Annotated in this window: 52 protein-coding genes and 10 pseudogenes (2 of these 62 cut by a window edge); 39 read left to right on the forward strand and 23 right to left on the reverse strand. The window is 60.4% G+C overall.

Annotated elements, in window-relative coordinates:
* On the forward strand, positions 1-325 hold the 3' portion of the coding sequence (locus tag NKI99_RS21990; protein ID WP_352611928.1) for a helix-turn-helix domain-containing protein. The gene continues 29 nt to the left of window position 1, outside the view; only the last 325 of its 354 coding nucleotides appear in the window; its start codon lies beyond the left edge, outside the window; the stop codon is at positions 323-325.
* Between the two features lie 23 nt (positions 326-348).
* Here NKI99_RS21990 and NKI99_RS21995 read toward each other — a convergent pair whose 3' ends face one another.
* The gene (locus NKI99_RS21995) at positions 349-1533 is read right to left on the reverse strand and encodes a site-specific integrase (protein WP_352611929.1); all 1185 of its coding nucleotides are present in this window, start codon (positions 1531-1533) and stop codon (positions 349-351) included.
* Positions 1534-1731: 198 nt separating this feature from the next.
* On the opposite strand from NKI99_RS21995, the gene NKI99_RS22000 reads away from it, so the two are divergent.
* The 13 genes and pseudogenes from NKI99_RS22000 to NKI99_RS22060 all read left to right on the forward strand — a co-directional run.
* Positions 1732-2850: an RHE_PE00001 family protein gene (locus NKI99_RS22000; RefSeq protein ID WP_352611930.1), complete on the forward strand. Its 1119-nt coding sequence runs from the start codon at positions 1732-1734 to the stop codon at positions 2848-2850.
* Between the two features lie 93 nt (positions 2851-2943).
* Complete coding sequence (locus NKI99_RS22005) at positions 2944-3627, forward strand: XRE family transcriptional regulator (protein WP_352611931.1); 684 nt, start codon at positions 2944-2946, stop codon at positions 3625-3627.
* Positions 3628-4236, forward strand: a complete 609-nt coding sequence (locus NKI99_RS22010; protein WP_352611932.1) for an RES family NAD+ phosphorylase — start codon at positions 3628-3630, stop codon at positions 4234-4236. It abuts the gene before it with no gap.
* 153 nt (positions 4237-4389) lie between these two features.
* Entirely contained in the window at positions 4390-4668 is a 279-nt protein-coding gene (locus tag NKI99_RS22015; protein WP_352611979.1) for an SPW repeat protein, read from the forward strand.
* Positions 4669-4929: 261 nt separating this feature from the next.
* A complete protein-coding gene (locus tag NKI99_RS22020) occupies positions 4930-5067 on the forward strand; it encodes a LuxR C-terminal-related transcriptional regulator (protein ID WP_352611980.1) in 138 nt (45 codons plus the stop codon).
* 345 nt (positions 5068-5412) lie between these two features.
* Positions 5413-5730, forward strand: a complete 318-nt coding sequence (locus NKI99_RS22025) for a hypothetical protein (protein WP_352611933.1) — start codon at positions 5413-5415, stop codon at positions 5728-5730.
* Positions 5731-5757: 27 nt separating this feature from the next.
* Entirely contained in the window at positions 5758-6318 is a 561-nt protein-coding gene (locus NKI99_RS22030) for a PAS domain-containing protein (protein ID WP_352611934.1), read from the forward strand.
* Positions 6319-6411: 93 nt separating this feature from the next.
* On the forward strand, positions 6412-7152 hold the full coding sequence (locus NKI99_RS22035; RefSeq protein WP_352611935.1) for a Crp/Fnr family transcriptional regulator: 741 nt from the start codon (positions 6412-6414) through the stop codon (positions 7150-7152).
* Between the two features lie 373 nt (positions 7153-7525).
* Positions 7526-7774 carry a helix-turn-helix domain-containing protein gene (locus tag NKI99_RS22040; RefSeq protein WP_352611936.1) on the forward strand — a complete coding sequence of 83 codons (249 nt, stop codon included), beginning with the start codon at positions 7526-7528 and terminating at the stop codon, positions 7772-7774.
* A 28-nt stretch (positions 7775-7802) separates the two neighbouring features.
* Complete coding sequence (locus NKI99_RS22045) at positions 7803-8021, forward strand: hypothetical protein (protein ID WP_352611937.1); 219 nt, start codon at positions 7803-7805, stop codon at positions 8019-8021.
* Between the two features lie 60 nt (positions 8022-8081).
* Positions 8082-8300: pseudogene (locus NKI99_RS22050) on the forward strand (transposase); the annotation flags it as partial.
* Complete coding sequence (locus tag NKI99_RS22055) at positions 8290-8808, forward strand: RES family NAD+ phosphorylase (protein WP_352611938.1); 519 nt, start codon at positions 8290-8292, stop codon at positions 8806-8808. The pseudogene NKI99_RS22050 and the gene NKI99_RS22055, both read left to right, overlap by 11 nt.
* 555 nt (positions 8809-9363) lie before the next feature.
* Positions 9364-9714, forward strand: a pseudogene (locus tag NKI99_RS22060) (transposase); the annotation flags it as partial.
* A gap of 18 nt (positions 9715-9732) precedes the next feature.
* Here NKI99_RS22060 and NKI99_RS22065 read toward each other — a convergent pair.
* On the reverse strand, positions 9733-10044 hold the full coding sequence (locus NKI99_RS22065) for a cupin domain-containing protein (protein WP_352611939.1): 312 nt from the start codon (positions 10042-10044) through the stop codon (positions 9733-9735).
* Between the two features lie 45 nt (positions 10045-10089).
* Here NKI99_RS22065 and NKI99_RS22070 point away from each other — a divergent pair, with 45 nt between their 5' ends.
* The 4 genes and pseudogenes from NKI99_RS22070 (at position 10090) to NKI99_RS22085 (ending at position 15138) form a co-directional block, all read left to right on the forward strand.
* A complete protein-coding gene (locus NKI99_RS22070) occupies positions 10090-10431 on the forward strand; it encodes an Lrp/AsnC family transcriptional regulator (RefSeq protein ID WP_352611940.1) in 342 nt (113 codons plus the stop codon).
* A gap of 244 nt (positions 10432-10675) precedes the next feature.
* Positions 10676-10870, forward strand: a pseudogene (locus tag NKI99_RS22075) (IS21 family transposase); the annotation flags it as partial.
* 142 nt (positions 10871-11012) lie between these two features.
* Positions 11013-14366, forward strand: coding sequence for a cadherin-like domain-containing protein (locus NKI99_RS22080; RefSeq protein ID WP_352611941.1), 3354 nt, complete (start codon positions 11013-11015; stop codon positions 14364-14366).
* Positions 14317-15138 carry a hypothetical protein gene (locus NKI99_RS22085; protein ID WP_352611942.1) on the forward strand — a complete coding sequence of 274 codons (822 nt, stop codon included), beginning with the start codon at positions 14317-14319 and terminating at the stop codon, positions 15136-15138. The genes NKI99_RS22080 and NKI99_RS22085 overlap by 50 nt, the downstream gene beginning before the upstream one ends.
* A gap of 6 nt (positions 15139-15144) precedes the next feature.
* Here NKI99_RS22085 and NKI99_RS33860 read toward each other — a convergent pair whose 3' ends face one another.
* Positions 15145-15327 (reverse strand): hypothetical protein, encoded by a 183-nt coding sequence (locus tag NKI99_RS33860; protein ID WP_502905552.1) that lies wholly within the window; start codon positions 15325-15327, stop codon positions 15145-15147.
* A 296-nt stretch (positions 15328-15623) separates the two neighbouring features.
* Positions 15624-15738, reverse strand: a pseudogene (locus NKI99_RS33865) (integrase core domain-containing protein); the annotation flags it as partial.
* 693 nt (positions 15739-16431) lie between these two features.
* Between NKI99_RS33865 and NKI99_RS22090 the strand changes: the two are divergent.
* The 3 genes from NKI99_RS22090 to NKI99_RS22100 all read left to right on the forward strand — a co-directional run bounded on the left by NKI99_RS22090 (position 16432) and on the right by NKI99_RS22100 (position 19339).
* A complete protein-coding gene (locus tag NKI99_RS22090) occupies positions 16432-17586 on the forward strand; it encodes an aldolase (protein ID WP_352611943.1) in 1155 nt (384 codons plus the stop codon).
* Positions 17577-18578, forward strand: coding sequence for a nucleotidyltransferase family protein (locus NKI99_RS22095; protein WP_352611944.1), 1002 nt, complete (start codon positions 17577-17579; stop codon positions 18576-18578). The genes NKI99_RS22090 and NKI99_RS22095 overlap by 10 nt, the downstream gene beginning before the upstream one ends.
* A gap of 110 nt (positions 18579-18688) precedes the next feature.
* A complete protein-coding gene (locus NKI99_RS22100; RefSeq protein WP_352611945.1) occupies positions 18689-19339 on the forward strand; it encodes a sugar transferase in 651 nt (216 codons plus the stop codon).
* 613 nt (positions 19340-19952) lie between these two features.
* Here the strand turns inward: NKI99_RS22100 and NKI99_RS22105 are convergent.
* Genes NKI99_RS22105 through NKI99_RS22130 form a run of 6 tightly spaced genes read right to left on the reverse strand, consistent with a single transcriptional unit; the run spans position 19953 to position 29244 of the window.
* The gene (locus NKI99_RS22105; protein ID WP_352611946.1) at positions 19953-21242 is read right to left on the reverse strand and encodes a lipopolysaccharide biosynthesis protein; all 1290 of its coding nucleotides are present in this window, start codon (positions 21240-21242) and stop codon (positions 19953-19955) included.
* Entirely contained in the window at positions 21239-22624 is a 1386-nt protein-coding gene (locus NKI99_RS22110) for an O-antigen ligase family protein (RefSeq protein WP_352611947.1), read from the reverse strand. Before NKI99_RS22110 ends, NKI99_RS22105 begins: the two co-directional genes overlap by 4 nt.
* Positions 22625-22626: 2 nt before the next feature.
* Positions 22627-24231, reverse strand: a complete 1605-nt coding sequence (locus tag NKI99_RS22115) for a right-handed parallel beta-helix repeat-containing protein (RefSeq protein ID WP_352611948.1) — start codon at positions 24229-24231, stop codon at positions 22627-22629.
* Positions 24221-26374, reverse strand: a complete 2154-nt coding sequence (locus NKI99_RS22120) for a GumC family protein (protein WP_352611949.1) — start codon at positions 26372-26374, stop codon at positions 24221-24223. The genes NKI99_RS22115 and NKI99_RS22120 overlap by 11 nt, the downstream gene beginning before the upstream one ends.
* Before the next feature lie 20 nt (positions 26375-26394).
* The gene (locus NKI99_RS22125; protein WP_352611950.1) at positions 26395-27705 is read right to left on the reverse strand and encodes a hypothetical protein; all 1311 of its coding nucleotides are present in this window, start codon (positions 27703-27705) and stop codon (positions 26395-26397) included.
* Positions 27706-27723: 18 nt separating this feature from the next.
* Entirely contained in the window at positions 27724-29244 is a 1521-nt protein-coding gene (locus NKI99_RS22130; protein WP_352611951.1) for a nucleoside/nucleotide kinase family protein, read from the reverse strand.
* Positions 29245-29485: 241 nt separating this feature from the next.
* On the opposite strand from NKI99_RS22130, the gene NKI99_RS22135 reads away from it, so the two are divergent.
* Entirely contained in the window at positions 29486-30325 is an 840-nt protein-coding gene (locus NKI99_RS22135; protein WP_502905553.1) for a WecB/TagA/CpsF family glycosyltransferase, read from the forward strand.
* A 144-nt stretch (positions 30326-30469) separates the two neighbouring features.
* On the forward strand, positions 30470-31024 hold the full coding sequence (locus NKI99_RS22140; protein WP_352611981.1) for a DUF5372 family protein: 555 nt from the start codon (positions 30470-30472) through the stop codon (positions 31022-31024).
* Positions 31025-31035: 11 nt separating this feature from the next.
* Here the strand turns inward: NKI99_RS22140 and NKI99_RS22145 are convergent.
* A pseudogene (locus NKI99_RS22145) lies at positions 31036-31289 on the reverse strand (IS66 family transposase); the annotation flags it as partial.
* A gap of 479 nt (positions 31290-31768) precedes the next feature.
* Here NKI99_RS22145 and NKI99_RS22150 point away from each other — a divergent pair.
* The 6 genes and pseudogenes from NKI99_RS22150 to NKI99_RS22175 form a co-directional block, all read left to right on the forward strand.
* Positions 31769-31888, forward strand: a pseudogene (locus NKI99_RS22150) (IS66 family transposase); the annotation flags it as partial.
* A 217-nt stretch (positions 31889-32105) separates the two neighbouring features.
* The gene (locus NKI99_RS22155; RefSeq protein WP_352611953.1) at positions 32106-32309 is read left to right on the forward strand and encodes an IS1096 element passenger TnpR family protein; all 204 of its coding nucleotides are present in this window, start codon (positions 32106-32108) and stop codon (positions 32307-32309) included.
* Positions 32310-32339: 30 nt separating this feature from the next.
* Entirely contained in the window at positions 32340-32597 is a 258-nt protein-coding gene (locus tag NKI99_RS22160; protein ID WP_352611954.1) for a hypothetical protein, read from the forward strand.
* A gap of 723 nt (positions 32598-33320) precedes the next feature.
* The gene (locus tag NKI99_RS22165) at positions 33321-34628 is read left to right on the forward strand and encodes a polysaccharide biosynthesis/export family protein (RefSeq protein WP_352611955.1); all 1308 of its coding nucleotides are present in this window, start codon (positions 33321-33323) and stop codon (positions 34626-34628) included.
* 159 nt (positions 34629-34787) lie between these two features.
* Positions 34788-35231 (forward strand): hypothetical protein, encoded by a 444-nt coding sequence (locus NKI99_RS22170; protein WP_352611983.1) that lies wholly within the window; start codon positions 34788-34790, stop codon positions 35229-35231.
* Positions 35232-35653: 422 nt separating this feature from the next.
* A complete protein-coding gene (locus NKI99_RS22175) occupies positions 35654-36184 on the forward strand; it encodes a hypothetical protein (RefSeq protein WP_352611956.1) in 531 nt (176 codons plus the stop codon).
* On the opposite strand, the gene NKI99_RS22180 is transcribed toward NKI99_RS22175, so the two are convergent.
* Positions 36141-36761: a transposase gene (locus NKI99_RS22180; RefSeq protein WP_352611957.1), complete on the reverse strand. Its 621-nt coding sequence runs from the start codon at positions 36759-36761 to the stop codon at positions 36141-36143. The genes NKI99_RS22175 and NKI99_RS22180 overlap by 44 nt on opposite strands.
* Here NKI99_RS22180 and NKI99_RS22185 point away from each other — a divergent pair.
* Complete coding sequence (locus NKI99_RS22185; RefSeq protein ID WP_352611984.1) at positions 36729-36860, forward strand: hypothetical protein; 132 nt, start codon at positions 36729-36731, stop codon at positions 36858-36860. The genes NKI99_RS22180 and NKI99_RS22185 overlap by 33 nt on opposite strands.
* Positions 36861-36908: 48 nt before the next feature.
* Here NKI99_RS22185 and NKI99_RS22190 read toward each other — a convergent pair whose 3' ends face one another.
* Positions 36909-37073 carry a hypothetical protein gene (locus tag NKI99_RS22190; RefSeq protein WP_352611958.1) on the reverse strand — a complete coding sequence of 55 codons (165 nt, stop codon included), beginning with the start codon at positions 37071-37073 and terminating at the stop codon, positions 36909-36911.
* A 205-nt stretch (positions 37074-37278) separates the two neighbouring features.
* On the opposite strand from NKI99_RS22190, the gene NKI99_RS22195 reads away from it, so the two are divergent.
* The 6 genes and pseudogenes from NKI99_RS22195 (at position 37279) to NKI99_RS22225 (ending at position 44373) form a co-directional block, all read left to right on the forward strand.
* The gene (locus NKI99_RS22195; RefSeq protein WP_352611959.1) at positions 37279-39105 is read left to right on the forward strand and encodes a type I secretion system permease/ATPase; all 1827 of its coding nucleotides are present in this window, start codon (positions 37279-37281) and stop codon (positions 39103-39105) included.
* Positions 39092-40438 (forward strand): HlyD family type I secretion periplasmic adaptor subunit, encoded by a 1347-nt coding sequence (locus NKI99_RS22200; protein ID WP_352611960.1) that lies wholly within the window; start codon positions 39092-39094, stop codon positions 40436-40438. Before NKI99_RS22195 ends, NKI99_RS22200 begins: the two co-directional genes overlap by 14 nt.
* A 659-nt stretch (positions 40439-41097) precedes the next feature.
* Positions 41098-41283: pseudogene (locus NKI99_RS22205) on the forward strand (transposase); the annotation flags it as partial.
* A gap of 463 nt (positions 41284-41746) precedes the next feature.
* Positions 41747-42046: a hypothetical protein gene (locus NKI99_RS22215; protein WP_352611961.1), complete on the forward strand. Its 300-nt coding sequence runs from the start codon at positions 41747-41749 to the stop codon at positions 42044-42046.
* Positions 42030-42581 (forward strand): beta-barrel domain-containing protein, encoded by a 552-nt coding sequence (locus NKI99_RS22220; RefSeq protein ID WP_352611962.1) that lies wholly within the window; start codon positions 42030-42032, stop codon positions 42579-42581. The genes NKI99_RS22215 and NKI99_RS22220 overlap by 17 nt, the downstream gene beginning before the upstream one ends.
* Positions 42582-42627: 46 nt before the next feature.
* Positions 42628-44373 carry an SEL1-like repeat protein gene (locus tag NKI99_RS22225; RefSeq protein ID WP_352611963.1) on the forward strand — a complete coding sequence of 582 codons (1746 nt, stop codon included), beginning with the start codon at positions 42628-42630 and terminating at the stop codon, positions 44371-44373.
* A 243-nt stretch (positions 44374-44616) separates the two neighbouring features.
* Here the strand turns inward: NKI99_RS22225 and NKI99_RS22230 are convergent, their stop codons facing one another.
* Positions 44617-45336, reverse strand: a complete 720-nt coding sequence (locus NKI99_RS22230; protein WP_352611964.1) for a Crp/Fnr family transcriptional regulator — start codon at positions 45334-45336, stop codon at positions 44617-44619.
* Between the two features lie 719 nt (positions 45337-46055).
* Positions 46056-46223 (reverse strand): hypothetical protein, encoded by a 168-nt coding sequence (locus NKI99_RS22235; RefSeq protein WP_352611985.1) that lies wholly within the window; start codon positions 46221-46223, stop codon positions 46056-46058.
* Positions 46224-46288: 65 nt separating this feature from the next.
* Here NKI99_RS22235 and istA point away from each other — a divergent pair.
* Positions 46289-47854 (forward strand): annotated as a pseudogene (gene istA, locus NKI99_RS22240) (IS21 family transposase).
* Positions 47838-48515 carry an IS21-like element helper ATPase IstB gene (gene istB / locus NKI99_RS22245; protein WP_352611965.1) on the forward strand — a complete coding sequence of 226 codons (678 nt, stop codon included), beginning with the start codon at positions 47838-47840 and terminating at the stop codon, positions 48513-48515. The pseudogene istA and the gene istB overlap by 17 nt, the downstream one beginning before the upstream one ends.
* A gap of 267 nt (positions 48516-48782) precedes the next feature.
* Here the strand turns inward: istB and NKI99_RS33870 are convergent.
* The 3 genes and pseudogenes from NKI99_RS33870 to NKI99_RS22255 form a co-directional block, all read right to left on the reverse strand.
* Positions 48783-48936 (reverse strand): annotated as a pseudogene (locus NKI99_RS33870) (IS256 family transposase); the annotation flags it as partial.
* 377 nt (positions 48937-49313) lie between these two features.
* Positions 49314-49679 (reverse strand): transposase, encoded by a 366-nt coding sequence (locus NKI99_RS22250; RefSeq protein ID WP_502905554.1) that lies wholly within the window; start codon positions 49677-49679, stop codon positions 49314-49316.
* Positions 49680-49858: 179 nt separating this feature from the next.
* The gene (locus tag NKI99_RS22255; RefSeq protein ID WP_502905555.1) at positions 49859-50620 is read right to left on the reverse strand and encodes a LuxR C-terminal-related transcriptional regulator; all 762 of its coding nucleotides are present in this window, start codon (positions 50618-50620) and stop codon (positions 49859-49861) included.
* An 824-nt stretch (positions 50621-51444) separates the two neighbouring features.
* Here NKI99_RS22255 and NKI99_RS22260 point away from each other — a divergent pair.
* A pseudogene (locus tag NKI99_RS22260) lies at positions 51445-52371 on the forward strand (IS5 family transposase); the annotation flags it as partial.
* A 100-nt stretch (positions 52372-52471) separates the two neighbouring features.
* Here NKI99_RS22260 and NKI99_RS22265 read toward each other — a convergent pair.
* From NKI99_RS22265 to NKI99_RS22285, 5 genes are all read right to left on the reverse strand, one after another.
* On the reverse strand, positions 52472-53470 hold the full coding sequence (locus tag NKI99_RS22265) for a sugar-binding transcriptional regulator (protein WP_352611966.1): 999 nt from the start codon (positions 53468-53470) through the stop codon (positions 52472-52474).
* Between the two features lie 92 nt (positions 53471-53562).
* Entirely contained in the window at positions 53563-54618 is a 1056-nt protein-coding gene (locus NKI99_RS22270) for a hypothetical protein (protein ID WP_352611967.1), read from the reverse strand.
* Positions 54619-55701 (reverse strand): ABC transporter ATP-binding protein, encoded by a 1083-nt coding sequence (locus tag NKI99_RS22275; RefSeq protein WP_352611968.1) that lies wholly within the window; start codon positions 55699-55701, stop codon positions 54619-54621.
* 76 nt (positions 55702-55777) lie between these two features.
* A complete protein-coding gene (locus tag NKI99_RS22280) occupies positions 55778-57103 on the reverse strand; it encodes an iron-containing alcohol dehydrogenase (protein WP_352611969.1) in 1326 nt (441 codons plus the stop codon).
* Positions 57096-57257 carry the 3' portion of a xylulokinase gene (locus tag NKI99_RS22285; protein ID WP_127297119.1) on the reverse strand. It continues 1365 nt past the right edge of the window, so the window shows 162 of its 1527 coding nt (coding positions 1366-1527); its start codon lies beyond the right edge, outside the window; the stop codon is at positions 57096-57098. The genes NKI99_RS22280 and NKI99_RS22285 overlap by 8 nt, the downstream gene beginning before the upstream one ends.

The raw sequence follows: 57257 nt of genomic DNA on the forward strand, positions 1-57257 counted from the left end.
CCTGATCCAGGCGATGTCCGAGGCGCTGGCTCACGCTCAGGGCAAGGACGTTCCGGGAATGCAGGCCCATGCGGTTGATGTCGGCACAGTTGATGCGAAGGCGATCCGCAAGAGGCTGGACCTTACACAGGACCAGATGGCGACCGTCCTCGGGACCAGTCCGTCGGGCTACAGGAAATGGGAGCAGGGGAAGAGGCAGCCCAGTGGCGCTGCGCGCACGCTGCTTCGGATCATGGAGCGGGAGCCGGAAGCTGTTCTGCGAGCCCTGACTGGGGAAAGTGGTGAGATCGACCAAACGCGCGGTTCACCTGCGGCGTCTCACTGACAAGCAACTTCAATCAGCTACGACTATGTGATCACCCGCGCCGCCTGCCCGAGCGTGCGTTCGGCGTCATTGTAGTAGTTCGACGCCTGCTGGACGGAGCGGTGTTGCGACTGCTGCATGGCTTCGGGCAGCGGAATGCCGCGACGCGCGGTTTCGGTGAGATAGCCGGAGCGCAGCCCGTGGGCTGAGAAGGCCTGCGGGTCGAGCCCGGCCTCGGCGACGCGGCGTTTGAGGATCAGGTTGACGGCCTGCGGTGTCAAAGCGCGTTTTTCGAGATTGCCCCAGCGGTCGATGCCGCGAAACACGGCGCCCTCCGTAATAGCGGCCCGCTCAAGCCAGTCTTTCAAGGCCAGCACCGGCCGGCCGACCAGCAGCACGAAGGCGTCGCTGTCGGCCTGCGTCGTCTTGGTTCGGCCGAGCCGGATCCTAAGGCACGGCAGTGTGTCGCCGCCAGAAGCCTTCGGATCGGCCGGCACGGGGTCTTCCTCGACCAGCTGTTCTACCCGCAGAGCAGAAATTTCGCTGCGGCGGCGGCCGCCGGAGGCGAACGCGGTGATGAGAAGGGCGCGGTCGCGCAGATCGACGAGTTTTTCCCCGGCGCAGGCCTTCAGCAGGGCGGCGAGAATATCGGCGGTCACCGCCTTTTTGCTTTTGCGGCCGCGCGGACGGGCGCTGGCGCGCACCGCCAGCTTGATCGCGCTTTGCAACCCCGGCGCGTTGAATTTTCCCCTAAGACCGCGCCATTTGGTCAGGGTCGACCAGCTCGACAGCCGCCGGCGCACCGTGGAGGGCGCATGCGGGCCATCAACCCGCAACAAACCCTCCTCCTTCAGCGCCGCAGTCACGTCCTCCGGCATGCCGTGCGTGGACAGGAGATCGCGCCGAGAAGGATCCCAGAGGTGGTGGGCGACGAATTTGATCAGCAGCGCCTCCGGCGCCGGCCACGGCAGCGGCTGTCCTGTCGCGGCAAGCGACCAGGCTTCGAGATAGCCGAGGTCGGAGGCCAGCGCCCGCAGGGAATTGTCGCCGATGCCTTCTTTTGCCAGATGGCGCAGCGTCTCGACGTCGTCGTCGGTCAACAGCCCGGCGAGAAAATCGCGACGGTCGAAGGGCAGCACGGAATCGAGCGGGTCGAGGGCTTCGGCGCGCCGCGCCACCAGTTCTGTGTTCTTTTGCCGAACGCCGGCGCGGGGGGAGGTTTTTGGCATCAATGGGGGCCCTCCAGGCGGATTCCACGGCCTTCGTGGCCGTGCTTTGCGCCGAATCTAGCGCCTTTTGGCTGCCAAAGCCATCACTATCGATAAGAGGTGATTATCGATAGTGTTATTTCTCTCTGAAGAAATACGACGTAAGTCCAGGTAGACGCCCACTAGCTTGACCAACGCGAATCAGCCATCATGAAAACAATGGCTTACACGCTCGACAAACTGCCCCTGGAAACCCTGATCGGGCCGGTTGCCCGCGCGACCGCGGTTTTGGTCCGCCTCGACGAGCGGGTCGCCCGTTCGCCGGTCCGCGACGGCTTTGTCGAGCGCCAGCATTTTGCCGACGCGGCTTCCGCGCTCTGGCTCGAGGGCGAACTCGTCCACATCGACGACCTCGTGCTGCACGATGCCCACATGGACATCCGCACCCCGACCCACGAACTCACCCGGGCGCACGCGGTGCTGCGAACCCGCCGGCGGATTTTTGCGCAAAAGCCGGACTGGGCGCTCAGCCGCGACGGTTTTTTGGCGCTGACCGGTCGCGGCGGCGCCATGCCGGCGGCGAGCCAAAAAAGCCGGGACGGGGAGGGGGCTGGAACTGCCTCTGTGGAAGCCGACGATCGCGATGACGCTGAGGCCGATCTGCTGGCCGAAGAATTTGCCGAGATCGATGCCGTCCTGGCGCGCTCGTCGAAGATTCTCAGCGGCGCCGACGTGCCGGCGAAAGCGGCGCGCCCCGACGACCGGCCGGACCTGATTTACGATCTCGACTGGAATGAAGAAGAGCGGCTGGCTGAATGGCAGGCTGTGATCGCCAGGACGCGCGATCTGCCAGTCGTCCTACAAGCGGCGATCCTGCTCGAAGCCTGGTCGGACATCGAGGTGCTGCAGCATGCCACGTGGCTCGGGCCACTGCTGGTTGCCGCGCTGCTGCGCCAGGAAGGGCTCGCCGCCCACCATCTCGCCAGCCTGCATCTCGGGGCGAAAAACATTCCGCGCGAGCGGCGGCGGGCGCGCAATCGCGGCGATCGGCTGCTCGCCTTGCTCGATGCCATTCACGACGCAGCAGTGGCTGGCCTGAAGGAACACGATCGGCTGGTGCTGGCCAAAAGCCAGATGGAACGGCGGCTCAAACAACGACGCGCCAGCTCGAAACTGCCCGGCCTGGTCGAGCTCGTCATATCGCGGCCGCTCGTCTCGACGGGCATGATCCAGGAGCGGCTAAAGGTGACAAAGCAGGGGGCGCTCAACCTGATCGGCGAGCTTGGCCTGCGCGAGATGACGGGCAGGGGAAGGTTTCGGGCATGGGGAATTGTTTAGTCCGCAGCCATTTGCTACCAACTTTACGAAATTATCGAACTTAACGAACTTGCGATCTGCAACCATATTGGGTGATAGCAGGAGGTTCTCATCATGGCCGCTCCAAAACGCAGCAATCATAACGGGACCGCATCGCATGCGGCAGTCGCCGCCCTGAGTTTCACCACGAAGCTGCCGGCACAGGCAGTCTTCAAGAAGGTAGTGCTCGAACGCTATCAGGAAGCGATCGCTCGCAGCCGCAAGATCGGCCATCGCGTATCGTTTCGGGTAGAGGTCGATGCGGCGGCTGATGCGCAGACGATCACGCCGGTCGAAGAGCAACCGATCGCCTCAGACGACATCTTTCCCGTCGAGGACACGGGCATGGATGCCGATCTCGAGGCGGCTCTTGCCGGAGCGCGCGCGCGTGGCCGCAAGCGTGTCGCCGAAATTGTCGCCGGCGAGGACATGCTGAGCGCGGATGCCTTTGCCAAGCTGCTCGGCACGTCGCGGGTGACGGTCAACGCCAGGCGGCAAAGCGGACAGGTGCTCGGGATCGATGGCGCCAAGCGCGGTTTCCGCTTTCCTGTCTGGCAACTCGACAAGGACGGTCGTCCCTTCGGCGCATTGCCGGCGCTGCATGCCATGTTGGGCAATAGTGCCTGGGCCGTCTATCGGTTTCTGGTGTCGCGCCATGGCGCCCTCGATGGCCGGACCGGCCTTCGAGCCCTTCAACAAGGCGATGACGCCTCGGTTTTGGCCGCGGCGGAAGGCATGGCCAGGGGCGATTTCTACTGAATGCCGGGCGTTCCACCTCCACCCGATTTCGGGCGTGCAAAGCTCGAAATCGAGACCATACCGCAGGGTCGGACATTCGGTCGAATCTACTGGAGCACCTATCCCGATCCGTTGGGATACGGGAAGTCGCCGAGCCGATTCAGCGATCCTCGACGCCGCGTTGACGCTAACCGGTTTGGCGTTCTTTACCTCGGTGACTCCCTGAAGGTGTGCTTCCTCGAGACCGTGCTCCGCGATCGCCGCGAAGGAATCCTTGACGATCTTCCAATAGAGGAGGTGGAACTGACCCAGCGGCGCTATGCGGAGATCGCGACCACGACAGACCTACGCCTGGTCGATCTCAGAGGCGACAATGCCGTTCGGATGGGTGTGCCAACCGATGTCGTTCGGGCACAGCGCCAGAACCTGGCACGCCGGTGGTCACTGGCGTTTCACGAACACCCATCTGAGCCCGACGGGATCATTTATCCCTCGCGCCTCAACGAGGCGACCAATCTTGCCATTTACGATCGCGCGGTACCGAAGCTGCAGGCGAAGCATGTTGTGAGCCTTCTCGGCGCGCGCCTGGAGGCCCTAGACTTTAGCATCGACGAACAGGTGCCTGCGTAGAATTGGCGGGTACCTGGGACTGCCCCATTCTCCGCGTACCGGCCACCTCCGTGGCACGGCTGAAGAAGGAGATGAAAATGAGAAATGATGCACCAAACAAGGGTTGGAATGGACCAACCTATTCTCGGCGCAGGCTTGGCCTTCGCCGCGATCATGTTCGTGGGGCTACCTGCTGCGGCTTGGGACGCTGGGGTCGTGGGCGCGCTGATTGTGTGCAGCTCTGCCGTGGCCCTCTACCGCTACGGCGACTGGACGGAATGGTCCAACCTCACCTTGGGGTGCTGGGCGGTGGTCGCTCCATTTCTGCTCGGCTTCGGATCGGCGCAGGGGCCGATGTGGACGCATGTCCTGGTCGGGGGTTGCGTAGCGACAATAGCTGCGGCGCAACTCGTGGCGAGTCGCAGGGCGCAAGCTCATTCGAGTTCCAACTAACTCTGTTGCCCGGAGGGCGCCGCGGCGCGGCAATGGGAGTTTCGGCTTGCCTCCTACGCCTCGGCGCCTCCAACGCTGCTGCACGGCTGCAGCGCTCAAACCAGATGGAGCCCTATACTCAGGCTAAGTCTGTCAAAAAAACCTCCATGCCTAATTATCCTTTGTCGTGTTGCATGGCCTCAATGCTTCCGTCACGTCAGATAGGAGAAGTTGTCGTTTTCCTCAGCCCTGGATTCGTGGTCTCCGGCGCGATAAAAGGAGATTGCGGTCGATCTTGGTTTTAGCGAAGTGACTGTGAACGTCCATCGGACCAATATGATGAAGAAGAAAAAGGCGCGGTCCGTCTCACATCCATTCAACGATTGTCAGCCGCTTCCAACCTATTTCAGTGCCAGTTGAAGATGGCTTCGGCTGCCGGGAAAGCAGTCGCAGAATCGGTAAAAAACGGGGCGCTTTGCGAACTGAGTAGACGCGGCCACGATGACAGGTCGGCCGGGGAAGCGGATCCAGAAGGCATCAGATGGAACTAACTTCATCGCGGCAGCGCCGCGCCATGGCTGCCGCGATTAGCGTTGGATGCGTTTTTGTTACGCTTTTAACCCATGAGCCATCCGACCTGTTGGTCGTGGTCGCAATTGCCTGCGTCCGCATGGGCTGGAAAGGCGGGATTGGGTGCCGTAGTAGCCGCCAGCTTGGTGTCAGCGGCTATCCTGCTGTCGCCGGAATACGTCACAGAGAACGGTCTTGCTCGGTTCGCGGCGTTTGTTTCGGGCGTTTGCACTTTGGCTGGTGGTAAGAATCCTCGGGACCATCAGCTTCTATGACCCGCTTTACCAGGGCGCCGGGTCGGGCATTGCCGATATTCCGGGCATCGCCTGGTCCGCCTGTCCGGACGGACGCCTTCGGTTTCTCACTCCCGCAGCCCTTGGGTACATTGGCGTCACGGTTGAGGAAATGCGCGCGATCATGGATGCCGACGACTTTTCTTGGTGGCGGAGATTTGTCCATCCCGACGATGTCGAGGCGAGCATGGCGCAATGGCGCCACAGCCTAGACCTATGATCGAAGAAAGGCATTTGCGCCGGCTCGATGGGCACCTATCAGCGGTTTCGCGATACCGGTGTTGCCTCGCCCAATGACCAGGGGCGAATCGTCGGCTGGCATGGCCATACGGAGAACATAGACGACTGGCGCAAAGCGGAGACCGCTACGCAGGAGCGAGAGGGAGCTCAGGCTGCTGATCCGCGAGGCACGCGGCAGTTCGCCTCGCATGTTGAGTTGTTCCATCCGGATGACCAGGCGGGCGTCAAGGCCGTGCTTCAGAAGTCATTTGCCTGGGGAGAGCCACTCCAGCACAGAGGTCGGCTGTGCCGGAAGGATTGCGAATATCGCTGGATCGATTCGCGCTTCGAACCGTTGCGCGACGAAGACGCAACAATCCTTCGCTGGTACGGCGTTAACTTCGACATCGACGACGAGGTCCGCGCGCAGAATCACTGCGTCTGGGGACGAGCGGCTCGCGGCGCCCTGCGCGCCGCCAGCGAAGATCATCTCCCGAGCCTCTCTAGAAATTTCAAAATCCTGGCGTCGGCAAGCCGGCTGAACCTGTGCGTTTCCAGCGAGAAATCTAATCGTCACATCTTCCAATAGTGGGGTCCTTGGAACAGATACTCATCCCATAAAATTTGATGTACAGTCCTTTGGGGAAGTAGATGGGAGGTAGCTCTTGGGCGGGGGTAGTACATGGCATCACTCCACAGCCGTCGTTGCACGGAATCGAAAATATTCCGTCGCACGTCGGATTTAAAGACGCCGACAGCGCTAATCAAGGCACTTGGGTTCACGCCGAAGCGCTATCCAGCGGAGACGGTCATCGTCAATCAGGGCGAGGCCTGCGATCGCATGTTCATTGTCGAGTCGGGCTGGGGGTGCATTTCTCATGAGCTCGCGGGCGGGCAGCGACAGATCCTGGATTTTGCGCTGACAGGCGACATCGTCCTACCTCAGTTCTATACGGGCAGGGCTCTTGAAACGTTTGTGGCTCAAGCCGAACTTTCGGTTCTGGTGGCTTCGACCAAGACATTTACCGTAGCTGCTATGCAGTCGCCCCGTCTGTTCTCCCTTGTTGTCGAAACCCTCGTGCACAATGCAGCGGTCATCGCTCAACATCTCACCAACGTGGGACGGCGCAGCGCCTTGGCGCGGACAGCGCATCTGTTCCTCGAACTGGAGGCGCGTCTGGAAAGAATCGGCTCCGTCACCCGCCACAGTTATGAATGCCCTCTCACCCAGTACGATCTCGCGGACGCCCTCGGCCTCACTCCCATTCATGTCAACCGAATGCTGCGGGAACTGCGCGAGCGCAAGGTTCTCGAATTCCGCAAAAGCCATGTTCGCGTGCTCGATCAGCAGGGCCTGACGAAGCTTGCTGGATTCGAGAGCGATTACGTCGATTGTAGAAGCATGTCGGTTTACGGCGCCTGATGTTTTAGCGATCCGGAAGGCGACCGAAAGGTTACGACATCGACGTCGCTTCCGACCGGGCGCCGAAGCGAGCGCCTCCCGGAAGCGTTCGATCGCGGAAAATACAGTCGGCAGGTATTGCGTCAGCATGCGGTGCTGGATCTCAGTCTTGGCCCTGGCGATCGCTTCATGTGTCTTCGGCCGTTCCTGCACATCGTTGATGCCGGCCCGTGGCGAGTTGCGTCGCCTGGATCCAGCATGTGCAGGATCAGCTGTGTATCCTTTGGATCGTTCAGCTATTGTGCGACGCTTCTCAAGCGTTGTCGCGATTTAAGGGATTCAGGATTCCCCTTGATTTGAGTTCGTGATTCATTGCGGTTGAAAGGAGACCGCGATGGGCAAGCCGCTACCGCTTGAGTTGCGTCGGCGTGTTGTTGCGTATGTTGATGAGGGCCATGGTCACCGCGAGGCTGCGCGCCATTTCCGCGTTTCGCCTCGCTTTGTGAATAATCTGATCAAGCTGCGCAGGCAGACCGGTTCACTTGAAGCGCGCCGGCAGGGCCATGTGGGCGGCGGGAAGCTTGAGCGGCATGCCGAGTTTGTCCGCTTGCGGTTGGCCGAGACCGGCGAATTGACTGGATGAGCTTTGCGTCGAACTGGAGGGGCGCGGTGTGAGCGTGCACCGCTCCAATGTCGGTCGCTTGCTCAATCGCCTTGGGCTCAGTCATAAAAAAACTCTACTGGCCAGCGAGCAGCAGCGGGCCGACGTGCGCCAGGCGCGCGAACTGTGGATCGGGCGGCGAAAGCGCTTCTTCAACAAGGCCTTGGCGCGGCTGATCTTCATCGATGAGACGTCGACCAACACCAAACTGACCAAACGCACCGGCTAGGCGCCGAAGGGCGAGCGCTTCAGGACGCATGCGCCATTCGGCAAATGGCAGACGCAGACCTTCATCGCTGGGCTACGATGCCACGGTCTTGTCGCGCCGTGGATCGTCAACGCGCCGATGAATGGCACCATCTTCGAACACTACGTCGAAACGCAGCTCGCTCCCGAACTGTCGCCCGGCGATGTCGTCATTCTCGACAATGTCGCCTTCCACAAGAACGAGCGCGCCGCCCAACTGGTCCGCCAAAGGGGCGCCTGGCTCCTGTATCGTGAAGCTTGATCCCAAGACAGTCGCGGACCTCGCTCTCGGATTTCAGCCGCGTTCATACCTCCGCGTGATGCGCGCCGCGCATATGGCGACGCCGCTGGTGATGGGTTTTGGACACACACGCTTCTCAAGTCCGGATAGGACGTTTCAACTCGTCTACATCGCCCGCGACCTTGCAACGGCAATTGCCGAGACCATCGTCCGGGATAGGTTCGAGGGCAGGATGAAGCGTGTCCTTGATCAAAGCGAGATCGACGAGTGGGCCGTAGCGGAGATTACGGCGACTTCTCCGCTCACGGTACTCGATCTGCGGACCACGGGCCTCCTCAGGTTGGGAGTCAGCACTGACGCCGCTCGAGCCAAAAAACATTGGCGAGGGCGACAACTCAGCGCGGCGATTCATGGCGCCTTCGCGATTGACGGCCTGCTTTATGCATCCCGTCTCACATCCGCCGATGTGTGGCCGTTTACGATAGAGCCATTGAGGGAAAGCTGGGCGCGTCACCAGCAACAAATCTAGTGCGGCACCCAGACCTGATAGCTGCTCTGCAGTCTATTGGTGTCTCCCTTCGAGGAGCTGCCTGACGATGGCCGGGGACATTACGTCGGTGAATTTCTCGGGACGTTTCAAGAAGCTGAACTCGCACTGACCGCAACGCGCGCGCACATTATCCGGTCACTACTGACCCGTGGGGTATCCGAGCCGAAGGGCGGCCGTGCGCGTCGTGGGTAGGTGAGGGAACGAATGCTGGTCGCCTGGCGACTGGCTATCTCGACAATACGCTAAACACGACGCTTTACTTCCGCAATCTCGAGCAGTCGGAGAAGGTCGGTGTTTCGTTCCTGCTCGGCGAGGCATTCACCCATTGGTACGCGCAAGACAGGATGAAGATTGAATATCTCGTCCATGTGGGTGGGCTATCGAGTTGCACATGGACTTCACCGACTACTCCGCTTACGAAGACGGGCGCGTCCCTGCCAGCCGCAAAGAGCCGTCCCGATTTCATCGGCATACGCCGCACGGAGAGTCATGTCTTCGAAAGCAAGGGCCGGATTCGGCGGCCGGCGGCAAGTGCTGTTGTTCAAGGCGGCATCGGAGACGATGCTGACAATTGCGGCCGATCCGAAACATCTCGGCGCGCGCATCGGCATCACCGCCGTCCTCCACAGCTGGGGCTCGGCGATGACCCATCATCCGCACGTCCACATGATCGTGCCGGGCGGCGGCATCGCGCCGGACGGGAGCCGATGGATATCGTCGCGGCCGGCCTTCCTTCTCCCAGTCAGAGTACTGGGCAAGCTGTTCCGCCGTCTGTTCCTGACCCGGCTGGTCGCGCTCCACGACGACAGTCGGCTCGCCTTCTTCGGATCGGCGACGCACCTGGCCGACCGTCGGGCCTTCCTACGTCATCTGAAGCGTGTTCGCAGCAAACGCATATAGGCGTCAGATGCTGCCGGCCCGTTCGATGACGAGCACGCGCGCATTGCCTATCGGGTGCGCCACATGCTCGTCTCCGTCCTGCGCGTGGAAGATGTCTCCAACACCCAGCCGATGGATGCTTTCGACGCCCTTCTCACGTGTGTGCATGTCTACTTTCCCGTCAAGCACGACGAAGACTTCCGGCCCGTCATTGACGTGCCATATGTAGGGCTGATCGGTCCAATGGAGACGTATGGTGACGTCCTCGATCCTTTCGACATCCAACGCCTCCCATGCTTTGGAGCCGGTGAAAGTCCTTGGAACAATGGTTCGCATTCGCTGATCTCCCTTCTATCCGTCGGTGAAAGCCTATACTCATGCGTGGCGGCAGCCATCGGCCGTGAGATCGGCCTGTCGCGAACCGCGGTTCAGGACCACATCACACGAATGGAAGCGGGCGGCGTCATAGAAGGCTACCGCGTGGTGGCGTCGGACCAAGCCACGCTTGTCGTCAAGGCACTGATCTTCGTCAAAATCGCGCAGCGCCCTTGCGACAAAGCATTGCGCTGGCTGACCTTGCTCGAAGGCGTTACGGAGGTACACTCGCTCGCCGGGGAACTCGACGCCGTCGTCACAGCAGTCGTTCCGTCTGCGTCCGAATTGAGCGAGCTCAACGACCGGATCCGCCAGAGCGAACTGTTCTCCAGCGCCCATCCCCAATGATATTGCGGACGCTGTAGCGCTTCCGAGACCGATCTTCTGATGGAGACTGTGCACAAGATGGCAACGACGGCAGAGTCGTCAGGGCGATCGCGAAGGATTTTCAGAAGGTTCACGGCAAGGAGCGAATCCTGGCGCGGATCGCCGAAGCAGCCATTGCGACACCGGACGGGGCGGTGCGCGAAGTCATCTTTCCCGTCGCTAACCAGGTTGTACTCGCCGCGGTTGTCCGCGAATCCAAAGCTGGAGGCTGCGTTCCGCCGCGGCCGGAGCCTACATTCCGTTGAGCTTTGCGCCGGGCGAGGCCTACCAGTTCGACTGGAGCCACGAGATCGTTCTGCTCGTCGTCGTGACGGTAACGGTGAAGGTGGCGCACATGCGGCTTTGCCACAGCCGTATGTTCTTCGTGCGGGCCTATCCGCGCGAAACGCAGGAGATGGTGCGTCGGCTGGTGACAGTTTCGGAAACCCCAGTCCAATTGCCATACCTCCTTTGGTGGATGCACGCTGCCTTTAAACCGGCTCGGATAAGGACTAAACTTACCGACCGCGAGGCGTCAATCCCGAAGGCGAGGTACGAGGTAAATGACAATAAAAGCCAAGGCGGACATCGCAAGTCTTCTCGAAGATACCACGGTCGCAGGTAACTTGCTTGCCAACGACACGGAAACCTTCGCGTTAAAGTGGATCAAGTATGGCAACACCTCCAAGCTGGTGGGCTCGACGACTACCATTCAGGGCCTCCACGGGACCCTTACGGTCTATGCCGATGGAAGCTACAGCTACACAGCCGACTTGGCGGTGGCTGAGGCCTTGGCCGCGGGAGCGGTCGTAACCGAGAAATTCGGCTATACGGCGAACGATCAACTCGGAAATACCAGCAGCAGCACGCTTACCTTTACCATCACTGGCGTTAACGATAATCCGGTGATCTCGATCGGCAGCGGCGACAGTGCAGGCGCCAATCTGACCGAAACCAATGCCACGCTGACGGCTGCCGGCAACCTTACGGTGACCGATGTCGATACCTCCGACACCGTCAGTTCAACTGTGACCAAGGCGGTTCTGACTGGCGCGACCGGCGGCCTCGTCGAAGCCGATGTCAAAGGACTGTTGAAGCTCACTCCGGCCACGGGGCTTGCTGCCGACGCCGGCGACTCGCATAACCTCGGCTGGCAATTCGACTCCGGATCGCAAACCTTTGACTTCCTGGGACAGGGCCAGGTCTTGACCATCGCCTACACGATATCGGTGTCGGACGGTCATGGCGGGTCGGCCACCCAGCAAATCAATATCACCATCACCGGTACCAACGACGCGCCGGTTGCAAGCGCAGACGCCTATGCAGCCAAAGCCGGCGTGCAACTCAATCTGTCGGCGGCGCAAGGCGTCCTAGCCAATGATCACGACGCAGAGGGCAGCGCCCTCCATGCCGTATTGATTTCGGGCCCGTCGCACGGGACGCTCCATCTGCTGGACGACGGGTCCTTCGACTACACTGCCGCCGCCGGTTACACTGGCCCGGACAGCTTTATTTACGAGGCTTTCGATGGGGCCGCGTACAGCGCCGCTACCGCCGTCACGCTCTCGCTTACCTCCGGCAACACGCCACCTGTTGCCGCCAATGACAGCTACAATGTCACGGCCGGGACGGATTTTAGCGTCGTCAGGGCGGGGGGCGTCCTCGCCAATGATAGCGACGCCGATAGCAACCCGCTCGAGGCCGTCCTGCAGACGGGGCCTGCCAATGGCAGCCTGACCCTCGATAGCGATGGTTCGTTCATCTATACGGCAGTTGCCGGCTTCACCGGAACCGACAGCTTTACTTACAAGGCCTTGGACGGGACAGCCTATAGCAACACGGCAACTGTCAGTCTGGTGGTCAGTTCGCCCAACGCCATTCCAGTAGCCACTGACGATGTCTACAGCTTGAATGCCGGCTCGACCCTGACGAAGAGCGCTGCCAATGGCGTCCTCGCCAATGACAGTGATGCCGATAATAACGTGCTGCAGGCGGTGCTACTCATCGGCCCCAGCAAGGGCACGTTGGCGCTCAACGCGGACGGCTCATTCACCTACACGCCCATTGCCGGCTTCATCGGGACCGACAGCTTTACCTACCGGGCATTCGATGGCCACGACTACAGCGCAGCGGCATCGGCCGAACTGACGGTGAACGCCATTCCCGCCCCCACGACTGTAGTATTCCAGGATGGATTGAACGGCTATGCGGCCAGCCTGGACACCGCCTTGGATCAGGCAAAGCCCACTACGTCGTTCGGCTCCGACGTCGCAGTGAGCGTCGACAAAGCCGATGCCGGCGTCGCCAATGCCAAGCAAGCGCTGCTCGGTTTCGACAACTTGTTTGGTTCGGGCCCGGGGCAGATCCCAGTGGGTGCCACCATCACCTCGGCAATCCTCACCTTACAGACGAACAACGAATCTGCGTCGGCGACCAATGGTGCGTTCTATCGCATGCTGGTCGACTGGACCGAAAGCGCGACTTGGAACTCAATGGTTGGAGGCGTCCAGGCCAATGGCGTCGAGGCCCTGTCCGTGGCGGACGTGACTGTGGGGCAGACCGCTCTCGGACCAACCACGGTTGATGTCACCGCAAGCCTGCGCGCCTGGGCAACGGCGGGTACGACTGCTGCTGAACTCAATGCTGCAAACCAGGGCTGGCTGATCAGCACAGGTTCTACCGACGCCTGGAGGTTAGACTCCTCCGAGGGTTCAGTGCACCCGAAGCTCGCCGTAACCTACTTGATCGGCACCAGTTCCATGCCGGTCCTGGGCATTTCCGACGCTGCGCAAACCGAAGGCCCGGGCGCCAATATTACCTTCCACCTCAGTCTCGACCATGCTGCGTCTCAAGACATTCTGATCAGCTACTCGATCATTGACGGCACCGCCACCGCCGCCAATGACCTGCTCGGCCCGGCGACGGGTACAGTGACCATTTCTGCCGGCCAGAGTTCCTTGGACCTTGCGCTCACGCTCAAGGACGACACGTTCACCGAGAACACGGAATCCTTTAGCCTCAAGTTGAACTCCGCAAACGGTGCCTTGATCGCAGAGAATACGGCGACTGGTACGATTTACGACAACGATCCAAACCCCGTCATTCAAGCCAGTGTCGTCGCCGTGACCGACCTCGCCACGGCCCCTTTCCGCGATGTCGATGCGGCAGGGGTTGGTATCGGCGATCCCTCCGGCCTGGCCTATGATCCGGTCTCTCACAAGCTGTTCATTGCCGACTCGGAACATGATGAGAGACCGTGGTTCAGCCAGACCAACCTGTTCTCGATCGGTCCCACCGGTGCTATTCAGGGATACAGCGTGGAGTCATTCACTTTCGAGCCCACCGGCCTCGGGATCAATCCGTCCAACGGCCATATGTATATCTCCGATGACGATCAGCTAGAGGTGTTCTGGGTCGACCCGGCCAATCCATTGGTCAAGCTTGGATCATTCGACACGGCATCCCTGGGGCAGGACGACAGCGAGGACTTGCGGTTCGATCCGGCAACCGGCCACATCTTCGAGCTCGCTGGCCACCAGAAACTGATGTACGAACTGACCGGCGATGGGGCACTGGTGAGAACCATAAATCTCCCCTCGGTGATGCATGACGCGGAGGCGCTGGCCTACGATCCAACTCACGGCATCTTCTTCGTCGCCTCCGGATTGAGTCCGAATATCTGGGAGATGGATCACGACGGCAACATCATCTCGACAATCAGCGTCCTCAACTCGCCGGCCTACACAAACCCGATTACCGAGGTGGCGGTGAGGCCCAAGGGTTTGGAGCTGGCACCAAGTTCCGACCCGAACGACGGACAGCAAATGAGCCTCTACGTCGCCGACTACGGCGTCGACCAGGTCGCTGATGGCCGGTTGTTCGAAATCCATCTGGGCTCGGACTGGCTGCTGGCCTGACAGCTGGACTCAGGAAGCCGAGAATGGTGGGGGTGGGTCGTGTACAAATGCAGCGCTCGATAGAGGGCGGTATGTCCTGGAGTTGGCACGCCGAGTTAGGGATCGGCACCCGCATCCTCATGAAGGTTCCCGGCGTTATCCTCATTCGATCGTGTCTTGCACAACCGCAACTCCCGTTTTGGTGGATTCCTATTTTGTCTCGACGCCCGCCGGGCGCACGCCGACCATCGTCAAAGGCGGCTATGTCCTCAACGGCACGACGGGCGCGGACTACCTGTGGGGCCTTGGCGGCAACGACACGCTCATCGGCGGCAAAGGCAACGATCTTGCTCGTCGCCGGCAACCAGCACAATCTGTTCGTGTTCTACAAGGGAGATGGGCAGGATACCGTCATGAATTTCGTGGCGGATGCCGGCACCGGCGATGTCCCCGATCTCAGGGAGTTCGGCATCACCAACGCCAGCCAGTTCCAGCAGGTGGCCACGAACAAGGGCTCGAATTTCATAGCTACGCTGGGCGGCGGCGATCAAATCACCATGACGGGCTTCCATGTCGAGCAGTTCCAGAACTACAATTTCGTGAGCAGTCTGCTGCTTGCGTAGGGAGAATTCCAAGCACACCACGGCCGCATGTCATGGTGGTCGGCTCCGAGATGCTCGGGATGGTGGAAGGTCCGCGCATGCGGATGGGCCAGATCAGCGCCCAGCAAAAACGCCCGGGCTACTCGAGCGAGCGGCCCGGGCATTTCAAATGCTGTCGAACAAGGGCCTAAATTTCTCTAACCACAATTTCCGGTTTGGCCGGGAGGGCCGATGTGAATGTGGTTCTTGTCCCCCCAGCCGTTGCCCGGCCATCCGCCCGATTTGGCGATTGCCCTGGAGTTCAAGCTCGTGCCGAGCAGAAGTGTGATGGCTGGCGGCGTGACCGCCGCGAAGCGTCCCGCCTTTCTTGAGAAAGTCACGACGCGCCTGAGCTTCCGAAACGAGAATCTCCGGTTTCCCTCCGACGGTTCACTTTCGATAAGAACAACATTCAAAACTAAACACACCGTCTGGTGGTTATCGCTGCGCCGTTGGCATCCTTTTTACTTAGCATCGCATAGATAACTAGCGCATCTCATACACCACCGTGCGTCTAGATTGCAACTGCGCCTCCGGAAAGATTTACTGCAAATAATTTTACAAATTTGGATTAAAGAGTCTAGCGAAATTAACTCTCGCAACGCGACTGACGTTAGCCTGCCGATGCGAAAATGAGCCGGACGATATTGTAGTCGCGGCGCCGTTCTTCAAGTGCGGCGCGCCTGGGCAAGCGAGGTGAACAGGGTCTCGTTCAGGAACTCGTCGCACGGCTGGCCACTGAAGTTTTCCATCAAGGGTCGAAAAAAGAACTGTTCCCACCGACACCCTAAGACCGAACGGAGCACGAACTTGCGTGATTGATCTGTAGATGAAGCTGCCGGCCGGTTGAAAGCATTTGGCTGATGGCGACCAATTTCCCCTTGAAGTCCGTGTGTGCCAAGGGAGAACGCGAGTGGGTAGAAGAAGGCTCGTCAGATCGAAGGAAAGGAAGCTGCGATACTCCTGGGTAAGTGACGGACGAGGATAGCCTGATCCGTCACTTTACACTAGACCCCGCAGATCGTTTGGAAGCGAGCTCCGCCGCCGCTGGGCTTCGCGGTTCAACTTTGCACTATGCGCCAGATGGGGACGTTCGCCGGTAACGGACACGGATCTACGGAATTCCTTGCGCCCCGTACTCCTTTAGGATGAATCTAAGGCTGGCGCCGGAAGTGCTAAGGTAAATATTGTCGCTACAAAGTAAATCTCTCGGTTTTTGGGAGTTATCATCATGGCAACAGGAAACACAGTCCGAGGGCATTGTTTCCCAGCGCCGCATAAACAACCGCCTCGAAGGTGGGCGGGCGTTTTTTCACTGGTTAAAGCGCGTCGCGTGAACTTGTCAAACGCGACGCGCTTTAGGGAGCCTCGTACGATCTACCAGCACGCGCTGGCTTACGCGCGATCCCGAGATTCGATGAATTGGCTGGCGGGACGATAATCCGATGAAGCAAGACCAGGCAGTTGATGGAACCATGGCGGCAGGTCGTGTCGGCTGCAGCCCGGCCAGCTTGGTGATCGAGGGTCGGCTGGCGCGCGTCGGAGGGCAGAACATCCTGTTCGGCTCGTCCGGGCAGGCCATCTTCGCCGTCAACGATACCGCTGCCGACATCTGGTGCTCTGTGGAAGAAGGCATGCCGCCGGCGGCGATTGCGTTCGAGATTGGGCGCGGCGGTATCGATAGGCATGAGGCAAATAGGTATGTCGAGGCAGCCCTCGAGGACTGGGAACGACTGGGTCTGGTACGGCCCCGTGCACCTTTGTCTCCGCCGTCGGCAAACGAGCATGTGAGTCGGGTGGTCGCCATTGCTGGCCTTCATATACGCGTCGCCTATCCGGCGGCCTGGGCCTTTCCGGCCATCGCCGTATTTCGGCATCTCGAAGTTCAGACAGATGCTGCAGATATTCTGCTACATCTGGCCGAGCACCGCGGACGGATTCATCTGTTCCGGGATTCCGACTGGATCCAGTCCTGCTCGCCCGACGAACTTCCCGTCATGCTGAAAGGGCACTTGCTTACAGAGGTTCTCGAGCACGGCGCCTATGAACTTGCCGTCCATGCGGCTGCGCTTCTCGGAAGAGAACGCGTCGTGCTCCTCTGCGGAAATCCGGGCGCGGGCAAGACGACGTTGACCATGGCATTGGTCCATGCAGGCTTCGGCTTCGCCGCGGACGACGTGACGCTTTTGGACTCGAAAGGGCTGTGCGTGGGTCTTCCGTTTGCTCCCGCTGTCAAGGCGGGAGCATGGCCGCTTCTGGCCGAATACTGCGCCGATCTCCATGCCATTCCAATCTTTCGCCGTCCGGATCGCCGACGCGTGCGGTTTGCCGTGCCGCGGACGTTCGCACCGCATTCTCCTCAGTCCGTCGGCAGTGTGATCCTGCTCCGTCGAGGTCACGACGCGAAAGCCTCTCTGGTGCCGGTCGATCCGGCGAGCGCTTTGCGCGGCCTGCTCAACGGGGCTTTTGCCCCCGGCAGGGAAGTAACCGGAGCCGCGTTTGATGCGCTGACCAAAATCATCGGATCGGCGCAGGCCTACTGCCTGACCTATTCCAGACTCGACGATGCGGTGGAGCTGATCGCGAAGGCATGCCGATGATGCGCGCCGGCGCCACGCTCGATGCGTTGATCGCGGGACTTCGCGGCCGGCCACCCGCCGGCGCCGACTGGCAGGCGGTGATCGCGCTTGCGAACCATACTCTGCTCACACCCGCATTGTTCTCCTCCCTCGCGCATGCCGGCCAGATCCACGGCCTGCCGCACGACGTGCGCGAGTACCTCCGGTTCGTTCACGACTGCAACCGGGAACGGAACCTGCGCTTGCGCGCCCAGCTGGCTGAAGCCGTCGCAGCGCTGAACCGGCGCGAGATCGTTCCGCTCCTGCTCAAGGGGGCTATACCCTTGTTTCTTTCCGTCCCTGAGCGCGTCCCCAGTAGGATGACCAGCGACCTCGATTTGGCTGTGGAGCCGACCGAAGAGGCGACCGCCCAAGTCTGCCTGGAAGCGCTTGGCTACGCGCCGGTGGCGAGCGGTCGGGGCTTAGCCCGCCGGCAGGACGCTGGAATGCTGGAATTGCGGGCCAGTCAGGCAAGCGCATTCGGCCCGTCCAGTCCGGTCGAAAGAAATGGTCTGCGCGTGAAAATTCCTCCAGCACATTCTCGCGCCCTGCACTGGATGATGCATGACCTTCTCAAGGAGGGGGACTACTGGCGCGGACGGATCGATCTCAGGCACCTTCATGATCTGGCGCAGTTGGCCGAAAGCGACGACATGGATTGGACGGCTTTGCGGGCAGCCATGTCGGATCGAGGCGCCCGCAATGCGCTCGACACCCAACTCCTGGCCTTGCACCATTTCTTCGGGACGAGGATCCCGACGAGCTGCGCACCGCGTCCGGTGGTTCGCTTCCAGCACTGGAGACGGGTTTTCACGGCGAGACATCCCTTTCTCGGCGCCCCCTTGCGTTTGGCCGCCAATCTGGCGTGGGGCACATGGCGGTTCTCGCGTGCCGACGATTTGGCGCGACGAGGTCTGTCTGATCTCGGACGTCGTGTTATTCGCACTCTTCTTTTCTCTCGCGCGAAAGTCTAAGCCTTTGGGTGGCGTACTTTATTTTCTACAATCTATAAAGTAATTTTGCCAGAAATAGCGGGGGCTTGACATGGCGTTGCAATGAAGCCATGTCGTTTGTAGGGGTCGACATGAGTGTGTTAGAGCAATCTACTGATCAGGTTATTATCGATCTATCCCGCAGTTATCTTAACAGCCGGTTCAGACGCTCGCTGGATACGTTGGTAGCTGTACTCTTGTTGGTTGCCCTGATCCCGGTGATAGGGCTCATAACCGTCGGTATTTTGACAACATCTCCTGGACCAATCCTTTTCCGGCAACAGCGGAGCGGAATAGGCATGAAGCCATTCATGCTCCTCAAGTTCCGTACGATGTATTGGGCGGAGACGCGGGGGGGAACGGTCGAGCAAGCGATCCGGGGGGATGCACGAGTCACCCCATTGGGCCGGTTCCTCCGGGCGACGAGCCTCGATGAGCTTCCACAAGTCTTCAACGTGCTGCGTGGTGAGATGTCACTCATCGGCCCGCGGCCACATGCCGTTGAGCATGACCGATTCTACATGGCGCGCATCCCACATTATGTGCGGAGATTTGAAGTTCGCCCAGGCCTGACTGGGCTTGCGCAAATCAGCGGCGCGCGCGGGGGCACCCCGCGAATACAGGACATGCGGCGGCGTGTGGACATTGATTTGGAGTATATCGAGAACGCCAGTTTGCCAGTCGATTGCCTGATCTTCCTTCAGACCGTCCGTGAGGTGTTCGAATCAGATTCCGCCTACTGAGCCGGTCTGCGGCCCCTCCCCCGATCGTGCATGTGATTCGGAAGTTGTTTGGAGTCTGACCATGACGACCGAAGCAGTTCCGTTCTACCGCACGCACATTGTGTTATCGCCAGTGGACAATCCGCCGAACACGTGCGACGCGCTCGCCCGCTCGGAAATAGCCGCAAATCCCGGACGGAAATCCGTTACCGCGCTTATCTGAACGAGCCGGATGGCAACCGCATGATTTCCTCTCAATTTCCAGACTTACATCGATAATGGAAAACCGCAGGATGACGTCACCCGCCATTGCGAAGCGAGCCTGCGCCAGCCAGCGCCGGGCTCCATTGTTACGACGCTCTATTCGCCGGTGGTGGGAGAAGCCGGCGACCCTGACCCATTCGATCGTCCTGCGCGATGGTGATTTCCACAACGGGATTGCTGGCGTCACGATTGTAGAGGCTGCGGGAAGCTTTGGCCTAGCATGAGTTCCTGCGGGAGTGGGCGCTGCCTCTGGCGTACACCGGCTGATCGTCAAAAGCGATTGCAATGCGCGGCTCCACCAATTCCGGCTTGCTGGTGTTTCCCTTCACGATCAATTGAGGACGGCGCTTATGGGACGGCTACCAAGTGCTCAAGGTTTGATCGTTCGCCAGAAACATATGAAATAGGTGATGTTGGCAGCGATTAGGGTACCTGCGGTCGCAACGGCGGCGCCATCGGCACCGTAAAGTGCCGAAAGGATGAAGGTTGCTACGAAATTGAATGCCACGAAGCCCAGTGCCAGCTTGCCGTAGGTCCGCTCCTTGTCAACCATCATCAGTGCCGTGGCGCAAGGGCCTACGGCGGCAGAGATCAGATAGCCGAGACCAAGGAGACGGAGGATAGCGGCCGCTCTAATAAACTCGTTGCCGAACCAGCCGAGCACAAGACTTGGCGCCGCCCAGAACGCTACGGCAAGCGGCAGTGCACCAGCGAGCGACAACAGACAAAGGCGCAAATATGAGGTCCTCAATTCCTCGAGACGGCCATCGTTGAACATCACGCTAATCCACGGCGCCGCAACCGGCGTAATGATCCGCAGCATGAAGACGTTCATCAGCGCGAGCCGCGACGCGGCTTGATAAAGTCCCGCACCATGGTTGTCGCCGGTGAAGCCCAAGATCAGCACGGCGGTGCGTGATACGAGCTCGTCACTAAGACTGCCGACCAGCATGGCGGCGGCTGCAAAAGCCCATTCGCCCACACGCCATTCGGCTGCTGTCTTCCAGGTGGCGGGCGGCGTAAAATTCGCGACTGCAACCGCTGAAATCGCAAGGAGCGGAACGCAGCTGGCGCCGTAATAGACCACCGCACGGCCTGGATCGTGGAGCCCCAGTGCCAATACCAAGCCAATGACGCCCATTGGCAGCATCAGGGTAGGCAAAGCCTCACCGAGGTCGCCCGCGTGGAAGCCGCGCAATATGTAACGATGCAGTTCAAGCAGTGTCAGTGCTGTGGCAAGTAATGCCATATAGGCCGGAACTATGTTGCCCGCGATACCTGGCCACATGAAGCGTGCGAAGCCCAGCACGCCGAGGAATACGGCGAGCCCGGCGATAGTCGTCGCATAAGCCTGCAGCAGCACCCCCTTGATGAGACCGAAGTGTTGCGCGTTGGTGTAAGCGCTCAGCAGCCGCGTCGAAGCGTTGAGCCAGCCCATCGGAGCCAGCCGCGCTGCGACTGTGGCGATCGCCAAGGCGACATTGAACGCGCCGTAATCCGCTGCGCCAAGTGACCGGGCCAAGACGATTTCGAGCGCGAACAGGGCAGCAACGCCGGCGCTGCGCACGAAGAGTACCCGCAGGATGCGCCCACTCAACTTGCGGCGCAAAGCGGCGCCCGCATTGGCGGTCTCCAGCCACGTCGACGGGAGGAAGGTCATGATCGGAGACTCTGCCGAATCGGGGACTGCAGCGCCACCTTGCGGGGGGATTGCAAGCTGGCTGCGAGAAACTCGCTGTAGGCGATGAAGAGGAAAATCAGTATGGAGGCGATTGCGGGTGCGTCAATATCCTCGAACACGAGCCACGCCCACAAAGTGATCTGAAGCGTCAACAACAGCCGAAGCTGCGTTCTGGCGACGACTGGCAGCCTCTTGGCGGCCGCCACGAGACCGAGCCAGCGTATGGCCGGAAGAACCAGCAGGTAGGCCGCCACCAGCGACAGACCGAGAACGCCTCCCTTTGTAAAAGCGGAGATGAAAGTCGAGTGCGAACCCAACGCAATATGGCTGATTTCTTCGCGCGGCTTTATGCCGAGGCCGAAGACGGGGTTGTTGTCGAGCGTTTCGACGACGGCTCGGACGTAGTTGTCGGTGCGGCTGTCGGTGCTGTATTCCCGGTAAGTCGTGAGCGACGATAAGTCCGCGAGCAGCGGCAGGAGAAGGGCCGCGGCAACCGCCGCAATGCTTGCCAAGCGTCGAAATGGCGAACCGAAAGCTATTCCCGCCACCGCGAGCCCCGCTAACCAGCCTGCAAGAACTGAACGGCTTAACGAAATGGCGAGTGTTGCCGTGATGAGGCCCTCAAGCAATGGCGCGAGCAGGGCTCGCCAGCCTCCACGGTTATGCAGGTGCAGAAGCGCCAGGACACCGAGGATGGCGATGATGATGGCAGTGGCGTTTGGATAGGGGCCATAGATACCGATGCGTGGCATCGGAGTTCCGTGCAAGCCCCAGTCGGCAATAGTGAGGGTGATTGTTGTGGACTGGCGGATGAGAGCAGCCGAATCTGGAATCCTGTTACCGGCGATGGCGCCAAAGAGACTTGGGAATTGCAAGTCGAATCGCCTGACTGCATAGGCGAACACGAAGGCGCCCCAGGTCAGGGGGATGAGAACTACAAAGCTCCAGAAGGCAAGATGAAGAATGCGGCGGCGCCCATCGCCGGCATCTTGGAGGAGCGCGCGAAACTGCTGGACGATGATGAGGGCGCTCGCCCAGATTGCCGCATTGTAGATGGCCGCGGCGAATCTCAGTGATTCCTGCGCGATGATGAAGCCATTGACGAATGCGGATCCGGTGAGCGCAACGATGACGAAGGCGAGCAGACAGTCCCCCAAAGTGAAATGCAGGTTTGCCGAAGGGCGCATGATCAACAAGATGAGGGCGAGTAACATCGGCATCACGAAGCCGATGCCCAAGGCCCACCAAATGGGTAGCCCGAGCAGAAAAATCGAAAAAGCTGCTTCGGTAAGGTGAGCATAGCCCTTCTCCCGCCTGCGGCTGGCGGCAACAAGGCGCGATGGAGCAGCATTCACGGACATGTTCAGGAGTCGATCCTTCCGCAACTCCGCCAGTTGCCTGGGCTTCCGCGCATTACACAGACCCACGCCGCCGCGGCACCTGGAGTAGGTGCATCGTTGTCGATGCGGAGGCCCGCAGGGTGCCACCCCAGTGACGGCGGAGCGCTTGCAAACTGAAAACTGTTACCGGTGAAGCGGGGCCGGACCGCTGTTTCGTCCCAAGGCCGCAAGAAGGGAGTAACGGTTCCCGGGGCGGAGTTTCCAATGACTAGCGCTTCAAATTCGCCGGCCCCCGCCTTTCCGAAATCGAATGTGGAAAAGGCATAGGTGGCAGCGCGCCGCCTGACAATCGTGTTGCCGATCACGACGGCGCGCGCTGTGGGCATCGATCCGGCCCGGAGGCTGATTGCTACATAATCATTTCCGGCAGTGGTTGCAACAGAGCGGCAGGCGATACGATTGGATGAGATAATGAGCGAGCCATCAGCGCCGTCGCCGAGCGCGACGACGGAGTTGCACGATATGGCTGAGAGAACCCCTTCGCGCTCTCCCGCGCCGACGCCCCAACCATCAATGTAGCAACCGGAAATTTCCGTCTGGAAGGCATGCTCGAAGACCATGCCATTACGCCCCGCGCCGTTTAGGTGGCAACCGGTGGCCCGCCATCCTGCGGATCGGGTGATGTGAATGCCGTTGCCACGGCAACCCAGAAGTGCTTCGGGGCCGACGGCGACGGTGCAATAGTCCAAGATGCCGTCAGTCGCCAATGGCGGCTCAGCTGCGCCTCGGGGGTCTCGGGCTCCCGGCAAAGCGCCGACCAGGATGCCGCCGAAATTCATCTCGCCATGTGGTCCTGTGAAACTGGCTCCGCCTACCCCCGCGCCCTTGACCCACACGCGACGGAGTAGGTTGTCGACGAGCGCAGCCATAAAGGTACCGTCCGGGCGCTGGGTATTAATCCACAGGCCAAAGCCGGTGGCGCTCCGGATCCAAATGTTATGAATGTCGAGCTGTTGATTGGCGAGCATAAGCCCGTGGACTGGAACACCGCCGTGCGCTGTTATGGCATCGACGTCGAAGTACAAGTCGCGCATGTGAAGGCGTCTTGCAAAATCTTTCCCCTCCACCCATTCACGGCTGACCAGCAATGCGGCAAGCGGCAGTGGAGCCACACCTTCAACGCTTGAATAGTGCAGGACATATGGCGTCTCAAATCCCTTCAGGGCCCGAAAACCGCTCAGCGGAGAATTGCCGTCCCCCGGCACTTCGCCAGCAAGCTCGATCGACTGCGGAACGGCGATTGGGCGGGCGAGGCCGAACACGCGAGGCGGTACACGCAGCCGCGTGCCGGGCCTTTGCCCTGCCCAGTCAAGTGCTGTCTGCAGAGCCTCAGAGTCGTCGGTGACGCCATCGCCGCGCGCACCGAAATCGTCAAGCGACGGCAATTCCTGCAGTTTATCTTCAATGCGGCGCTTAACACTTCCCGGTGCCGCAAGACTGAATTCCGCGCCCGCGTCGGACGCATTGGCACTCACCCCCGCCGGCAGCGCAGCACCTGCTCCAGCCAGACCGGCAAGGAGGAAGCGCCGCCGGTTTGACGGCGCGGTACCTTGGCCTTCATCCCTCATAGAGTCTCCGGAAACGCTTTTGTGTGAGCAGGCCTGACGACTGGACTTGTTGGCCCCGGATTTCGACCCCGGTCATGACGGCAAAGACGAAACGGGTGGTGAGCCGCCGCAATACTCCGGCACCAGCCTCGGCGTCGGAGCGCTCGGTCCTGCCCCATTCTAGGGCGATGAGGACGCAATCGCCCTGGCTTGCGAGGGCGTGGCAGTCGCTTACCCCCAGCAGCGGCGGCGCATTGACGATGATATACTTGTAGCGCTTGCCTAGCATCTTGATCAGCGTCACGATGTTGTTGTGGGGGGCAGAAACATGGGCGTCACTTTGGGGCTCGCCGTCGAGGGACAAGATGTCGAGCCCCGTTGCCTGATCGAGGGTCAGCGCCGCGTCGATCGAGGTGTCGGAACTCAGATTTGAGCTCAACAGCTTGGTTACTTCGGCCGGCACTTGCAGGCCAAAATCTCGCATTAGTACCGGTTGGTACTTGTCGAAATTCACCAGTACCGTGCGCTTGCCGGCCTGGGCAGAATAGACTGCGAGATCGACAGCGAGCTGCGCCTTTTCGCGGCTCGGCAGGGGTGAGGTGATCACAATGGTCCTCGCCCGCGGTGAGGCAACGGCCAGTCGCGCCTCCAGAGCGCCAAGCGCGTGCGCATAGAGGGAGTTCGCCTTCCAGCCGAGGGCCGAGCGGTGGCGGATCTGACCGGCGATGCGATCAGGCTTGGGCAGCAGAGCCAGGCAGGGCACCCCTAGCGCTTCCTCGACTTCGCGTGAACCGACGAGCCGCTTGTCCAAGGATTCGCGCGCAAGTGCAATCGCGGCCCCGAGCAGAGTCGATAGCACCGCAGCAGCAGCGGCGATGATGAAGACACTAAGGCTCGATGGCTTGATAGGAATCTCGGCCGGCGACATGACCCAAGCGCCCGCATCCGCAGAACCGAGCATTGCATCGGCTTGTTGTTCGGAACGCAGCAGATCCTCATAGACTGAGCGCCTTGCTACGGCGTCGCGCTCAGCTACCTGCAATTGCACGGAGTAAAGCTCGGCGCGTCCGTTTTGGTCTGCGGCTCCCTTTAACTGCTCTTCGAACGTTGCCGACCGCGCTGTGACCGCGGCGAGTTCGTTGCGAACGCCGGTGATGATGCGGTCAATCTCTTGGGAAATGCGCTGCCTGACGTCGGCAAGGTGGCCGTTCAGGATTGCAGTACGCGGATTGTGGTCGTTGTAGATCGCTGAGTTCTCGGCAATCTGGCGCATCAGATCCAGTTCCAGCGTGCGCAATTGCGACACGGCTTGGGAGGCGAGAACCTCATTGATCGCGTTGGTAGAACCGCCGGACAACTTGATCTGATCGATGGCGGATAGTTTCGATCGGAGATTGGCTTCGTCTGCCTTCGACTCGATCAGCAGCTTGTTTAGTTCTTGCATATCGGAATTTGCAAGCGTGACATTGCTGCTTGTCAATATCTGGCCCTTCGCACGTAGGTCAGCGACCCTGCCTTCGGCTTCTATCACCTGGCCCTTCTGGGCATCGAGCGACTTCAGGGCGCGTGCGAGCCAAGCACTGATGTCCGCATTTCTGCGGTCGAGAAGATTGGCCACGTAGAAGTTGGCCAGCCGATTTGCAATTGCTGCCGCCTTGCCGGGATCAATGGAAGTGAACGAAATTTGAATTACGCGTGAGTCCGGGGGATTGGTGACGGCGAGGTTCCGCTGAAATACGTAAAGTGCATATCCGCGCAACTCTTCGGTGGCGCTCGCTTCCTGGCCTTTGCTTGAGAACCGCGCAAGGAACCGGCCACGTGCGCTGATCTGGAATTCTGGATCATTGAGGAGTTCCAGTGCATCGATCGTTTGGTTGGCAAGAGGATTACCCAGCACAGTGTTGACCTGGGTCTGCATGAGTGAGGGATCCGGGATGGGACTCTGTGTCTCAACAGGGGCGCCGGTGATGCTCTTGTTTGGGTCGACGACGACCAGCACCGTCGCCGTGTAGCTGGGGCCGCGCCATATGGCAAACGCGGCAGATGCCATGGTGATGACGAGCATCGTGGTGATGATGGTCCGAGTGCGCTTGCGCAAAATAGCCAAGAGGTCGCTGAACGAGGCTTCGCGACTTGTTTCGGCGATCGGGTTCTCATTGATCATGATACTTGATATCTCTCGGTCTACCCGTGGTGATCGTTATTCTCAAGATCCGTTTCGAAGGCGCCTCCGGCCGCCCCAAAATGAAGGCAGGCCGCGAGGGCGGTCGCGAATTTATTGCAGTTGCTCTCTTCACGGCCGGCAAGCCTGGATTCAACAAACCACAAAAGTGAGCGCAGCAGACTGATCGCCGCGAGCGGCTGCGCATTGTCCGGATTGAAGCCTTTGCTTTGCAAGGCATCGCGGCCCACGTGGATGATGCGCGGCATCAGCGGCAGCTTTGTCAAACGGCGCATTTCAATGAACATCACGAACTGCATGATATCGAGGCCGAGTGGAACTCCGATTTTGCCACGCTCCCAGTCCCACACGTTGAAACGGCCACCTCTAAGAACCTGGATATTCGGCGGGATCCAGTCACCATGGCTTACACCAAGCGGGAAGACGATCCCGCCCCAGCGCGCTTCCACTGTCTTCCAACCGTGTTCGACAGCGGCGGCGACACTGGCAGACAGCAGAGGACTTGATTGGCTGGCCAATGTGCTAATCTCCTGCCAGAAGCGGGTCTCAGCCAGGGCTTTGGGTGGTGACGGCGCGAGGCTGGCGATGGCAGCAGCGGCCGGCAACATCGTGTGCACAATGGGGGAGCGCCCCCGGCCGGGAAGGTGGTGGACGATCAGCGCCTCAAGACCGCGCCAGGGTCCGCTGCCGAGCACCGTCGGAATGGCCACGGCGCTCTGGCGGCAGAGCGGAGCCAGTTTTCTGAGAAATTGCGCTTCATGGCGCACCAGGCGGCGAGTCAACTCATCCCAGCCGAATTTCGCATAGGCCAAAACCTGGCCTCGCGGTGATACCGCTTGAATGACGGGCTTGCTATTGGGCCGGCCCGGGGCAAGCCTAAGACTCATCACGAAGTCCCCCGTTTCGAGCACATCCGCAAGAAAGCCGTGGACCGGAGTGTCTTTGGCTCCAAGCGAATCTGTGACGACGGAGACTCGATTGCCCCAGGACAACAGCGGCAGACCGAGACGGCTTTCGAATGACAACACCTGGGCCGCCAGGCGCGACACGCGCGAACCCGCTCCCGTCCCATACTGCGCAAGGACCGCAGTGCGGGCCTTAGCACCACCGGTGAGTGGGATAAGCACACGGGGATCTCCGAGCCCGGGGAATACCGCATAGCGCTCAAGGATTTTGTGGCCGTTCTCCTTGCCTGCGGGGCTCATCTGGAGCATGCCAAACTGGCCGCCAGAGAGCACCTGCAAGGCGGAATCGAGGTGCCGCGGACAGGGCATTGGGTCCTGTGTGTTGCCATACCGTAGATCGTGCACCAAGGATCCAACCCTCCTTTTTCACAAGACCGCCCAAACCGCATTGACCGCCTGTCTGGCCGTCTCTTCCAGAGGTCCGGTTGTGTCGATGGTGACGACAGGCGTCGATCCGAAATCCGTCTTACGTTCGAGTTCCCAATGCCGACGTACCGCGGCCTCGTCCGGTCCTCCTGCCTTGTCGCGTGTGGCATCGCGCGCGATGGCGATGGCGATCGGCGCTGTGAGTTTTATTACGAGATTGGGACGGGGTATCGCGGAGTAGCAGTAGCGTTCGTATTGCATCAACTTGCGCTTCAGCCATGAATCGCAACCGGCAAGGGCCAGACTGTCGAAGCTGCTGCTGTCGATGGTGCCGGGCTGCAACGAGGGATATCGGTCAGATATGACAATTGCGCCCGCTGCCGCTTTGCGCAAAGCGCGCTGCAGCAGACGGCGGCGGTCGTGTGCGAGCAATGCCATCCGTGCGACATGGAAGAGGGAGAAATCGCGACGCTCGCGGCGCGCGGCGTCTTCATAGACCGCCATCCTTTCATGCGGCAGGAGGCGACGCGCAAGGGGAACGAACCAGTTCGGAATCCAGGAAATCAACGTTGGCGGCGGTTTTCCAGCATGGATGCGGCAAACGTTTACGTGCCGGCCGAGGCAGCGGGCGAGTTCATTCGCGGTCGTTGATTTGCCAGTCGCCTTGGGGCCTACCAGTGCCACAATGCCGCCGCCGCTCACGAGGTGCAAACTCTTCGCACCACTCAGCCTGCCCCTGACGAAATCGCCAAAGCGCCAGAGTCGCGAGACAGCAGCGGCAAATGCTGAAAGCCGCCGCGTGCCGCGCAGCCGCCATGCGACCTTCCAGCCAAGCCGAATACGGAGGAAAATTGCTTCCTGTCTGGCGATAGCATTGACGAGATCGGAAAAGAGTCCAGCACCAATAACGGGAAACAGCCTGTCGCAAATGGCCGGGGGCGGCACGATGCTTCGACTGGCCGCCTGTTGCAGCCAGGCAAGTTCGTCGGCGTGTTTGCTGCGATGACGGTTTGATTTCAGTAATTCGATGGGACTCAGATGTTTCAGCGCGATCCTCAGCACAAAATAGACCAACTCGTAGGCCGCGTCCGGCACCTTCACCCCCAAGAGTTCACGGGTGTTGGCAAGGAGCTCGCCCTCGATCGGCATGCGGTAGTTCTTCACCAGGCTGTCGCCGCTATAGACTTCATGGCAGATGTGGAGGTCGACAAGCTCGCCTGTGTGACCGTCAAGGCCAATCGCGTGAAATGTGCTGGGGTGGCCGGCTCCAAGAGCGGATTGCGCCAGTTTGAACCCCGAGACGCTCAGCACCCCTTGGAGATTCGCGGCCTGTCGGCGGTCCACAAGAATGTCAATGTCTTCGTCGCCGGCAAGGGTCGCTTCAAGACGGCCGTTGCTCTTCCAATGGCAATAGGAAATCCTTGCCGCATCCAGTTCGCTGAAAAGCTTGCGGATTACGGTTTTCTCATTCTGACCTTTGCTGTCGAGGCTCAAGGCCCCTGGCACGATAACCTGATTCATAGCCATCCACACACCACAACTGAGACTAAGACATCAAACCGGCGATGGCGGTTCTGTAATCTACCACTGGCCTCAGTTGCTAGCATGGATCTGACAGCGGCGTTATTGGGCCTTGCGGGTTAGTCGTGCGTACCTCTTTTGAGTAAGACCGATCGACCTTTTGCGTATCCGCGGCACTCCCTGTGCGCTGGTACAATTCCGCCAACTGACACAGCGCACCAGCCGGCAAAGGGATTCGATGATGAGTGCGGACACCGTCAAGAAGTCGTCACGAGTGCAGCTGCGTGGGCGCACCGTCTCCCAGGCGCTACCCACGGAGATCATTGGTGGCGTGAGCATTGCCACTCTCAGCCGTGTTGAGACCGCAAGACTCGTGGTTGACATGGCCCTAAGGGCCAGAGGCAGCGGACTCGCCCCCTGTATCTGTTCGTCAGTCAACGGACAGGTGTTGGCCGACCTCTATGTTGGCCGGAACCGTCATCGCACACAGCAGCTCCTTGCATGCACGCATGTTCTGAGCGCCGATGGCCAGCCGCTTGTCTTCGCTTCCCGGTTGCTGGGAAACGGCGCGCTGCGAGATCGCTCCGCGACCACGGATCTGTTCCACGATGTGGCGAACCTCGCTGCAGCCGAAGGCGCGAGCTTCTACATGCTCGGCGCTTCGGAAGATGAGAATCGATCCGCTGTTGGCAATGTCCGCGCCCGCTATCCCGGCCTTCGAATTGTGGGACGGAGGAACGGCTACTTTGCGTCCACGGATGAAGAGCTGCTGGCAGTGCAGGAGATCAATGTCTTGCGGCCAGATATACTGTGGGTAGCGATGGGTTTTCCGCGCGAGCTCGAGTTCTGCCATCGCTGGCGACAAGAGCTGACCAATGTTGGCGTGATGAAGACCAGCGGCGGGTTGTTCAACTTTCTGTCCGGCGCCCACAGGCGGGCACCACAATGGATGCAGTCGGCCGGTCTCGAGTGGGCGCACCGGATGTATCTCGAACCAAGGCGCCTGTTGGTCCGCTACGCCACCACCAACCTAATCGCCACTTGGGCTCTGCTCAGCAAGACCAGGCACACCCCGCAGTAGGCGCTCTTCCCGTCTCCAGCCCCTCGGCGCGCGCTGCGACAACGGGACCTTTTGGCGGCTTCCGTCCAACGTAAGCGCTTAGCCGGTAGCGTCTGGCTTGAAGGTCCAAGGCTTGAGCGCGTCGATTTCGGATGCGGGCCAGCCTTGCGATGCAGGTCAAGGTCTGGGAGGGAATCCAGGCTTCGACGTGGTCGTCCTCATCCATTCCATCCCTTGGTCGGGCAGAACGTTGCCGTGGTCGGTGAGCATGATCATGACGGCATCCGCCACCTCTTTTTGCGGCAGCCGCACAGCGGGACCTTCCATCTTCCGGACTGGATGGCCGCCCCACAGGCCGGTTCGGCTGCGATCATTGCCGCGCCCCGACTTCCGCTCACACACCTCCTCGAACTTCGCGCACTTGTCGATCATCTCGTAGCCTCTCTTCCAAGGGACTCGATCTTTGGAGGAGGACATGCCGATGAAGAGTTCGCGCCCGCCGTACCGCCGGCCAAGATGTCGAGCGAGGAACGGGTAAAAGCAGTGATGCATACGCCGCAACTGGAAGGACTGGGGGAGGTTTTGATCCGCGGCCACCATGAGGCATATATTTCCTGGGAGGAGTTCGAGAGGAATCAGCACCTGATCGCCGACAACGCCAACGGCAAGAGCTACCTTGGGCGCGGGGTCCGCCACGGCGAAGCCTTGCTGCCCGAGTAGCCGTCGACCTAGAGGATGCCACTGAACCCGGCGAGATGGCGCGCCACGCAATGCGCACCCCTGTTGTCCTCAAAACGGTAGGCAACCATAGGGCGGACTGGTTCCACAGTATGGTCGATCATCGCGCGCATAGGCCATACCAGGCTTTCATGATCTTGCCGACTCCTGGGACAGGGTAGGCAAGGTCGTTTTCGTCAGCGAAGATCCTTCCGCACTCCTTGATGCGCTCAAGGATATAATCAGCCAGCATCTGCAATTCCAACCCTTAAAGCTCTATGCACTGCACCATTTAACGATCGGCTGATCGCGTCCGATGAGACCGGCATCCGGGTCGGCAAGGCGAATTGGTGGCTGTGGTCCTCCACCATGGCGACAGGCCGCCTTCGTTGCCGACAAGCACCGCTCCAGGGCGGTGGTTGAGGCCTTCCTCGGCAAGGACCACCCGGATTACTCGATCTCCGACCGCTACGGCGGCCAGATGGGCTGGCCCAAGGGAGACCATCAAGTCTGTCTGGCCCATCTGTTCCACGACGTGCAATACGCCATCGGGCTGGCGATGCCATCACGCGCTGGGCCTGAAGGGCCTGCTCAAACGCGCCTGCGCCATAGGGCGGCGACGCGAGTGTCTCTCGGACGCCGCGCTCAAGACCTACGTGGCCGACCTTGACCGCCGGCTCGACCGCCTCATGGCACTGATCCCGAGCCGCCCGGCCGGCACCAAGCTGCAGACGGTCATCAAGAAGAATCCGCCGCTACCTTTTCGTCTTCGTGACCAACGGGGACATCTCCGCGACGGATAACGGCTCGGAGCGAGCGCTGCGCCCCTGCCCGGTCTACCGCAAGATAACCAACGGCTTCTGCAGTGAATGGGGCGCTGCCCTCAACGCCGACATCAGGTCGGTCGTCGAAACCGCGCGCCGAAGATCGATCAACGCAATCGACGCCATCCGCCGGCGCCGTCCCCCTGCCACGGGCAACGGCATCCGCAAAGCAGGGGGGGTGGAGTCCGCCACGCCAATGTCCGATGCCGACAGGTGGGAAGATCGTCACCAGGACCAGTGTGCCGAAGAGCGGCGCCAGCATGAACATCATCACTCTGAGGATGACGTTGCGCGGCGTGAAGCCGCCGATGACGCTCGGCGACCTGCACGAGGCAATCGAGGCGGCGATGGGCTGGCACAATTGCCACCTCCATGCCTGCGACGTCGGGGGCGACCAATTTGGCGATCGGCACAGTGTAGATGACGTCGCCGACGAAAATCGAGTGAGCCTAAACGCCTGCTGAGATCTCCTGTCGTTCGCTTCGCCTATATTTATGACTTCGGAGACAACTGGCAGCGCATTCGAAAGAAGCGAGCCGGCGGTCGAGCGGGAAGCTTATCCGGTCTGTATCGCGGGTAAGCGCAAATTGTCCGCCGGAAGATTGCGGCGGCATCTGGGGTTATTAGGAATTGCTAGCCATCCTGGCGATCCTAGCCATCCCCAACGCGCCGAAGAGTTCGGCGACGAGTTCGATCCGGACGAATTTGTCCTTGACGTCACAAATGCCGCACTTGCCTTCGGTTCAGGATGAAAATAGCCGCAGCCCGATAAGCCACTATGCCGCCAAACCTTGGAAGGGGAGTAATTACTCCGGGCAGTGAACTCTTTGTAAAAGTCGTTTGGCTCATTACTCCGTTGTGAGTAAGTGGTATACTCCGTTGTGGGTAAGTGGTATGCTCCGTTGTGGGTAACTGGTATTAAAGTGCGTCGCGCTGAAACGGATCCAAGCGAGGCGCTTTAAGCCTTTGTTTTGATGCGTGTCGTTGTCCCAGAACGGCTGCACACTTCTGAGCGACAAGCACTAGTATTGTAAAACTTGCAGGGATACGAGAGTTAGAGATGAGTTCCTCACATGCATTCAAGGGGATAGCCATTGGGCTCTTGCTGTCGATCCCATTGTGGATGGCAATCGCTTGCGCCTATTTCAATATATTGAGCCGCGATAATACGGTTCAGGTAATACGCCCCCACAATCAGGCGACCGATCAAGTCGCAAAAAACGCGACTAAGCCGGACGACGGCAAAGACGTGAAGCCGTCTACAGCGGTGCAGCCCTAGAGCCGCGCGGCTCAACCTAATCCAATTGGCTGATTATGCGCCTCACAATACTCCGAAAGAGGTAGACCGGTTTAATCCGATGCGCACTACCTCACCCGCAGCTGGTGTTGATAAACTCACCCTCAAGTAATCGCCGTCGCAATCAGGCGTTGACGCTGTGGCCTGTCGTCCGTTCTGATTGTTTGGAGCTGCTCTGTTGGAAACGGGTGAGTTCATGCATCGCAATGTTCCGCTTTATGTTTCACTGACCGCTGCTGTGGCTTTGACGGTGGCGGCGGCGCGAGCCGACGATGGCCTCAACTTTACGATCAGCCCGCAGGATAAGCTGAGCGTTCGCGTCTATGACTGGCAGCAGGCGGAAGGGACATTGCGCGAGTGGCCTGCATTCCATGGAGAGTTCGTTGTCGGAAGCAATGGGCGGGTGGAGTTGCCGCTGATCGGGCTCGTCGATGCGGCGTCGCGCAGTGCGCCGGAAATCGCCGCCGATGTTGCGAACAGACTGCAGGCCCAAGTCGGCCTCATCGCCAAGCCCAGTGTCATCGTCGATATTGCAGAGTACCGGCCCTATTACGTGATGGGCGATGTCGATCACCCCGGTGAATTTGCGTTCAAACCGGGGCTCACAGCATTGAAGGCCTACAGTATCGCCGGCGGGTCCCGGTTGATACAGGGGGCAACGGCGTGGCAGCCGGCGCACGACCTCCTTTCGGCGGCGGGCGATACCCGTACGCTGTCGCAAAGAATCGAGGAACTCAAGGCAAAACGTGCGCGGCTTGGCGCTGAACTTGCGGGTGAGTCCGCAGTCTCCTTTTCACCCGAACTCGGTGCAAACTCGAAATCTCTCGTGGAAAGAGAGCGCCTGCTTTTTGAAGAGCGGCGCAACTCATTGCGCCAGGGTCTCAACTCACTTGCCAGCCAGAAGGCGCTGAACGAAGAGGAGGTAAAGGCACTTCAAGGGCGCATCGACGTGAACGCAGATCAGTCTCAAAGGATTGAGGCCCAAGTCGAACGCACGAAGGGCTTGGTCCAGAACGGCCTGATCACGGCGGCACAGATCTTGACTCTCCAGCAAGCACACACTGACTTGCAGTCGCAGCAGCTTGATATCAATGGCCGCATCTTCATTGTGCGCGAACAGATCTCCAAAATCGAGAAGGACATGTTCGACTTGCAATCCTCCCGGCAGCAGGAAGTACTCGCAGATATGCAGGCGACAGAGGCAAGCCTGCAGGAGGCCGTGAACCGCATCCAGACGCTCAGCGACATTATGGGCCAAGCGCAGGCAGCAATCGCTAACCCATTGCACACGACAAGCGCTATTCGATTCACGATCAGACGCAGGCAGAGGATCCTCACGTTTGATGACGGCCGCGACCCTCCAATCGAACCGGGCGACATTGTCACAGTCGAGCGGACCGGCAGCCAGGCGGCCGGCGGTCCGCAGTCGGCGGCACAGACAGCGATCGTGCGGGCGGATGGGAAAAGCCCAGCTGACGTGCAATGAGTGAGAAGACCAAGGTGACCGGACTGCGGGAACTGGAGCCATTCTGAGGATCAAAGCACGAGAGCCGAAGCTTGGCAGGCCTGTGTGGCTATCTGGTATCCTGCCCCTGCTGGTGGCAGGCGGGCTATTTCCGGCGGGGGCACAGGACTCGGCGCCCCCTTGCGTTTGGCCGCTAATCTGGCGTGGGGCACATGGCGGTTCTCGCGTGCCGGCGATTTGGCACGACGCGGTCCGTCCGAGTTCGGACGTCGCGTTGTTCGCACTCTTTTTTCTCTCGCGCGAAAGCCTAGGCCTTTTGACGTACTGGTTTATTTTTCTGCAATCTATAAAGTAATTTTGCCAGAAATAGAGGGGCTTGACATGGCGATCGAAAGTACACCTTCGGAAGAGAAACCGGAGATTCTCGTTTCGGAAGCTCAGGCGCGTCGTGACTTTCTCAAGAAGGCGGGACGCTTCGCGGCGGTCACGCCGCCAGCCATCACGCTTCTGCTCGGCACGAGCTTGAACTCCAGGGCAATCGCCAAATCGGGCGGATGGCCGGGCAACGGCTGGGGGGACAAGAACCACATTCACATCGGCCCTCCCGGCCAAACCGGAAAATAGTGGTTCGAGAAATTTAGGCCTTTGTTCGACAGCATTTGAAATGCCCGGGCCGCTCGCCGCGCATCTCGAGAACTGCGTCTTTATGGGCTCGCTCCAAGTTCGTTGCGCCAGCAACTTCCCCCGGCATCCCGTCCGATAACGGCTTAGCCCCTTCATTCAAGTCCAGTTCAGGCGACAGGTCTATCGAGTTCGTTCAAAATCGCAACTCGAGGAACATCGCCATGTTTGCCAAATTCTCCGAACGCCATCTGCTGAACGCCAACGACTCATTCGGCGTGGAGCAGGCGCGATGATTGAAATAGCGGCGTTTCGCCAGCATCTGTCGCTCGAGCAGCGGAGTCTGACCGAGATCGCTACCGGCCTGTCGGTCACTGCGATGGTCGGCGCGACGCTCTACAATCTCGGTTTCTTGCGCCAGTTGAATGGAGCCTCATCTCCGTGCTTACCGTGCAAGACCTCTTGATTGGAGCATCGATCGCACCGCTCCCGATGTCGGTCGCGGCGTGGCTAGCGCTGCTCATTGCCCGCTTCATTGCGGATGCGCCAAGGCGCCCAATGCGCACGATTGGGATCTCAATCGGGCTAATCGCGCTGGGGGTCATCTTGCCTTTGCCTATCTGCCGCTCGCTGGCCTTGCGGCCATTGCCAATCTGATATTCAGGATGCGAACAGTGGGTCTGGTTTGGCTCGCCTTCTCATTGATTTACGTCCCTTTTTCTTGCGGCGCCGCTGATAGTCTTCGTACCATCTCCAACATGTCGGCTGCGACAACGGAGGTCGAGACCGACAAGGGGGTGATCAGTGGTCGGATTCTGAGGATGACCTCGGGATTCGCCATCATCTTCGACGGGAAGGCCATCGTTGTGTTGCCTCTGAACAAGGTCCGAAACATGCGGCGACTGTACACCGCTACGCCTGAGATCGACTATCTGGAGGGCGGCACGCCGAACTAAGCCCGAACTCAAGCGTTTCGCGCATCCGACGGTACGGCTCTAGCATGACCGCTTGGCCCTTCTCGATCGCCTGCACCGTCGTGCTGGCGCTGGCTTGGTGGTCGATCTCGCCGGATTGATAGCGCGAGGGCGTCAGTCCGAAGTGGGCTGGAACGGAGCGCGATCGGCTGAACCGCGCCGGTTCGTCGACGCCGGCTCGAAAACTCAGGGCGACCATCGGTCCGACACCGGGGGCAGTCATGAGCAGTTTGCAGAGTGCGTCGCTCTCGGCCAGCCGTTCCATTGCCTTGTGTAGGCGCTGGAACTGCTCTCTCAAAACGCGGCGGACTTCCAGCAGGGGGTCGATCATCAAGTGCAGATGCGGGGATTGTTCGAGCAACTCGATAATGCGCCGCTCGAACTGCAGCCGGGTTACGGCTCCGACCTTGAGGCCAAAGTTGCGCAGCAGGCCTCGCAGGTTGTTCTCCGCATCGAGAATCTTCGTCTGCACGAACTTGCGCGCAGTGAGCAGCATCCGGATCTCCTGGCTCCGGACGGTCTTGACATGAACCGGCTTGTAGAGCCCGACGCGCATCATCTGCGCGATGCCGCGGGCATCGTTGCGATCGGTCTTGTTGACCTGAGCCGAGAGAGCGCGGCCTTCATGTGCCGCGTCTCGACGCAGATCACCGGATAGCCTGCGGCCGACAGGCTACTGTAGAGCCATTGCGAAAGCGGACCGGCCTCAAGGCCGACGCGCTCGTAGGGGCCGCCAATCGCGTGAAGCAGGGGCGCCGATCGCCTCCAGCTCGGTCTCCACCTTGCTCTCTCGAATGAGTTTACCACCCGTGTCCATTACGCAGACGGTGGTGGTGCGAACGGAAACATCAAGACCGACGAACAGTTCCATGGCAGACCTCCTGACCGGTTGAACCGTTGGAGCCTGCCCGGAAGACCGACCTCCCGCTACTCCCATGCAGGGAGGCCGCCGGAGCCCCAATCACCGATCTTTTTGCTGTTCAGTGGGTGGTCGCGACACGCCGAACAGCGCGATTGGCCTCGCAGTCTCCTTCAAATCAAGCAGAACTCAGGGAGAGATGGCATAACGAGTTCGGATGATATATAAACATCGCCTAATATGCGTGCTGTTCCCCGGGGGGGTAATTTTGGGGATATCCAGTTCTACAAACCGAAAGGTGCTATCAAGGAGCTTGGTCGAAATGGGCCTTTTCTCCGCGGTCGTGAACACCCTGACATTAATTCTGCCTCTCTACATGTTGCAGGTATATGATCGGGTTTTGCCTGCGGCCAATCTGGACACTCTCACCTACCTGACCTTACTTGCGCTTTCGTCGCTCTTGCTCTTCGGAGTGCTCGAAGTCGTGCGTGGTATATATGCGAGCCGGCTCGCTGCGCGGCTCGATGTCGCTTTGGGTGCATCGTCTTTTCTTGCAGCAATGAGCGGCCCACGCGCCGGGCTTGGCGACGTCCAGGCCCTGCGCGACTTGGCAACGCTGCGGGGATTCATCGCTTCGCGAACCATCTTCTTTCTATTCGACCTCCCTTTTGGGCCCATCTTCGCGGGCCTGCTTTATTTCATCCACCCGTTGCTCTTCCTGGTAACGGTCGTCGGAGCGGTTCTCATGGTTTCCATCGCCGTGCTGAACCAGGCCGCGAGTTCGCGGCCTGGCAAGGAGGCGGCGGAGAATCTTAACGCGGCAATGAACTCGGCGCAGGCCTTCGCGCGAAACTTCGAAACGGTTCGCGCGCTCGGCATGGTGTCCAACGCGATAGAGTTCTGGGGCGCCCGTTTTTCCGGCTCTTTGCACGCCTCGGATGGGCTTGCTCGCACCAATGCATTTTATGGCGGTGTGTCCCGCACAACACGCTCCGTCCTGCAAATCGCGATATTGGGTGTCGGCGCTTATCTGGTTCTGCACAATGAGATGACCGCCGGTATGATATTTGCGTCCTCGATGATTTCGGCGCGCGCCTTGCAACCTCTTGATCAGATCATTGGAAGTTGGCGCCAGATCATCGACGCCAATCTTGCATGGAAGCGGCTTTCAGCTGCCCAATCAAGGTCCGGACCAAAGGATAATGTGGCATTGCCGACGCCTCAAGGGGCGTTGAGTGTTAATCAAATAATCTATCATCTTCCAGGTTCTGCCGACGGTGCGCTGCCGCTGATAAAGCGCTTGACCTTTGAAGTCCCCGCCGGCGAAACAGTCGCGATCGTCGGGCCAAGCCAGGCCGGAAAATCGACGCTGGCGCGCCTCATCGTCGGTGCCATTGAGCCCCGGTCGGGGGCGATCCGCATCGATGGCGGCGATATGCGAAACTGGGATCCGGAGGAACTCGGTCGTCATATTGGCTATCTTCCGCAGGATGTGGAACTTTTCCCAGGGACCATCGGCCAGAACATTGCGCGTTTTGAGCCAGATGCCTCTGATGAGAAATTGGTTCAAGCAGCCCAGCAGGCGCAGGTGCATGAGCTTATCCTGGGTCAGAGGGATGGATATTCGACGGTGATCGGACCGACCGGCGTTCGCCTCTCGGGTGGCGAGCGTCAGCGCATTGGGCTTGCGCGCGCTTTTTACGGCGATCCCAAGGTTCTGGTTCTCGACGAGCCCAATGCGAATCTTGATTCCGACGGCGAAGCCGCACTCGAGCGGGCGATCATCGAGGCGCGTTCACGAAAAACGACCGTGCTCGTTATAACCCACCGGCCTTCGCTCGCTTCCAGATGCGATCGTATACTCATGCTGCTCAATGGCCAGGTCGAGATCTACGGTTTGACCAAGGACGTGCTCGACCAACTTGCCCAGCGACGGGGCCAAGCGGCGGCGGCGGCGGCCGCTCGGTCGCATGACAACGAAGGAGTGGTGCCTTTCCCGTCAGCGGCTCGCGTGGAGGTAAAGGTCGCTAATGACGGCTCCTAGCCAAACTGTCCAGACGGGCGCCAAGGTGTATCGCTGGCAGCGCAACATCGATACCCGCACAGATCGGATCACGCTGGCGGGATATGCAAGCGTGGCCGTTTTCGTGCTCGGCTTCGGGTTCTGGGCAGCCACTGCACCGATTGCCGGAGCAACGATCGCGCCAGGGGTGGTGGCAGCAGCAGGGCAGAACGTCATGATCCAGCACCTCGAAGGAGGTGTGGTCAGCAGCATCAAGGTCCGAGAGGGTGATAGGGTCTTGAGGGGCCAGCCCCTGATCGTGCTCGATCCGACGGTGGCGCAGTCTCAGCTCAACCGCGTTCTTAAGCAGTGGATCGCACTAAAGGCCGAAATTTCGCGGCTCGAAGCAGAGCGGGACGGCCTCGAGAAGATCGTCTTGTCCAACGACCTGGGAGCCTATTCAAGCGCTTCCGAGTACAGCGCTGTCTTCGGAGAGCAAAACAAGGAATTTCAGGCGCGGTTAGCGCGTTATGCCGCGGAGCAGGGAATTCTGAAGCAAAGGGTGGCAGCCCTTCAGGACGCCGTTGTCGGGCTAAAGGCACAGAAAGAGGCAGCGGAAAATCAGCTTGCGATCGTCAACGAGGAGACGGAAAGAAAAAAGGAGCTACTGAAAAAAGGGCTTACAAATCGTTCCGAATACACCGATCTTCTGCGCAGCACCGCAGAGCTGGTCGGCCAGGCAGGATCCTTGGAAGCGCAGATTGCCAGCTCGGCGACCCAGACCGTAGAAGCGCGTCAGCAGATTGAAAGGCTTACAACCAGCCGGGTCGAGGATGCCGTGACGGAACTGAACAAGGCACGGGCACAGGTCGCGGACCTCGAGGAACAAATCAACGCTGCTCGATCGGTTCTGGAGCGGACAACCATCCGGGCGCCGGTGGACGGCATCATCGTCCGCTCGCTCTACAATTCCGAAGGCAGCGTCATCCGAGCGGGGGAGGTGGTGATGGAGCTTCTGCCGACCACGAACGAGCTGATCATCGAGGCAAAGATCAAGCCTGAAGACATCGACTCAATCCGTGTGGGGCAGGATGCGAACATGATGTTCACGGCGCTCAACGCGCGCACGACGCCGAAAGTGCCAGGAAAGGTGTTCTACATTTCGGCGGATCGGCTAATCACACCCAGCACGGGACTGCCTTACTTCACCGTCCGGCTTAAAATGGCCGACAAGCTGCCACCGCAGGTCAAGCCCGAGCAGATCTATCCAGGCATGCCGGTCGAAACATTCATCGCAACCGGCGAACGAACGTTTCTGGCTTATCTGACCAAGCCCCTGGTGGATTCGTTCCAGCGCGCCTTTCGTGAGAGATAGACCGGCCACGGCCCGTTGGATACAAGGGGGCCCAGTTAGTCTCGATTTGCGGCTGTTTCGCACCCCGCCGCGTTCAAGGTCAGATGAAGTGGATGTCGTCCGCTGGGATGTACCAAACCTCGACGGGCCAATGCCCTCGTCGACTACCGTGGAGCTGCCGCATCGTGGGCGCTGACGGATCGTGCATCATGACGGTGTATCCCGTATCGACATCAACGCGTTGAACGATAAGCGCGTCCCTTTCGCTCAAAGGGACGTCCGGTGATGAGGTGACGGACCTCGTACACCACAAAAAATCCACGGCAAAAACCCGGCCACACGTAACGGGGCACCATCGCGCATAGCCCCTTTATGGATGAAACACAAAGTCTGAGTTCGAAAGGGGGACGATTCCGTTCAGATGGATTTCATCTGTTGCGCCGCTCAGCTCAGCGGTTCCGCTTAGATTGGCATGTACGACTGTTTGATTGTGGGCCGTGTCGAAAAACCAAGCCACCGAATGAGCCGCGACTTGGCTGGTTGCCGAGCCCAGTGGAGTACAATTGGCTGATGTGACGCCGGCGAGCGACACGAAATCGAGGCGATAACGTCATAGTTGGTTGCCCCAGCCGTGGAATCGGACGCTGCCGTGTAGATAAATGTATCGTTTCCGCCACCTCCTGCCGCCATACTCGCCCGATCTCAATCCGATCGAGATGGCCTACTCAAAACTCAAGGCGCGGTTGCGAAAGAAGGCGGCCAGAACCTTCGACGCACTCAGCGATGCCCTCGGCGATATCTGCCACCTGTTCGACCCAGCCGAATGCAGAAACTTCTTCAAAGCTGCCGGATATGAGGCCAATTAATCGCGACACGCTTTCGTGTTCGGGCCAGCGCCAGCAACGACACTAGCCGCAACTCAAAACCCGCTTCAGCCAGGCGACATGCTATCGGCCGGTGATAGGTCCCGGTCGCCACAAAGGCGCCGACCACAGGGCGGCCGTGCGCCTGCAGCACTTCGATCAGATGGTGGTGCTTAGCACAGGTATTGAGGACCAAAAGGCGACGCCGGCGCTTGTGCCCTGATGCTTCGATCAGAACTTCATTGCACCTTGGCAATGTCGATCGCTACCAGCACCGCGGCGGGCATCTGAATTGGTCATGGTCGGTCTCTCCGGAATAGGTTGTGAACTTTCACATTCTTGAGCAACTTTGGCACGGCCGTCTCGACCGGTGCGTGCCTGCAGCGAGAAGCTGCGCGCACCGCTGTCTCGGCTGACGCCACCTCCTTCATTCCTTAGGTGCTATGGCCCGGAACCCCCCTGTTCCGTGATCTCGCGTTCGCAGTCCGATGCTGAGGGCTACCGCCAGCGGCTGGCCGTCGCGGCCTCGATCGAACAGATGCGCAAGCAACTGGAAGCAAGACAGGTGGGGAGCCGCCTCAATACGCTCCTGGCCGAGGACAACTCGGCGGAAATGTCCCGGGCCCTCGGCAACGCCGAGCAAACATCAGAAGCCGCCAAGCGACAGCAGGCGACGGTGGCCGCCGACCGCGACGGCTATGTCCTGGCGCGCAGAAGTCTCGCAGGGCCTGGCGGAGGCACGTTCGCGTATGTCCGATGCCCGTGAGCTTTTCAACAAGGCAAAGCTGCGGAAACAGCTGGTCGAACTCAAGAGCGAGGCAGATGCTGTCGTTCAATCAGTGGCGAAGGTTTCCGTCGGCTCGATCCTGCAATCGGGCGACCGATTGATCACGCTGGTGCCGGACGACGCGCTGCTTGAGATCGAGACGAATATTGTCGGCCGCAGCAGTGGGTTCGTGCACGTCGGCGACCCCGTGGCCATCAAGTTCGATACTTTTCCGTATTCGCAATATGGCCTCGCTCATGGCACCGTGCGTGCGGTCAGTCCGGATTCCTTCTCGGCCCAGGAACAGGCGCGCGACCCGAACAGCTCGTTGGCCATGCTGCCGCCGGACGCTGACCTGTTCTATCGCACGCAGATTTCCATCGACGAGGTCGCCCTCCATGGCGTGCCGGCCGGTTTCACGATCGTGCCTGGCATGCCGGTAACCGCTGATGTCAAGGTCGGCCGCCGTACCGTGCTCAAGTATATTCTCGGTGCCATACTACCCGTGGGCCAAGAAGCGATGAGAGAGCCGTAGGCTCGGGCGCCGTGCGCGACAAATGGAGGTATGCGTTCTCGCATCGATGGCAATCCTTGACCGCCTGACTGCCTACGCCCCTACAGCGCTAGTATTGCGCCGGGCGATCCAGCTTGCTGACGGTGGCAAGCTTTCAGAAGCCTTTCCGCTGCTGGCAATTGCGGCACGCGCCGGGATCGCCGAGGCCGAATACCGCGTCGCCCGCTGCTATCTCGAGGGCTTGGGTGTGCCGCCAAGCAGGTCGGAAAGCGCGCGCTGGCTCCGGCGAGCGGCCGACCACGGCAGCCCCGACGCCCAGTCGCTTCTCGCCGCGCTATACGTGGCTGGACTGGCCGGGCAGGAACCCGACGGCAATCACATCGGGTCGCAAAGCTTGTTCGAACGGGATTCCTCGCGTGAGCCGGAATTCGCCGCAGCGCTCGGTCTGGCAAAAAAAGCAGCCGAATCTGGCTCCGCAACCGGGCAGGCAATCCTAGGCTTTATCCTTAGCAAAGGGCCCGCAGCAATGCGCGATCTGGATGCGGCGCATGGCTGGTATGAGAAGTCTGCAGCAGCCGGTTGCCCTGAGGGATGCCTGGGTCTTGCTCTTTCCCTCGCCCGGCGCCGGCAACCTGCGCACACGGTCAAGGTTGCCGCCGAAGTGCGACGTGCTGCCGAGGCCGGCCTGCCGACCGCAATCTACCTTCTTGGCGTCCTGACCGAACATGGGCAGGGCGTGCCGCTTGATCGGGCGGCAGCCGCGCGACTGTATCAGCTCGCCGCAGAGAAAGGCCTTCCCGCAGCCCAGTACCGGTTGGGACTGGGGTTCATCGATGGTGACCTTGCAGATCTAGATGTCGTGGCCGGAGAGACGTGGATGCGCCGCGCGGCATTGGCAGGGAATGTCGAGGCAGCCTATCGGCTCGGCGATCGGCGTGTGAAGAGTTCGTCGCCGGACTATGCGGACGCCGCCACATGGTACCGACGGGCGGCTGATGCCGGCCATCAGGCTGCCGCCCGTGCGTTGGCATCGCTTTATCTTTCCGGGAACGGAGTCGCCCGGGACGTCGAAGAGGGAGCGCGCTGGCTGCGCGTGTCGGCGAAAGGAGGAAATCAGGAAGCGCAGGTCGACTTTGCCAATCTGGTCATCGCAGGAGTGGGCGAGCCCGACGACGGCACCAGCATTGCTGGATGGTTCGAGGCGACCGCCTCATCAGGCGATCTGATTGCAGCGTTCAACCTCGGACTCTGCTTTGCTGAGGGCGTCGGCGTGCGAAAGGACGAGGAGCAGGCTGCGCAATGGGTGAGGCGGGCAGCCGAAGGGGTGGCCGACGCGCAATATGCCTACGCGCGAATGCTTCAGGATGGGCGCGGCGTGGCTGCCGATCAGAAACAAGCCCGTTTCTGGTTTGAGCGGGCGGCCAACGCTGGCATGGTCGACGCGCAGGTGGCGTTTGCCGAAATGCTCTTCAACGGGCGTGGCGGCGCCTGTTTACCCCAGGCTGCCGCGCAGTGGTTCAAGCGGGCAGCCGCGGCCGGGCACGCCGGGGCTATGTTTGCGATCGGCGCACAGTACGCGAACGGCGAGGGTCTATCGTTCAACCCGGCGGCAGCGCAGAAATGGTTCGCCGCCGCCGCCGAGCGGGGACATGGCCATGCCCAACTCATGCTCGGCCGTTATCTCTGCAATGGTCGCGCCGGCGAACACAACCCGGTAGCCGGTCGCGTTTGGCTCGAGCGAGCGGTTGCGCAGGGTGTTCGGGAAGCCGCCGATGAACTCTATAGTTCGCCGCCGACGGGCTGGACGCAGTAGCGGATGGGCACACCCAACGGGTGCCCGGGCCATCTTCGTTTTTCGTTTCTAGACGCGATCTCTTCGCGGTTCTCTAGGCGTGACTCGTCCTTAGCGCCAGGTGGGATCGAGCGCGGCGGAACAGATCCGCCGCCGGAGGTGGATGCTGCCCAGGAAAGCCTGTCCCCCATCTTGCCCCGATGCCCGGATGCCCGCTATCGCGGAACACATGATTGCTGGCTTGCCGTCGCATGCCGGGACGCCTTAACCTTCGACATATTCCTGCTCGAATCCAGCAAACTTCGTCAGGCCCTGCTGATCGAGCACGCAAACATGGCCCTGACGAAATTCGAGAAACTTGCGCTCGCGCAGTTCCCGCAGCATTCGGTTGACATGAATGGGAGTGAGGCCGAGGGCGTCCGCGAGATCGTACTGGGTGAGAGGGCATTCATAACTGTGGCGGGTGACGGAGCCGATTCTTTCCAGACGCGCCTCCAGTTCGAGGAACAGATGCGCTGTCCGCGCCAAGGCGCTGCGCCGTCCTACGTTGGTGAGATGTTGAGCGATGACCGCTGCATTGTGCACGAGGGTTTCGACAACAAGGGAGAACAGACGGGGCGACTGCATAGCAGCAACGGTAAATGTCTTGGTCGAAGCCACCAGAACCGAAAGTTCGGTTTGAGCCACAAACGTTTCAAGAGCGTTGCGCGCGTATGACTGAGGTAGGACGATGTCGCCTCTCAGCGCAAAGTCCAGAATCTGTCGCTGCCCGCCCGCGAGTTCATGAGAAATGCACCCCCAGCCCGACTCGACCATGAACATGCGATCGCAGGCCTCACCCTGACTGACGATGACCGTCTCAGCCAGGTAGCGCTTCGGGGTGAATCCCAGCTTTTTGATTAGCGCCGCATCGTCGTCATTAAGCCCGACATACGACGGGCGATTTTCATTCCCGCGCAAAAATGGATGTGAAGTGTACGTCATTCAGAAGCAACCCGTCCAATTACCGCCCGAACTACCTCCCTCGCCGAGACAGTACATTAAAATTGATGTGAAGAAAATCCTCAATGGCCACTATCGATGGCGTGGCGAGGGCACTTTTTCGTTGAGGATTACAGGTTCCACCGGCTGGGCGACGGCGACAGGGCGGCACGGCTAAGTCTTATTCCTCTTGAAATTTACTCGCATTGAATCGACTATTTCGCTTGCGATGAGGCAGCTGCGATTGTCCACTTGCTCGCCGGCATTTCGTAGCGTCGTCGACGCGTCCTTGAGCAGCCCTCTGATCTGTGATGCTGACAACAGCTCGGATGCTCGAGCTCCAGCAGCACCGATTCACTCACGTGCAGCGCAGCAAGCGCCACCGCTCTGGGCCTTGTAGCAAGCAGCTTGACAAGGTCACCGCTGGACCTGGCACGGACTTTTTTTTTGGCCATCGTTGCGTCTCAACCGTTCGGACAAGATGGTTCATGTCTCAAAGTTACAACGCCTCGACGAGTTAGCCGCATTTTCATGATCGGGAGAGGTCGTTCAATGCCTCTTCAGGCATCTTCCAGGAGCATACTATCCCGCTTTGCGGCCGCGACACAGAGGCAAGGGATACCGAATTCGCCGTAGCTCCTACTTCCCTATCAGATCGTGTCCCAGGGAGTGGTGTAGCTGAGGGTTTGGTCGCCGCGCTCTCCGGCAGGGGGCCGGGCTGATCAGCGTGCCACGGCTGGCAGGCTGATCAGAGGATCATCGCTCATTTGGCTGATGGTTTCCAGCGTCATGTATCTGGCGCGCTGCACGGCCCATTCGTCGTTCTGTTCGAGCAGGATTGTGAATCGGCGTGCAAAATTGACCCCATAAGCCGGGGAATCGGCGTCCAATTTTGACCCCCCTGATGCTTCGATTTGCGACCATCAGCTCGTCGTAGCGAGCGGATAGTGTGGGGATGAAGTCGGTGGATACGATTGCCCGAGTTCGGCGCGCCTTCCATGTGCAGGGATGGTCGCTCAAGCGGATTTGCCGCGAACTGCATGTGTCGCGGAACACCGTCCGCAAGATTCTCAGATCCGACGAGACATCGTTCTCCTACGAACGCGAGCGGCAGCCGATGCCGAAGATCGGTCCGTGGCAGGATCAGCTTGACGGGTTTTTGAATGGCAACCGTGGCAAGGCGGCGCGCGAGCAACTGACACTGATCCGGATTTACGAAGAGCTTTGCAGCCTCGGCTACGGGGAGGCTATGACGCCGTCCGCCGATACGCGAAGAGCTGGGCGAAGGCGCAGGGGTCAGCGACGGCGGACGCCTATGTGCCGCTGTTCTTCGCGCCGGGCGAGGCCTACCAGTTCGACTGGAGCCACGAGATCGTCCTGATCAACGGCGTGACAGTGACCGTGAAGGTCGCCCATGTCCGGCTCTGCCACAGCCGCATGATGTTCGTCAGGGCCTATCCGCGCGAGACGCAGGAGATGGTGTTCGACGCCCACGACCGGGCCTTCGCCTTCTTCGGGGGCGCCTGCACGCGCGGCATCTACGACAACATGAAGACGGCGGTGGAAACGATCTTCGTTGGCAAGGACCGGCAATACAATCGCCGCTTCCTGCAGATGTGCAGCCATTATCTGGTGCAGCCGGTCGCCTGCACGCCGGCATCGGGCTGGGAGAAGGGTCAGGTCGAGAACCAGGTCGGGCTGGTGCGCGAGCGCTTCTTCACGCCCAGGCTGCGCTTCAAGACCTATGAGGAGCTTGAACGCCTGGCTGCATGACAAGTGCGTCGCCTACGCCAGGCGCATCGTCACGTCGAGCAACCGGAACGAACGATCTGGAACGGGTTCGAGGAGGAGCGTGGCAAGCTGGTTGAATACCGCGGTCCCTTCGACAGATTCCATACGGTGCCGGCCTCGGTGTCGAAGACATGCACGGTGCGCTTCGACAACAACAAATACTCGGTGCTGTCGACCGCCGTCGGCCGCCCGGTCGAGATCCATGCCTATGCCGGCAAGATCGTCATCCGCCAGGACGGCGTGGTCGTCGCCGAACATGCCCGCTCCTTCGGGCGCGGCGACACGATCTACGATCCCTGGCATTACATGCCGGTCCTTGCCCGCAAGCCCAGTGCACTGCGCAACGGTGCGCCCTTCCAGGGCTGGGTTCTGCCTTCGGCGATGGAGCGTATCCGACGCAAATTAAAGGCGGCGCATGACGGCGATCGGCAGATGGTGTCGATCCTGGCGGCGGTGTTGACCGACGGCATCGATGCCGTGGAAGCCGCCTGCCAGGAGGCGCTCGATCAGAACGTCTGCTCCTGTGCCGTCATCATCCACATTCTGGCGCGGCGGCGCGACCCCGCGCCGGCCATCACCATCCTCACCCCGGACGCGCTTCGCCTGCAGCATGAGCCGCAGGCCGACTGCGCCCGCTACGACAGCCTCAGGAGGGCAAGCTGATGGAACGCACGCAGGTTCTGGAACTAATGGGGACGCTGAAGCTCTAGGGGATGCGCTCGGCCTATGACGAGATCATGGGCGTCGCCATTAAGCGGCAGCACGAACCGCCGAAGATCGTCGGCGATCTGCTGTCGGCCGAGATCGCCGAGAAGCAGGCTCGCTCCATCAAATACCAGCTCACTGTCGCCAAGCTGCCGATCGCCAAGGACATCGATGAGTTCGACTTCGACGGCACGCCGGTCAACGAAGTCCTGGTCCGGGACCTTGCCAACGGCACCTTCGTCGCCGACCAGCGCAACGCCGTGCTCATCGGCGGCACCGGAACCGGCAAGTCGCATCTGGCAATCGCCATTGCCCGCGCCCTGATCCGCAACGGCTCACGTGGCCGCTTCTTCAACGTCGTCGATCTCGTCAACCGGCTCGAGACCGAGCACCGCGGCGGCAAGCAGGGCCGTATTGCCGATTACCTCACCCGGCTCGACTTCGTCGTGCTCGATGAACTCGGCTATCTCCCGTTCGCCCAGGCCGGTGGGCAATTGCTCTTCCATCTGATCAGCTGGCTTTACGAGCGGACCTCGATCATCGTCACCACCAACCTGGCATTGGGAGAATGGCTCGCCGTCTTCGGCGACGCCAAGATGACGACAGCGCTCCTCGACCGTCTCACGCATCATTGCGAGATCATCGAGACCGGAAACGAGTCCTGGCGCTTCAAGAACCGCGCCTGATCAGCCCAACCACCTCGACCAGTCCATCCGCGCTCGCCCGGGCTGCGCAACCCTGACCAGCTCCGCCCGGGCGAATGCTGACCGCCGCGTATTACATAGGGGGGGGGGGTCAAAATTGGACGCCGATCCGGGGTCAGTTTTGGAAGCCGTTTGACACGGTGAAAAAGACACTAACAGAAGCGGCCGTTCAGAGCCGACGGATTTCTACTATCCAATTTGAAGTCGGGGAATCATCGCAGTAGGCAAAGAAGAAATTGCTCGTGGATTTTCGCTCAGCGACGCCTGGATTGGAACGGTCGAGGGCGGAGAATCCCGATTGGCGCCGCCCTCGGCACGCTCCTCCTCGAGATGCTCGTCCAAGCTCGGTGTTCAGAATCCGCTCAGAAAGTGCCTGCTTCAAATCATCGAGCAACCCGTCCTTGTTGCGGTGGATATCCATTCCAATCACACGTCTCATCGGCTCTGTCCTCAAACAGTCGGGAGCCGGCGGACGACGACACCTACGGATCCGCGCTCTCGGCGCAACCGGGCAGGTCGCAGGGGCGGCCACCTACTAACGCGAGCTCGCAGCTCACGAATACATCGGCCTGCCCGCACTTGGCGTGCTCCCGGTGCCCTGTCCTGGATGGTCGCATCATAGTCGAAAAAAATCGATCATCTCCAGCGGGGATCGGATGGCACCGTCATGATCATACCGGTTACCAACCCGATCGAGCGCCTCAACGGCGAGATCAAGCGGCGCACGCCAACGCAGGTTGGCGGCGTTGCTCGGCTCGACCTCGCCTTCAGGCCACTCGATCAGGAGCCACTCTTCGGCGTGAGCCTCGGGCCGATTGTAGTCCCTGGATGCCGGCCGCAAGAGCACGGCGGCGAAGCGGGAATTGGGCTCGGTGTTGGTTCCTTCACGCCAGGCGATCGTGCGCCAAGTCTCGGCGTCGAACTCCTCGGCCAGGGCCTTGGCCGAAATCGGCTTGTGATCGTCGGCTCGGCCGACTCAAGACGGCGGCCGGCCTCTTCCGCTACAAGGCTTGGGCTGCACCGGGCTCTCGCCTGGCGCCAGACGCTGAGTGTGGGCTGAACGCCGACAACATAGGTCAGACCGAGCTCGGACAGGCCCGCGCGGAGACCGCCGTCGGCGCCATATCCGGCGTCGGCCAGAACCACGCCGGGCGCGACGGGTGGCTGAAGGGTTTTTTGTCGCTCTTGATCGCTCTGCTTCAGCTCCGGCCCAATTCCGTCGCCGCTTAGAGTCCGGATTGTTCACGGTCGACAACTTATACTATAGCAAAAGGTACAGAACGGCCCGCCAGGCTCCCCAAGGCGGGCCGTCTTGTTGCTTGCGATCACTCTTTCGCCAGAACTCCGTCTGCGAACAGATCGTTGACCTTGTAGGCGACTTCCGTCCGGTTGGTCGCCTTCAGCTTCTTCATGATGTTTCGGATGTGGACCTTCACCGTGCTTTCGCGCAGATTCAGTTCGTAGGCGATGATCTTGTTCGCCTTGCCGCGCCGCAGCGCCTGGGCGACCTCAGCCTGCCTGAGCGTGAACATGCCCGTCAAAGGGCGGCTGTCGCAACTGCCTGAATCAATCAGGTGCCGCATCGAAAGGACACTGCTCGCCGGAACGAAGATGCCTCCCGCTGCCGCAAGGTTGATCGCCTCGACACACACATCGATCCCGACCGAAGTCGGAATGTAGCCGCGTGCGCCGCATTCGAGAGCCGTCAATATCTGTGCAAGATCCTCGGTGTCGGCCAGGATAACCACCGGCACTGACTTGAACTCGGATGAGATATGCCTGATCTCGTCTGCGATGCCATTGTCGGTCACCTTCCGGCCGCCAAGGTTGAAGAGTATGGTTGCAAGGGAAGAGGCCGTCCCCTTCCTCACTCGCCATTCTTCGATCGAACCCATGGCGACCACCGCCATGCCCAGTTCATGGTCCTCGAGGGCCGAAGCGAGACACTCTCGGTCCAAGGCCCTTCCGTCCAACATGAGCAAGTATTTCTTGCCTGCTTCATCTTGGTGGAGATTTTCTGTGCCGCTGGACGGAACTCTTGATTGATTTGTCGATCCGTAATTATGCAGTCCTGCTGTGGAAACCATACATACACTCACCCTTCCCCAACGAAAAGCTACCTATGGCGCCCGATAGGCACCCCATTTCTTTAGAATTGGAAGCTTTGGTACCCGCCCCATTTTCCACGCTCAAGGCTGGATTACTAGCCTCGAGGACGTGGCTGCTGACATCTAAAGCAGCTTCGGCAGTGTATGGGCTATTTATTAGGGGTCTCTAACATAAGTTAATTTTCGGTAAATTTTTGCGTTCGAGGAAGACGGGTCCCAAACGCTTCGACAGGCTGGAGCGGCCCGAGCCTAAGACGCAGGCCGCGCCGCACTAGGCTCCAGAATATCCTAAGCTACCGCGCTGTGTTGGAGGCACCTCAGACAGACTCACACCCCGTCAACCCGGCAAATCACCGAGCTTGCGATTGATTCCGGCCGGTCTCATCCCATAGAAGGTAGGGGGGTTGCTCGCACCTCCTGAGAACGTGGCATCATACCTCCAAAAGCTTCGTTGACGATGTATGGGCCAGGCTGAACACTGGAATGCCTGCGTCTGCTCGAGCTTGCGCGGCCTGTCCTGCGAAACCAAGTGCGGAGACAGGATAGGGGAGCCACCGCCGCCCAACCCCATGGCTCCCCTATCGCCCTGCACGGCGACCCACTTCCCGAACTTGATTCTGGAATGGCAAGCACGATCCGCCTTGAGGGCATGGCTGACGTCGGCAGATGAAGCCGTTCATCGTTAGCCTTCGCCAGATAACGGCATGGTCTCAGGCAGTCCCTAGCAGGCTGTTGAAAAAGTGGCTCGCAGCGAGGCTGTGAGCGTGATTTCAGTGTCTCTGGAGAGATTAGGAGAACGAGGCATGCGCGGCGGGGACGACCGGTCTGGCGAACTGTTCAGTTATGTTGATCTCGAGGCTCGGGTGCGGCGCGATCATCCGTTGCGCCGTATTCGGGCGATTGTGAACGAGGCGCTTTCGGCGTTGGAGCGGGACTTCGCGGCGCTGTATTCGCCGATCGGACGGCCATCGATCCTGCCGGAGAAGCTGCTGCGGGCGATGCTGTTGCAGGCGTTCTATTCGATCCGCTCGGAGCGGCTGTTGATGGAGCGGCTGGAATACGACCTTCTGTTCCGCTGGTTCGTCGGCATTGGCGTTGACGATGCGGCCTGGGACCATTCTGTGTTCTCCAAGAACCGCGACCTGCTGCTGGAGGGCGACATCGCCGCAAAGTTCCTGAGCGCGGTGCTGGCGCAGCCCAAGGTCAAAAGGCTTCTGTCGACGGATCACTTCTCGGTCGACGGGACGCTGATCGAGGCCTGGGCGTCGATGAAGAGCGTCAAGCCAAAAGACGGCTCGGGCAAGCCGCCGGCTCAAGGCGGCGGGCGCAACGCCGAAGCGGATTTCCCTGGCCAGAAGCGCTCGAACGACACACATGGCTCGACCACCGATCCGGATGCCCGGCTCTATCGCAAGGGCAAAGGCAAGGAGGCCAAGCTCTGCTTCATGGGACATGGGCTGATGGAAAACCGCCACGGCCTGCTGGTCGATGCCTGCCTGACACTGGCCGACGGACATGCCGAGCGGGTGGCCGCACTGCACATGATCGAACCTCGCGCGGAACGGCCGCAGGCGATCACGCTCGGTGCCGACAAGGCCTACGATGCGGAGGACTTCGTCAACGAGCTGCGCTCGATGGGGGTGACGCCGCATGTGGCGCAGAACACCAGCGGCCGTAGTTCGGCCATCGACGGGCGCACGACGCGGCATAGCGGCACATCGGCTGCCGAGGCTTGACTTCAGACGAGGCATACCGAGCTGGTTGTGGGGAAAGCCACTAAGAACTGTCTCCCAAGTCCCGCTCCCCTAGACTAAAATCAGTCAGTCCTCTCTACCACTTTTCTGCAAGGATCGACTCCGCGGTCTTTTCGTCGGTGATCAAGACATCGACGACTCCGAGACGCAATACGGCGCGCAGCACCGGAACCTTGTCGAGGCCACCGGAGGGCAGGATGACAGTGTCAATGTGGCGCAGGTTTTCGGGGGCGAGGCCGATAACGCGATCGTTGAGTGGGTGATTGACCAGATGTCCGTCGGCGCCGATCCAGTGGCCGCAAATATCGCCGACCGCCCCGGCTTCGCGGAGCGATCTGAGATCATCGTCGCCTACCAGTCCGATCCGAAAAATGGTGGCGTCCTTGTGCACCGCACCCACCGAAACGAAAGCGGCGTCAACGTCGCGGGCATGGGTGAAGGCGTCTTCCAAAATGGACTGGCGCATAAGCAGATCGCGCGTGGCCTCCGTGTCCGTGAACACCGGTGCTGCGATGTAGAAGCATTCCGCATCGAAAAGCGCCGCGAGCCGCGAAGCGATTTCATAGATGTTGATCGCCGATCCGCGCGTGAGCCCACCAAGCAAGGAAACGACCGACATTCCTTTGACGGGGCGCACGGTCACTGACCGCAGACTAAGCTGGAGCGTCCGTCCCCATCCCACGCCCACCGATATCCCGTCACGGATTCTGAGCGACAGGGCCTCACCGGCGGCGGCTGCGATCACCTGTGGCACCAAGGCAGGATCGGGTGGCGTCGGAACCACGATCGGATCGGAGATCCCGTAGGCATGCCGCAGCCGGTGCTCCAACTCTATGCAGTTCGCCACCTTCGAATTGATGCGGATCTGAACGATCCCCCGCTCGCGGGCCTGCGCCAGCATCCGGTTGACGCGAAGGCGGGTCAGGCCAAGGGACTTGGCGATTTGCGCCTGCGTGAGGTCGCCGACATAAGCAAGCCAGGCGGCGCGGACGAGAAGCCCTTCCTCGCGTTCGGCCGAAACGGAGTTCGTCAAGGTGTTGCGGCCGTCGCGTTTCTTTCGTGGTGGTTTCTCCATCAGAATGTCCTCCACTCCGCGAGATCAGAGCGGCTCGGCGGAGCCGTGCTCGAATCGATATGAAGCGTCAATCGATTTTTCTGGGTCCGCCTCTAGCCTCGGTGATAACGGTCGAAGGACAAAGCCAGCGGAGCATCGTGGCAAATCGCGTCGATGATGGCGGCCGTCAGCGGCAAGCGATCGCCAGGAAGTACGCCTTGCGCCATCATCTTCGCCAATGTCGGGCCAAGATCCAGCGCCAGTTGCGCCCCTTCGACCGTGTCTGAACTCATATGCTCGCGCTTCGCCACGGAATAAGGCAGGCCGCGGCCAAGCAAGCGCCCCATGCGGCCGTTGCGACCCGCCTGGCAGGTCACATAAAGATCGCCCGAGCCGGCCAGTCCCTGTACTGTTTCGGTTCTTCCGCCGAGGGCCTCGACCAGAATCGCCATCTCCGCCAGCGACTGCGAGAAAAGTGACGAGGCAAGATTATGCATGACCGCACCATTTGGCGCCTTGTTGTCGCGCTCCAGCAGTCCGATGGGTGCCCCAACGGCGAGCGTGTAGAAATTCTTGAAAGCGGCGCAGATTTCGACGCCTACGACATCGGATGACGGGCGCGCGTGATAGAAAGGAGCTCGCAGGATGTGGGACGCCGCGGCGACCTGATCGGCATCGAGCCCGGCCACGATCACCGATGTATCACGCTGTGCGGCCAGTTCGCCGGCAATGCAGGGTCCGCCGACGGCCATCACCGGCATCGACAAGGAGGTACGCCGTTGAATTTCGCGAGCGACCACACGTGGCAGGATCTCAATGCCTTCGTCACTCGCGGTGAGCCCCTTCGTAATCATCAGTATCGGCACGGGCGACTTGATGCTCTCGGCGATGCGGTTGATCGCCCAAGGAACACCGGCTGAGGAGACGCCGAGTACAAGCAAATCGGGTTCGTCGTTCATCGCCGCCCCGAACCCGGTCCACGAGCAGGCGGTTACCGCGCCAGGCAGAGTGATGTTGAGGCGCGGATGACGGCCTGTGCCGGCCACGGAGCCAATGATCTCTTCGTCGAGATGGGTGCCAACGAGAGTGATGCGGTTACCCGCGTGAGCGGCCGGAAGCGTCATGGCAGACCCCATGACGCCAGCGCCGAGGATAACGATCCGCGCCATTCAGTTTCCTCCCCTGTCCAGCCGCTCGCCGCTGCCTTGGTCGAATAGATGGATTCGGTCTGGCGCCGGCTCCAGATGAATCATGGCTCCTGGAGAGAGTTCCATCCGATTGTGCAGCACCGAGCAGACCGCGTTGTTGCCCATGCTGGCAAAGATATGGATTTCAGGACCAGTCGGCTCGACGACAGTGACGGTCGCCGGAATGCCGCTCCCGTCCGCCACCGGTCGAAGATGTTCGGGACGAATGCCATAGACCACCTTCTGGCCGGACCGAACCGCTGCCTCGGGCGGAAGAGGCAGGGACAGTTCGTCAGTCCGCACCACCCAGGCTCCGCCCTCGGAGGCCACTTCGCCATGGAACATGTTCATTCCAGGCGAGCCGATGAACGAGGCGACAAAGAGATTTGCCGGACGATCGTAGACATCGAGCGGACGCCCGATCTGTTCGATGTAACCGTCGCGCATGATGACGATGACATCGGCCATGGTCATGGCCTCGATCTGGTCGTGCGTGACATATACCGTGGTGGTCTTTAGCCGCTGGTGGAGTTCCTTGATTTCGGTGCGCATTTGCACCCGCAGTTTGGCGTCGAGATTGGACAGCGGCTCGTCGAATAGGAATACGGTTGGATCTCGCACGATGGCACGGCCCATGGCGACGCGCTGCCGCTGGCCGCCCGAAAGCTGGCGGGGATATCGTTCCAGGTAGGGCGTTAGATTGAGGACCGACGCCGCCCACCCCACCTTCTGTTTGATTTCTTCTGTGGGGCGTTTCTTCAACTGCATGGAAAAGGCCATGTTGTCGAAAACCGTCATGTGCGCGTAAAGCGCGTAATTCTGGAAGACCATGGCGATGTTGCGGTCTTTGGGGTGAAGGGTGTTGACGACTTTGTCGCCTATGGCGATCCCGCCGGATGTGATGGGCTCAAGACCGGCTATCATGCGCAGCAGGGTGGACTTGCCGCAGCCGGACGGCCCCAACAGAACGACGAACTGGCCATCGTCGATCGAAAGATCGAGTCCATGGATAACCTCGACCGCGCCATAGTCCTTCCTTATGTTGCTGATGGTGACAGATGCCATGAACCGCTACCCTTCATTGCCCTTGCGTGTTGCGTTTCCACCGCCATGCGAGCCATTGCAACCACGCAATGCTGTCTCACCATTCGTTCTCCAGAAATTCTTCCAGGAGCCCCGCATCGGCGGCCAGATTGACAAAGGACCAGCGACCGCGGATTTCTCGCGAATAGCGGATGGCGTCGTGCCAAAGCTCTCGTGGCAGGCTTAATTCCGCGCCGGTGATCGGTCCTCCCGCGGCCTTTAATGCCGCCTCCATGCGGGCGACCGGCATGGCTATCGGCCGAAGCTCCCGGCGTAGGGCCGGCCAGATTTCGGCAAGTTTCTGGTTGAAGGCTTCCGTCTGGCTAGGGTCGAGTGCCGTCTTCCTCATTTCGGCAACGCAAAGTGGTCCCAGTTGCGCGCCATAGCGGGCCAGAATCGCCGCTTCATGGACGAGGGTCGGTTTTGCCCGCGGCGGCTCTTTCATGTCGAGCAGACGGGCTTGCAGACGCGCCATCACTAGCGAGGCAACCCCGACCTGCTGACCGTGCGTGGTGCCGGTATGATGGTCTCCCGCGAACATGTCGACCCAATGGGAGATCTGGTGCTCCCCCATGGAGCCCGGATGGGAAACGCCGGCGAAGCAGACGCCCATCGAGCACAGCGTCAAAACTCGCTGGAGATGCCCGACAGCGGCGACGTCATGCTTTGCAAGGCCAGGTGCATGGGCCAGCATCGGTTCCTCGTCGCCCGCCTGCAGCAGGTAAGGAACATCAGAATAGTAAGTGCCGAACAGCCGATGCGAGGCCCACCAGTCGATCTGGGCGGTGGAACGGCAGAGACTGTCGCCAAGTCCGGCTGCGCTGAGCCAGGTCGGCGCTGCGGCCGAAACGCCAAGGTCCAGGAAGATGCCGCGCGGCGCGTGCGAGGGCAGCGAAATCTTGAGCCCTGAAGCCAGGGTCACCGATGCGGTCGAAGCGCCGTAGCCATTCATCGACGCTGCCGTGCCGAAAACGGCATATGGCCGGCCATCGAGGAAGGTTGCATGCTTGCAGCTGTCGTTGAGGACGCCGGATCCAACGGCGACGACCGCGGCTGCGTGACGTGTCTTCTCTCGGACCATCTGGATCGTCGCCTCGTCGCAGTCGAGACCTTGAGGCAGCACGATTTCGTCGATATCGGCGACGGCACGCAGCGCCTTTGCAACGCGCTGCCCCATCACTTCGACGGTGTTGACGTCGGACACGACAGCGATGCGGTTGCCCAGCGTCAGAGGCGCGATGAGGTCCGCCTCACGGCCCTCCGTCGTCTCCAGCAATTCGATCGTCTGGAACGGCAGGTTAGCGGCGGCGCCTGTCTTGGGATCTTTCCAGCGCCCTGCGACAACATCCTCGATCAAGGCGTTCCAGTTGATCGTTTCAGCCATGGTCAGCCTCCGTGAAAGCCGCGAGTCGCTGGTTCCAAGCGGAAAGCGTTGGCCAAAGATCGGCGTGAATCGCGAGAAGTTCGGCATAGCGGCCGGCACGGCCAGCATCGGGATCGAAGGATTGGGCGGGTTCGCTGGCCATCGCGAGAGACGC

This window comes from Mesorhizobium sp. M0239 (assembly GCF_040321815.1).
Classification (GTDB): Bacteria; Pseudomonadota; Alphaproteobacteria; order Rhizobiales; family Rhizobiaceae; genus Mesorhizobium.

What these genes read in the sequence shown, in the direction of transcription:
- NKI99_RS22160 (WP_352611954.1), top strand. Translation starts at nt 32,340, where the DNA reads ATGACTTCGGAGACAACTGGCAGCGCATTCGAAAGAAGCGAGCCGGCG.
- NKI99_RS22200 (WP_352611960.1), top strand. Translation starts at nt 39,092, where the DNA reads ATGACGGCTCCTAGCCAAACTGTCCAGACGGGCGCCAAGGTGTATCGC.
- NKI99_RS22220 (WP_352611962.1), top strand. Translation starts at nt 42,030, where the DNA reads ATGTCCGATGCCCGTGAGCTTTTCAACAAGGCAAAGCTGCGGAAACAG.
- NKI99_RS22255 (WP_502905555.1), bottom strand. Translation starts at nt 50,620, where the DNA reads ATGGTTTCCACAGCAGGACTGCATAATTACGGATCGACAAATCAATCA.
- NKI99_RS22120 (WP_352611949.1), bottom strand. Translation starts at nt 26,374, where the DNA reads ATGATCAATGAGAACCCGATCGCCGAAACAAGTCGCGAAGCCTCGTTC.
- NKI99_RS22000 (WP_352611930.1), top strand. Translation starts at nt 1,732, where the DNA reads ATGGCTTACACGCTCGACAAACTGCCCCTGGAAACCCTGATCGGGCCG.
- NKI99_RS22195 (WP_352611959.1), top strand. Translation starts at nt 37,279, where the DNA reads ATGATATATAAACATCGCCTAATATGCGTGCTGTTCCCCGGGGGGGTA.
- NKI99_RS22185 (WP_352611984.1), top strand. Translation starts at nt 36,729, where the DNA reads ATGAACCGGCTTGTAGAGCCCGACGCGCATCATCTGCGCGATGCCGCG.
- NKI99_RS22280 (WP_352611969.1), bottom strand. Translation starts at nt 57,103, where the DNA reads ATGGCTGAAACGATCAACTGGAACGCCTTGATCGAGGATGTTGTCGCA.
- NKI99_RS22270 (WP_352611967.1), bottom strand. Translation starts at nt 54,618, where the DNA reads ATGGCGCGGATCGTTATCCTCGGCGCTGGCGTCATGGGGTCTGCCATG.
- NKI99_RS22085 (WP_352611942.1), top strand. Translation starts at nt 14,317, where the DNA reads ATGGCCGGTTGTTCGAAATCCATCTGGGCTCGGACTGGCTGCTGGCCT.
- NKI99_RS22230 (WP_352611964.1), bottom strand. Translation starts at nt 45,336, where the DNA reads ATGACGTACACTTCACATCCATTTTTGCGCGGGAATGAAAATCGCCCG.
- NKI99_RS21995 (WP_352611929.1), bottom strand. Translation starts at nt 1,533, where the DNA reads ATGCCAAAAACCTCCCCCCGCGCCGGCGTTCGGCAAAAGAACACAGAA.
- NKI99_RS22035 (WP_352611935.1), top strand. Translation starts at nt 6,412, where the DNA reads ATGGCATCACTCCACAGCCGTCGTTGCACGGAATCGAAAATATTCCGT.
- NKI99_RS22115 (WP_352611948.1), bottom strand. Translation starts at nt 24,231, where the DNA reads ATGAGGGATGAAGGCCAAGGTACCGCGCCGTCAAACCGGCGGCGCTTC.
- NKI99_RS22040 (WP_352611936.1), top strand. Translation starts at nt 7,526, where the DNA reads ATGGGCAAGCCGCTACCGCTTGAGTTGCGTCGGCGTGTTGTTGCGTAT.
- NKI99_RS22155 (WP_352611953.1), top strand. Translation starts at nt 32,106, where the DNA reads ATGAACATCATCACTCTGAGGATGACGTTGCGCGGCGTGAAGCCGCCG.
- NKI99_RS22005 (WP_352611931.1), top strand. Translation starts at nt 2,944, where the DNA reads ATGGCCGCTCCAAAACGCAGCAATCATAACGGGACCGCATCGCATGCG.
- NKI99_RS22105 (WP_352611946.1), bottom strand. Translation starts at nt 21,242, where the DNA reads ATGACCTTCCTCCCGTCGACGTGGCTGGAGACCGCCAATGCGGGCGCC.
- NKI99_RS22015 (WP_352611979.1), top strand. Translation starts at nt 4,390, where the DNA reads ATGTTCGTGGGGCTACCTGCTGCGGCTTGGGACGCTGGGGTCGTGGGC.
- NKI99_RS22095 (WP_352611944.1), top strand. Translation starts at nt 17,577, where the DNA reads ATGCCGATGATGCGCGCCGGCGCCACGCTCGATGCGTTGATCGCGGGA.
- NKI99_RS22090 (WP_352611943.1), top strand. Translation starts at nt 16,432, where the DNA reads ATGAAGCAAGACCAGGCAGTTGATGGAACCATGGCGGCAGGTCGTGTC.
- NKI99_RS22180 (WP_352611957.1), bottom strand. Translation starts at nt 36,761, where the DNA reads ATGATGCGCGTCGGGCTCTACAAGCCGGTTCATGTCAAGACCGTCCGG.
- NKI99_RS22265 (WP_352611966.1), bottom strand. Translation starts at nt 53,470, where the DNA reads ATGGAGAAACCACCACGAAAGAAACGCGACGGCCGCAACACCTTGACG.
- NKI99_RS22135 (WP_502905553.1), top strand. Translation starts at nt 29,486, where the DNA reads ATGAGTGCGGACACCGTCAAGAAGTCGTCACGAGTGCAGCTGCGTGGG.
- NKI99_RS22190 (WP_352611958.1), bottom strand. Translation starts at nt 37,073, where the DNA reads ATGGAACTGTTCGTCGGTCTTGATGTTTCCGTTCGCACCACCACCGTC.
- NKI99_RS22080 (WP_352611941.1), top strand. Translation starts at nt 11,013, where the DNA reads ATGACAATAAAAGCCAAGGCGGACATCGCAAGTCTTCTCGAAGATACC.
- NKI99_RS22175 (WP_352611956.1), top strand. Translation starts at nt 35,654, where the DNA reads ATGGAGCCTCATCTCCGTGCTTACCGTGCAAGACCTCTTGATTGGAGC.
- NKI99_RS22110 (WP_352611947.1), bottom strand. Translation starts at nt 22,624, where the DNA reads ATGTCCGTGAATGCTGCTCCATCGCGCCTTGTTGCCGCCAGCCGCAGG.
- NKI99_RS22130 (WP_352611951.1), bottom strand. Translation starts at nt 29,244, where the DNA reads ATGAATCAGGTTATCGTGCCAGGGGCCTTGAGCCTCGACAGCAAAGGT.
- NKI99_RS22065 (WP_352611939.1), bottom strand. Translation starts at nt 10,044, where the DNA reads ATGCGAACCATTGTTCCAAGGACTTTCACCGGCTCCAAAGCATGGGAG.
- NKI99_RS22030 (WP_352611934.1), top strand. Translation starts at nt 5,758, where the DNA reads ATGGGCACCTATCAGCGGTTTCGCGATACCGGTGTTGCCTCGCCCAAT.
- NKI99_RS22100 (WP_352611945.1), top strand. Translation starts at nt 18,689, where the DNA reads ATGAGTGTGTTAGAGCAATCTACTGATCAGGTTATTATCGATCTATCC.
- NKI99_RS22275 (WP_352611968.1), bottom strand. Translation starts at nt 55,701, where the DNA reads ATGGCATCTGTCACCATCAGCAACATAAGGAAGGACTATGGCGCGGTC.
- istB (WP_352611965.1), top strand. Translation starts at nt 47,838, where the DNA reads ATGCGCTCGGCCTATGACGAGATCATGGGCGTCGCCATTAAGCGGCAG.
- NKI99_RS22010 (WP_352611932.1), top strand. Translation starts at nt 3,628, where the DNA reads ATGCCGGGCGTTCCACCTCCACCCGATTTCGGGCGTGCAAAGCTCGAA.
- NKI99_RS22225 (WP_352611963.1), top strand. Translation starts at nt 42,628, where the DNA reads ATGGCAATCCTTGACCGCCTGACTGCCTACGCCCCTACAGCGCTAGTA.